Consider the following 55,696-nt stretch of genomic DNA (forward strand, 5'->3'; position numbering starts at 1 on the left):
TTGTCGCCGAAGGCGAAGGCCTGCTGGGCCCGCATCATGATGGCGTCGGAGAAGCCGCGCAGCAGCATCACCAGGCCCAGGATGATGTACATGATGCCGATCTTCTTGTGGTCGATGCTGGTGATCCAGTCGCGCCACAGCGTGCCCCACACCTTGAAGTAGGTGATCGCGCCCAGGAGGGCGATGCCGCCGAGCACGACGGCGATGAAGGTCACGAGCAGGATGGGCTCGTGATAGGGAATCGCCTCCCAGGTGAGGCGGCCGAAGACGAGCTTCGTCAGGTCAAGGTTCGCAAGCATCGTGTCATTCTTCGGTGGTGCACATCGCGGTGACGTACTTACGCCGGGGCGAGTTGAGGGTGTCGGGTTGCCAGTTCGGGAGGGCCGCGGTGGCGACGTTGAAGGCGCCGGGCTTGCCCATGCCGCCGTCCGCGTCGATGGCCATCATCTGGCTCATGCACATCTTGTTGCGGTCGACGCAGCGGTTGAGGATGGCGTTGTACAGGTCGGCGTCGACGGTGGCGTAGTGGCGCACCGGTTCGCGCTCGCTGGGCACTTCCAGCTTCATGTAGCCCTCGCGGGTGAGCTCGCCCTCCTTGGAGGTCTTGGCCTTCTCGACCCACTTGTCGAAGTCTTCCTTGTTCAGGCCGTGGAACTTGAAGCGCATGCCCGAGAAGCCCGCGCCGCTGTAGTTGGCCGAGAAGCCTTCGAATTCGCCCGGCTTGTTGATGACCGCATGCAGCTTGGTCTCCATGCCCGGCATGGCGTAGATCTGGCCGGCCAGCGCGGGGATGAAGAAGGAGTTCATCACCGAGGAGGCGGTGATCTTGAAGCTGATCGGCACGTCCACCGGCGCGGCCAGTTCATTGACCGTGGCGATGCCCTGCTCGGGGTAGATGAAGAGCCACTTCCAGTCCAGCGCCACCACCTCGACCACCAGCGGCTTGGTCTCGGGCGAGATCTGGCGCTTGGCGTCCAGGCGGCTCAGGGGGCGGTAGGGGTCCAGCGTGTGGGTGCTGATCCAGGTGATCGCGCCCAGCGCGATGATGATCAGGAGCGGCGCCGCCCAGATCGCCAGCTCGAGCTGCGTGGAGTGGTCCCAGTCGGGGCTGTAGGTGGCCTCCTTGTTCGACTGGCGGTAGCGCCAGGCGAAGAAGATGGTCAGCCCGATCACCGGGATGATGATGATCAGCATCAGCACCGTGGAGACGACGATCAGGCGTCCCTGCTGATTGGCGATGTCGCCGGAGGGGTTCATGAGCACCGTGTTGCAGCCCGCCAGGAAGGCGAGGGGAAGCAAGACGAGCCATCGGCGAAGGGAGTGGAGGGTGGGCATGCCGAAGAGAAAGAAAGAGGTGCGTGGGCTGCGCAAAGACTCCACAATCTACGACCAAAGGGCCTGGCCGCCTATTGGACGTTTTGTCCTATGGCGGGAATCCCCGTTCGGTGAGACGCTTGGAGCCTCTGTTCAATGGTCTACCTTTGTCACTGCCGGTGACACCCGAATTACAAAACGCAATGACGACGACGTCCAGCATCAGTCCGCAAGGCGCACAGCCTGTGCCGAACACGTCCGGAAACGGCGCCAGCCTGAACCAGAGTGGCGACGCCGATCACTCGCACATCGCCCCGGGCGAGATCGCGGTCGGCGTGATCATCGGCCGTGCTTCCGAGTATTTCGACTTCTTCGTCTACGGCATCGCCTCGGTGCTGGTGTTCCCGTACGTATTCTTCCCGTTCGAGCAGCGCCTGGAGGGAATCCTTTACGCGTTCGTGGTCTTCTCGTTCGCCTTCATCGCGCGGCCGTTCGGAACTGTCATCTCGATGGCGATCCAGCGACGATTCGGGCGCGAGACCAAGCTCACGATCGCGCTGTTCCTCCTGGGCACCTCCACCGCCGGCATCGCCTTCCTACCGGGCTACGACAGCATCGGCTTCACCGCGATCGTGCTGCTGTCGGTGTTCCGCTTCTGCCAGGGCCTGGCGCTCGGCGGCTCGTGGGACGGCCTGCCCTCTTTGCTGGCGCTGAACGCCCCGCCGAACCGCCGCGGCTGGTACGCCATGCTGGGCCAGCTGGGCGCGCCCATCGGCTTTTTCATCGCCAGCGCGCTGTTCGCCTTTCTCTATGCGAGCCTGTCGATCAAGGACTTTCTCGACTGGGGCTGGCGCTACACCTTCTACGTGGCCTTCGCGATCAACGTGGTGGCGCTCTTCGCGCGCCTGCGCCTGGTGGCCACCGAAGAGTATTCGCGCCTGCTCGAAGAGCGCGAACTGCAGCCCACCAGCGTGGTCGAGCTGACCCGCTCTCAGGGGACCAACCTCTTGATCGGCGCGTTCGCCGCGCTCGCGAGCTACGCGCTGTTCCACCTGATCACCGTGTTCCCGCTCTCGTGGATCACGCTGTACTCGGACCAGTCGATCACCGAATTCCTGGTGGTGCAGATGATCGGCGCGGTGTTCTGCGCCGGCGGCATCGTGGCTTCGGGCCTGATCGCCGACCGCGTGGGACGCCGTTTCACGCTGGGCGGCCTGGCCGCGCTGATCGCGGTGTTCAGCGGCTTCGCGCCCACGCTGCTCGATGGCGGCCGCCTCGGGCAGGACGTGTTCATCCTGCTGGGCTTCGTGCTGCTGGGCCTCTCGTACGGCCAGGCGGCCGGTGCCGTGACCTCGAACTTCGAGCCCAAGTACCGCTACACCGGCGCAGCGCTCACGGCCGACCTGGCCTGGCTCATCGGCGCCGCGTTCGCGCCGCTGGTGGCATTGGGTCTGTCGGCGCACTTCGGGCTGGCGTACGTCAGCGTCTACCTGCTCTCGGGCGCGGCCGGCACGCTCGCGGCGCTGGGGCTGAACCGGGCGCTGGTGCGCGACTGACCTCGCCGAAGCTGTCGATGAAAAGGGGCCGCTCGGCCCCTTTTTCTTTTCCGTGATCGGGGCGCGTGGTGGCTTAGGATTCGCCCATGTTCGCCGCCGCCATCTTCGACATGGACGGGCTGCTCATCGACTCGGAGCGGCCCATCATGGCCGCCTGGATCGAAGCGGCCCGCACGCTCGACATCGAGCTTTCACACACCCAGTACCTGCAGGTCGTGGGCCTCGCCACCGTGGAGTCCGAGGTGATCCTCGGCACGCTGCTCGGCGGACCCGAGGCCTACCGCCATGCGATCGCGCATGTTCGCAAGCTCTTGCAGCTGGAGCGCTCGGACGGCACACCGCTCTTTCCCATCAAGCCCGGCGCGGCGGAGTTCCTGGCCGCATTGCGCCAGCGCGGCACGCGCTGCGCTGTGGCGTCGTCGTCCACCAGCGGGCAGATCCAGGCCTGCCTCGGCAGTCTCGACGTGCTCCATCACTTCGATGCCTTCGCGGGCGGCGACGAAGTGGCACGCGCCAAGCCCGACCCGGCGCTCTACCTGCTCGCGGCTTCGCGCCTGGGCGTGGACCCGGCAGAGTGCATCGCCTTCGAGGACAGCGAGAACGGCGCCAAGGCCGCGCTGGCCGCGGGCCTGCGCGTGGTGATCGTGCCGGACCTGAAGCACCCGCCCGCGTCGATCGTCGAGCGGGCGTTCCATGTGCTCGCGTCGCTGCACGACGCGACGCCGCACCTGCCGCGCTGGTTCCCCGGCGAACTGCTGCAGCCGTGATCCGGCGCGCGCTGCGCCGAGCCGCGTGCGCAGCACAGGCCGCCGCGTCCTCGCTCACGCCATCGGCGGCAGGCCGGCGAGCAGCTTGTCCAGCGTGATCGGATAGTCGCGCACCCGCACGCCCGTCGCGTTGTAGACCGCATTGGCCACCGCGGCCGCGACGCCGCACATGCCCAGCTCGCCCACGCCCTTGGCCTTCATCGGCGAAGAGATCGGGTCCGTCTCGTCCAGGAAAATCACGTCCTGGTGCGGGATGTCGGCATGCACCGGCACCTCGTAGCCGGCCAGGTCGTGGTTGACGAAAAAGCCATGGCGCTTGTCGAGCGCCAGCTCCTCCATGAGCGCGCCGCCCACGCCCATCGTCATCGCGCCGATCACCTGGCTGCGCGCGGACTTCGGGTTGAGGATGCGGCCCGCGGCGCACACCGCCAGCATGCGCCGCACGCGGATCTCGCCGGTCGCCGCATCGACGCCGACTTCCACGAAGTGCGCCCCGAAGGTGGACTGCTGGTACTTCTTGTCCAGGTCGCCGTACTCGATGCCGTCTTCGGCCGAGAGGCCTTCGGCGCCCGCGGCCTCGGCCAGCGCCACCGAGCGCCCGCCGGCGCGCACCATGCCGTCCGAGAATTGCGCCTCGCCGACGGGCAGGCCCAGCTTGCCCGCCACCGCTTCGCGCAGCTTCATGCACGCGGCATAGACGCCCGAGGTCGAGTTGTTGGCGCCCCATTGCCCGCCCGAGCCGGCCGAGACCGGATAGGCCGAATCCCCCAGCCGCACCGACACCTTGTCCAGCGTCACGCCCATGGTTTCGGCCGCGGTCTGCGCAATGATGGTGTACGACCCGGTGCCGATGTCGGTCATGTCCGTCTCCACCGTGACCATGCCCCGGTTGTCCAGCCGCACGCGCGCGGCCGACTTGGTGAGCAGGTTGTTGCGGAACGCGGCGGCCACGCCCATGCCGACGAGCCAGCGCCCGTCGCGCCGCTGCGCAGGCGCCGCATTGCGCTGGCTCCAGCCGAAGCGCTCGGCGCCCATGCGCAGGCATTCGTTCAGCCGGCGTTGCGAGAAGGGGCGCTCGGGCTTCTCGGGATCGACCTGCGTGTCGTTGAGCACGCGAAACTGCACCGGGTCGAGCTTGAGCTTTTCGGCCATCTCGTCCATGGCGATCTCCAGCGCCATCAGGCCCGGCGCCTCGCCGGGCGCGCGCATGGCATTGCCCTCGGGCAGGTCCAGCACGGCCAGGCGCGTGGTGGTCAGGCGGTTGGCGCCGGCGTACAGCAGCCGGGTCTGGTTGACCGCCGTCTCGGCCTGCCCGCCGGGCAGGTCGCCCGACCAGCCTTCGTGCGCGATGGCGGTGATGCGCCCGTCCTGCGCTGCGCCGATGCGGATGCGCTGGATCGTGGCCGGCCGGTGCGTGGTGTTGTTCATCATCAGCGGCCGCTGCAGCGCCACCTTCACCGGGCGCTTGGCCGCGCGTGCGCCGAGCGCGGCGAGCACCGCGTCCGCCCGCACGAAGAGCTTGCCGCCGAAGCCGCCGCCCACGAAGGGCGAGACCAGGCGCACCTTGTCCTTCGCGATGCCCAGCGTCTTGGCGACGTCGCCGACGCCCCAGGCGATCATCTGATTGGAGGTCCAGATCGTCAGCTTGTCGCCCTGCCACTGCGCGATGGAGGCGTGCGGCTCCATCATCGCGTGCGATTCGTCGGGCGTGGTGTAGGTGGCGTCCAACTGCACGGGCGCCGCGGCGAATGCGCCCGCGAAATCGCCGGTCTTGGTCTGCGGCTCGCCCGAGAACGGATTGGGCTTGGGCATCTGCGCGCCCTCCTTCTCTGCGGCCAGGTCGAAGCGGCCGGGCGAACGCTCGTACGCGATGCGCACCAGCTGCGCCGCGGCGCGCGCCTGCTCGAAGGTGTTTGCGACCACCAAGGCCACCGCCTGGTGGTAGTGGTCGACCTCGGGGCCTGCGAGCAGCTTGGCGGTGTTGAAGTCGCCCTTGCCCAGCTTGCCGGCATTGCGCGCGGTGACGATCGCCAGCACGCCGGGCGCGGCTTGTGCTGCGGCCAGGTCCATCGAGGCGATGCGGCCTTTGGCGATGCCTGCGCCCACGACATAGCCGTAGGCCGCGCGCGGCACCTCGGTGTTGCGTTCGTAGGCGTAGCGCGCGGTGCCGGTGGTCTTGAGCGGACCGTCGATCCGGTCGGTCGGCTTGCCGATGACCTTCAGCTGGTCGATCGGGTTGGTGGTGGCGGGTGTGTCGAATTTCATGCTCAGCTCCTGGCCTGTGCCAACGCCGCGGCCAGCGCGCGTTCGGCCAATGGCAACTTGAATGCGTTGTCGTGGGTGGGCTGCGCGTCCGCGAGCAGCGTGGCCGTGACCGCCTTGGCGCCTTGCGGCATCGCGGCCTCCGCCGCTTCCACGCGCCACGGCTTGTGCGCGACACCGCCCAGCGCAACGCGTCCCGATCCGTCGCGCTGCACGATGGCCGCGACCGAAACCAGCGCGAAGGCGTAGGAGGCCCGGTCGCGGACCTTGCGGTAGATGTGCGTGCCGCCGATGGGCTTGGGCAGCGTGACGCCGGTGATGAGCTCGTCCCGCTCGAGCGCCGTCTCGATGTGCGGCGTGTCGCCGGGCAGGCGATGGAAGTCGGCGATCGGGATCACGCGCGTGCGTCCGTCGGGTCGAACCGTTTCCACGGCCGCGTCCAGCACGCGCATCGCCACCGCCATGTCGCTCGGGTTCGTCGCGATGCAGGCCTTGCTGCCGCCGACGACCGCGAGCTGGCGCGTCACGCCGCCGATGGCGCTGCAGCCGCTGCCGGGGCGGCGCTTGTTGCAGGGCTGGTCGGTGTCGTAGAAGTAGGCGCAGCGCGTGCGCTGCAGCAGGTTGCCCGCGGTCGTGGCCTTGTTGCGCAGCTGGCCCGAGGCGCCCGCCAGGAGGGCCCGCGAGAGGATGCCGTAGTCGCGCCGGATGCGCTCGTCCGCGGCCAGGTCGGTGTTGCGCACCAGGGCGCCGATGCGAAGGCCGCCCTCGGGCGTCGGCGCGATCCGGTCCAACGCCAGGCCGTTCACGTCCACCAGGTGCACCGGGGCCTCGATCTGCAGCTTCATCAGGTCCAGCAGGTTGGTGCCGCCGGCGATGAACTTGGCGCCGGGGTTCGCGGCAATCGCCGCCGCGGCCTGCGTGGCCGATTGCGCGCGCTCGTAGGTAAAAGGTTTCATGCCCGGCTCCCGGCCACCTCGGTGATGGCTTCCACGATGTTGGAATAGGCGCCGCATCGGCAGATGTTGCCGCTCATGCGCTCGCGAAGCTCCTCGGCCGAAAGGATCGGCCTGGCAGTGAGGTCGGCGCTCACATGGCTCGGCACGCCGCGCTTGACCTCGTCGATCACCCCTACGGCCGAGCAGATCTGGCCCGGCGTGCAGTAGCCGCACTGGTAGCCGTCGTGCTTGACGAAGGCGGCCTGCAGCGGGTGCATGTTCTGCGGCGTGCCCAGCCCCTCGATGGTGGTGACCTGCGCGCCGTCGTGCATGACCGCGAGCGTGAGGCACGAATTGATCCGCCTCCCGTCCACGATCACCGTGCAGGCGCCGCATTGGCCGTGGTCGCAGCCCTTCTTGGTGCCGCTCAGGTGCAGGTGCTCGCGCAAGGCGTCCAGCAAGGTGGTGCGGGTGTCCAGCTCCAGCGGGTGCGCGGTGCCGTTGACGTTCAGCGACAGCTTCATCCGGGGCGAGGGGCCCGCCGGTGGCGCGCTCGAGGCCGGCGCGGCCACGGCGGGCGTGGGCGACGACACCGCGGCCGCGGTGGCGGTCGCGGCGCTGACGATGAGGGCGTTGCGTCGCGAGATCAAGGGGATCGTGGGGCTTTCCATGGGGGCTCCTGTCGTTCGGGGTTCGGAGGGGGCGGATGCGCGTCGGCAATCACTGCTGATATCGCGAGCCTGCTGCGATGGCAATAGGAGACCGGCTGCTCTTGCCGGTCGATTTGCCGACATCGTGGGGCGCGGCTGGGCGCGGGCCCTTCAAAGCATTCTTCTGGAGCGGGTCGCGCATCGATAGCGCATTTCGCTCCTTTTCTTGCCTATTCCGATGAACTCGAAACGCCGTGCGCCGCCACCGCGGGGCTCGCTGTCCCGCCCCGCAGCACCTCGACGTCTCTCTTGGGCGGTGCGCCGAACAGCCGGCTGTATTCGCGGCTGAACTGCGACGGGCTTTCGTAGCCGACCTTGAAGGCGGCGGTGGCTGCGTCGAAGTGTTCGTTCAGCATCAGGCGCCTGGCCTCGTTCAATCGCAGCCACTTCTGGTACTGCAGCGGGCTCATCGCGGTGAGCTGGCGAAAGTGATGGTGAAACGTGGGCGCGCTCATCTGCACGCGGCCCGCCAGGTCTTCCACGCGAAGTGGCGAGGCGTAGTTCAGCTTGAGCCAGTCGATGGCCCTGGCGATCCGGTGGCCCTGCCCGTCCACCGCGGCGATCTGGCGCAGCTTGGCGGACTGGTCGCTCATGAGCAGCCGGTAATGGATTTCGCGGTGGATCAACGGCGCGAGAACCGGAATCGCGTCGGGTTCATCGAGCAAGTCCAGCAGCCGCGCGATGGGCGCCAGCAGCGTGGGCGTTGCCGTGCCGATTCCCACGCCGACGCCCAGCTCGGCGCGGCGGCCACGAGGCGGCTGCAGGCTGCCTTGCGCGGCCAGTTCGGCCAGCGTGCGCACGTCCAGCTTCAGCACCATGCCCAGGCACGGCTGCGCCGCGCTCGCGCTGCGCACCTCGGAATTGGCGGGCATGTCCAGCGAGGTGACGAGAAAGCGCGAGGTGTCGTACGGGTAGGCCGCGCCGCCCACCCACATCTGCTTGGCGCCCTGCGCAACGAGCACGATGCTGGGCTCGATCATGCAGACGACCGGCGGCGCGGGCGCGTCGCGCCGAAAGAAGCTCAGGCCGGCGATCGGCGTGTCGCAGTCGCCCATGCGCGGCATGCGCGCGCCGATGATCCGCGCCATCGCTTCATGCGGCGATGTGCTTGGAGCGAGGGTGTCGTGAGGACCGGGCGTCATGTCGGCGAGGCTTGCGCGAGCACTCTACCCGCGGGCCCGTGCGCGATCCACAAAAAGCGTGCGCCCTCAGAGGAACAGGCAAGAAATCCAGCGGTGTGCGCAATCTCCGAGCGCCGCTCGCGCGAGCCCGGCTCAGAGCACTTCGTCGCGCAGCTGCGGAAACACTTTCGAGACCTTCGCGAGCAGGTAGTCGCCGTAGCGCCCGCTGAAGGCGTGTACGTTGGCGCGGTCCCAGCGCTCGGCGCTGTCGTCCAGCGCCTGTGCGCCCGCGAGGCCCTCGATGCGCTGCACGCGCGTCTCGAAGTTCGGATCGAAGAACAGCGGAAACGACAGCCGGTCGCGCCCCGAGGTGTTGCGCTTGACGCGGTGCGGCGTCGACTTGTAGAGCCCGCCGGTCATGCGGTCGAGCATGTCGCCGATGTTGCAGACGAAGGAGCCGGCGATCGGCGGCGCGTCGATCCAGCCGCCCGGCGTATGCACCGCGAGTCCGCCGACGTTGTCCTGGTGCAGGATCGTGAGCAGCCCGTAGTCGGTGTGCTCGCCGACGCCCCATTGCACGTCGAGCCCTTCGGGCACGGGCTGCGAGGGGTAGTTGAAGAGGCGGAAGAGGATCAGCGGATCGGCCGTGTAGCGCTCGGCGAAGTACGCAGCGGGCAGGTCGAGGCTCAGCGCGATGCCTTCCATCAGGCGATGGCCGAGTTGCGTCACCGCGGCCATGTACTCGAGGATGGTCTCGCGAAAGCCCGGCACGTCGGGAAAGAGGTTGGGCCCATGCACCGGCGTCTTCGCCTGCACCAGCGGGTGCGTGGCGGGCAACTCGGTGCCGAGGTAAAGCCCTTCTTTCCAGTCGGGCCGGCCCGAAGTCAGCTCGCCGCCGAGCGGGAAGAAGCCGCGCCACGCACGCCCGCCGAGGGCCATGCGCCACTGCATCTTGGTTTCCTCGGGCAGCTCGAAGAATTGGTGGCTCAGCACTTCGAGTCGCTGCACCAGCGCCGCATCGACGCCGTGGCCCGTGACGTAGAAGAAGCCGTGCGCGCGGCAGGCGGCGCCGATCTGCGCGGCCACCTCGTCGCGCCCGGGCGCACCGGCCACGAGCGGCGCGACGTCGATGAGGGGAAGGGATGCGTCGGTCATGCGTCTCTCGAGAAAGGCGAGCGGATGTCGGACAAAAACTGCTGCGCGCGCGGATGCTGCGGCCGGTTGAAGAAGTCGTCGGGCGTCGCGCGTTCCAGCACCTTGCCTTCGTCCATGAAGATCACGCGGTCGGCCACCTCGCGCGCGAAGCCCATCTCGTGCGTCACGCAGACCATGGTCATGCCGTCGCGCGTGAGGTCGCGCATCACCAGCAGCACCTCGCCGACCATCTCGGGGTCGAGCGCGCTGGTGGGTTCGTCGAAGAGCATCAGCGGCGGCTGCATCGCGAGCGCGCGCGCGATCGCCACGCGCTGCTGCTGGCCGCCCGAGAGTTCGCTCGGCCATGCATTGGCCTTGTTGGCCAGGCCCACGCGCTGCAGCAGCGCCATCGCGCGCTCCTCGGCATCCTTGCGCGTGAGGCCGCGCAGCTGCGTCGGCGCCATCGTGCAGTTCTGCAGCACCGTGAGGTGCGGGAACAGGTTGAACTGCTGGAACACGAAGCCGATGCGCGAGCGGAACGCGTTCACGTCGGTGCCGGGCGCATGGATGTCCTGGCCGTCGAAAAGAATGCGGCCCGACTGGATCGGCTCCAGCCGGTTGAAGGTGCGGATCAGCGTCGACTTGCCCGAGCCCGAGGGCCCGCACACCACGACGACCTCGCCCTTGTGGATGGTCTCGTTGATGTCGACCAGGGCCTGGTAGCTGCCGTACCACTTGTTGACGTTCTGCAGTTCGATCATGCGGACACCTTGGGGGCCGAGGCGGAGGAGGAAGTGGAAGCGATGGTGGACATGCCGCGGCGCGCGAGCCGGCGCTCCAGCCAATAGGCGAAGCGCGACAGCCCGAAGCAAAGAACGAAATACGTGCCACCCAAAATCAGGTAGATCTGCGCCGGCTTGGTGAACACCTGCGTATTGATCTGCGTCGCGATGAACGACACTTCCGCGAGGCCAATGATGTAGCCGAGCGACGTCTCCTTGATGGTCGAGACGAACTGGTTCACGAGCGAAGGCAGCATGCTGCGCAGCGCCTGCGGCAGCACCACCAGGCGCATCGCGCGGAAGTAGCCGAGGCCCAATGCGCGCGCGGTCTCCATCTGCCCGCGCGGCAGGCCCTGGATGCCGGCGCGCACGATCTCGGCGAGGTAGGCGGCATCGAAGATCACCAGCGCGATCAGCATGGTGGTGAACTGGTCGGTCTTCACGCCCGTCACGCTGGGCAGGAAGAAGTAGGCCCAGAAGATCACCATCAGCAAGGGCAGGCCGCGCACCACGAACACGAAGCCCGTCACCGGCCAGCGCAGCCACCGCCACGGGCTCACGCGCGCAAGACCCAGCACGATGCCCAGCGGCAGCGCGAGCACGAGCCCGCACGAGGCCAGCAGCAGCGTGAGCACCAGCCCGCCGAGCGGGCCGTTCGGGTACTGCCCGATGAGGAAGTAGACCCAGTAGTCGTTGATGATCTGCAGCATCGCGCGGGCGTCCTCAGATCGTTCGCACCGGGAAGCGGTGGTGGTACCAGGTCGCCAAGCCCGTGATGGCCAGCGACACCGTCAGGTACGCCGCGCTCGCGAACGCGAACGACTCGAAGCTGCGGAAGGTCGCGCTCTCCACCTGCCCGGCCTGGTACATGAGCTCGGCCACGCCGATCACGGTGGCGATGGAGGTGTTCTTCCAGAGGCTCAGCGTCTGCGAGATGAGCGGCGGCACCGTCACGCGCAGCGCCTGCGGCAGCACCACGCGGCGCATGGTGTCCAGGTAGCTGAAGCCCAGCGCGCGGCCTGCCTCGAACTGCACCGTCGGGATCGCGCGGATGCCGCTGCGGATGTCTTCGGCCATGAAGGCGGCCGTGTAGAGCGCGAGCGCGACGATGGCGCTGTAGGCCTCGATGTGCCCCGCATAGAGCCATTGCTTGATGCCATCGGGCAGCAGCTCGGGCGCGCCGAAATACCAGAAGAGCATGTGCGCGAGCAGCGGGATGTTGCGGATCGACTCCACGTACGCAAAGCCGAGCCAGCGCAGCGGCGCGATTGGCGAGAGGCGCAGGAGCGCCACCACCAGCGCGATGGGCAGCGCCAGCACGAGCGAGGCCGCCAGCAACTGCAGCGAGAGCAGGAGGCCCGCGACCAGCATGTCGTGGTACTTGCCGGTCAGCAGCAAGGAATAGTCGAACAGGGGCATGGGGGGCGACAGTATCACCGTCGCGGAGGGTGGGGCTCAAGCTCCCTCCCCCGCTGGGGGAGGGTTGGGGTGGGGGCACGGCGGCGATCGATGCGCCGCGGCGTGTTCAGAGGCCGCTTGCCCCCATCCCGGCCTTCCCCCGGAAGGGGAAGGAGAAATGCAAAGGCAGGGTCAGTCGATCTTGTCGCTATCGAACTTGAAGTCGCGCGTCTCGAAGCCCGAGGCGGTCGTCGGGCCGTACCACTTCACGAAGATCTTCTGCGCCTCGCCCGACTTCTCGAGCTCGCGCAGCGTATCGTCCACCACCGCCTTCAGGCCGCTCTCGCCCTTCTTGATGCCGATGGCCAGCGCCTCGGTGCTCAGGTTCTGCTTGAGCACCACGTACTGCGCCTTGGCCGGGCCGAGCTTGGCGTAGCTGCGCAGCAGCGCGGCCTCGTCGTCCACGTAGCCCACGCCCTTGCCCTGCTGCAGGGCCTGGAAGGCCTGCTGGCTCGTGTCGAAGGTCACGACCTCGGCCGTGGGCACGGCCTTGCGGATGTTGGGCTCCTGCGTGCCGCCGCGGATGGTCAGCACCTTCTTGCCACCCAGTTGCGGAATGTCGGCGATGCCGCTGTCCTTCTTCACGATGGCCTTCTGGCCGGTCACGAAGGTGGTGAGCGAGAAGTCGATCTGCGCCTCGCGCTCCTTGTTGTGCGTGAGGCCCGCGGCCACCAGGTCCACGTGGCCCTGCTGCAGCTCGGGAATGCGCGCGGCCACGGCGATTTGCTTGAGCACCGGCTTCACGCCGATCTTCTTGGCGATGGCGTTCACCAGGTCGACTTCGTAGCCGACGATCTGGCGCGTCTTCGGATCGACGAAGGTGGCGGGCTCGTCGGTGCCGAGCACGCCGACCACGAGCTCGCCCTTTTTCTTGATGTCGGCGAGCTGGTCCGCGTGGGCGACGGTGCCCAAGAGGAAGGTGGAAGCGGCAAGGGCCGCGGCGAGCAGGGTGTGACGCATGGTTGTTCTCTCTCCGGATGGAAATTCAGGGCCGAACCATAACAAGAAGCGCTGGGGATACTAAATCGTCAATCGCGATATGCATATACGCACGGCGATGCCGATGGCCGGACGCATTCATCGTGGTTTCAAACAGACCCGCGTGAGTCATTCGGGCGGGTCCCACGGCATCGGCGAGCCCGCGCCGCCGCTGCCGCAATAGGTCCATGGCTTGTCGGCATCCTTTCCCTGGTAGGGGCCGATGAAGCCTGCGTCGAACTGGCGCCAGCCAGCTTCCGCGCGGGCAGCGTCGGTGTCGAACACGCCCAGCAGTCGTTCGAGGATTCGCCGCCACTCGGGGCCCGTGGCGATCATCGAGCCGATCTCCATGGTGTCCAGATGAACGAAGGCGAAAGGGGCTTGCGCCAGCATCGCCGCGAACTGGTCGAACCACAGCGGCTTCAAGCCGGGGAAGCGGGTGCTCAACAGCGCGCGCCTTGCGGCGAGCGTGGCCATGGCCTGCGTGCGGGGCGCCACCAGGTAAGGCCACGGGCTGTCGGGTTCGTCAGGGTCGGGCAGGTCGATGATGTCTTCGCGCTGGAACAGGGAGAGCCACAGCAGCGGAAGGTGGTGCCCGGACAGCAGGTACGGCGCGTCATCGGAAAGCTCTCCTTGTGCCGGCTTGATCCCGGCATCCGTGAAATACAGCTCCGCATAGCTCCCCATGGCTTGGTTTCCTTTGCCGGCCGGTTTCGTCGGCGAGGCGGCTCGCCGCACCGAAGGGCATTGTGCCGTTGCGGCTTCCAAGGCTGGGTTAAATTCGCGGCGAGGGCCCGCACCTTCGCCGCCCCTCGATATCCCATACTCCCGCCCATGCAGATTCAAGAAAAGCCGCCCGCCGGCACGCCCTTCGAGTGGATCGGCGGCGAACCGAAGGTGGAAGCGCTGGTCGAGCGCTTCTACGACCTGATGGACCTCGAACCCGCGTACGCGCAACTGCGCGCCGTGCACGGCACGAGCCTGGACAACGCGCGCCAGCGCCTCTTCTGGTTCCTGTGCGGCTGGCTCGGCGGGCCGCAGCACTACACCGACCGCTTCGGCCATCCGATGCTGCGCGCGCGCCACCTGCCGCAGAGCATTGGCGGCCACAGCATCGGCATCAAGGAGCGCGACCAGTGGCTCGCGTGCATGGACCAGGCGATGGGCGAGACCGGCGTGCCCGATGATTTGCGCGCGCGCTTGCGTACGTCTTTCTTCCAGACCGCCGACTGGATGCGCAACCGCGGCGAATAAAACAGACCCCGACTTCCGAAAGACTCTCCCTCATGAACCCCATCGTCATCATCGGCGGCGGCCACGCCGCGGCCCAGCTCTGCGCGGGCCTGGCCGAAGCCGGGCAGGGCGCGCGCGTGCACCTCGTCTGCGAGGAGGCTTGCGAGCCGTACCACCGGCCGCCGCTGTCGAAGGCCTTCCTCAAGAGTGCCGAGGAAACCACGCAGCCGCACAAGGCCGCCGACTGGTACCGCGAAGCGGGCATCACGCTGCACCTGGGCGATGCGGCCGTGGCCATCGACCGCGAGGCGCACACCGTCACACTGCGCTCGGGCGCGGTGCTGCCGTGGGAACGGCTGGTGCTCGCCACCGGCACGCGCGCGCGCCAGATGCCCGACCTGAAGCAGGGCCTTGAAAACGTTGCGAGCCTGCGCGCCGCCGACGAGGCGCATCGCCTGCGCGAACGTCTTGCGAATGCGGAGCAGGTCACGGTGCTGGGCGGCGGCTTCATCGGCCTCGAAGTGGCGGCCACCGCCAAGGCGCTCGGCAAGCGGGTGCAGGTGATCGAGAGCGCGCCGCGCCTCCTGGGCCGGGCCGTCTCGCCCGAGTTGTCGGCGCACGTGCTCGCGACGCACCGAGCAGCGGGCATCGACATCGTGCTCGGCGCGCAGACCGGCGCATTCGAGGTCGAGGGCGATCGGCTGGTGTCGGTCCAGGTCAACGGCGCAAAGCAGCCGGTCGACCTGCTGCTGCTCGGCATCGGCGCCGTGCCCGAGACCGCATTGGCGCAGGCCGCGGGCATCGAGTGCGCCGACGGCATCGTGGTCGACGGCCACATGCAGACCAGCGCCGCCGACGTGCTCGCCGTGGGCGACTGCACGCGCTTTCCCGATCGCCGCGCGGGCCGCGCGCTGCGGCTCGAATCGGTGCAAAACGCGAACGACCAGGCACGCACCGCAGTCGCCACGCTGACCGGCGCGCCGCGACCGCACGATGCCGTCGCGTGGTTCTGGTCCGACCAGGGCGCCATGCGGTTGCAGATGGTGGGGTTGATGCCGGCCGAAGGCACGCCGGGTCTCACCAGCGTGCGCCGCCCCGGTCCCAAGCCCGAAGCGTTCTCGCTGTTCCACTATGTCGACGGGCAGCTCGCGTGCGTCGAATCGGTCAATGCGCCGGTCGATCACATGATGAGCCGCAAGCTCCTTGAAGCGGGCCGCAGCCCTGACCCGGTGGCGATTGCGGATGCGTCAATACCGTTGAAGAATCACCTGGCGTAGTGCATTGCTCCCCCGGTGGGGAGAGGGGTGGGATGGGGCACGATGGCGATCGATGCGCCGCAGCCTGTTCAAAGGCCGCTCGCCCCCCTCCCGGCCTTCCGCCGGAAGGGGAAGGAGCAAGTCAGCGGCGCACGGGCGCCAGCAGCACCACCAGCGCCCCGGCACCACCTTCGGCCGGCTTGGCCTGCACGAACGCGATCACCTCGTTCTTCTGGATCAGCCAGCGCTGCGTCTTCGTCTTGAGCACCGGCTGCTTGCCCGGCGAGCCCAGCCCTTTGCCATGCACCACGCGCACGCAGCGCAGACCCTGCTTGTGCGACGTGCGGATGAAAGCGCCGAGCGCCTCGCGCGCCTCGTCGCTGCGCAGGCCGTGCAGATCGACCTGCGCCTGGATCGACCAGTCGCCCTTGCGCAGCCGCGCGGTCACGTCGGTGCCGATGCCGGGGCGGCGAAAGCTCATGGCGTCGTCCACGTCCAGCAGCGTGGTCACGTCGAATTCGTCGGAGAGCGATTCGCGCAGCACGCGCTGCTCGTCCAACTGGTGCTGCACCGGGATCGGCGCGGGCGGCTCGGGCGCGAGCGGCACCGCGGCCTTGCGGCGCAGCGGCTCGGTGGCGCCGATGGCGCGCGCGAACAGGTCTTTCTCGGCCGCGCGCTTGCGCTCGGCGGCGGCTTTGGCCGCGGCCTCGGCCGCTTCGCGCTCGCGCGCCTCGGCCAGCACGCGCTGCACCTGCTTGAGGTCGGCGAGGTTCTTGATCGAAGGGGGACGCGAGGCCATCAGAGCAATCCTTTTTCGGCCATCGAGAAGCTCTGGCCTGGGCTCACGATGACATGGTCGATCACGCGCACGTCCACCAGCGAGAGCGCGGCCCGGAGCGTCTGCGTGAGCGACTCGTCGGCGCGCGAGGGCTCGATGGCGCCGCTCGGGTGGTTGTGCGCCAGCACCACGGCCGCGGCCTGGTGGTGCAGGGCGCGCATGACGATTTCTCGCGGATAGACGCTCGCCTGCGTGAGCGTGCCGCGAAACAGCTCCTCCAGCACGATCAGCCGGTGCTGCACGTCGAGAAACAGCACCGCGAACACCTCGTGCGGCCGCGAGCCGATGTGCAGCTGCACATACTGCTTGACCGCCTCGGGCGAATCGAACACCGTGCGCTCCTTGAGCTGCTCGGCCATGGCGCGGCGCGCCAGCTCGAGCACCGCGATGAGCTCGGCGCGCTTGGCATCGCCCCCCATGCCCTTGACGAGCTTGAGCTCCTCGGGACCGGTGTGCAGCAGGCCCGAGAGGCCGCCGAAGCGCTCGAGCAACTCCTGCGCCATCTGCAGCACGTTCTTGCCCGGCACGCCGGTGCGCAGCAGCAGCGCCAGCAGTTCGGCGTCGGCCAGCGCGGCGGCACCTCGGGCGATGAGTTTTTCGCGCGGGCGGGCGTTGGCGGGGAGATCCTTGAAAGCCATCGGAACCTGGGGGGAATGTTGGGAAAGCCGGGGAAACCTTGGGCGGAACGGGTGGAAGCGCCCCGTCCGTAAAATGCAGTCCAGTTTATCGGGACACCCACCTTGTCTTTGCCTACCTCCGTTGCTCTCATGTCCCACGTCGTGACTTCCGGCTCCTTCCTGACCCTGCACTACCGGCTCGCCGGTCCGGCGGGCGACATCATCAACACCTTCGCCGACAAGCCCGCGACCCTGTCGCTGGGCACCGGCGAGCTTTCGCCTGCCATGGAGCAGCGCCTGATGGGCCTAAAAGAGGGCACGCACGCCACCTTCGAGCTGCCCGCCGGCGAGGCCTTCGGCGACCGCAATCCCGAGATGCAGCAGTGGGTGGCCAAGAAGCTGCTCGCGCAGATGGGCGACCCCGACGAGAAATACGCGGTCGGCGACGTGGTGCAGTTCCCCACGCCCGATGGCACGGGCAGCTATGCGGGCGCGGTGATCGAATCGAGCGAGACCGCGGTGCGCTTCGACTTCAACCATCCACTGGCCGGACAACCCGTGACTTTTGAAGTCCGATTGATCGGGGTGCTATGAGCCGCCGGGCCGCTCCCAAGGCGAATGCCGCAGCGCGTAGCGCGGAGGTTGCCGAATGAACCCCGGTATCGAGGAAGTCATCCTCGCCGAGCCGCGCGGCTTCTGCGCGGGCGTGGACCGCGCCATCGAGATCGTCGAGCGCGCCATCGCCAAGTTCGGCGCGCCGATCTACGTGCGCCACGAGATCGTGCACAACACCTACGTGGTGAACGAGCTCAAGGCCAAGGGCGCGATCTTCATCGAGGAACTGTCCGACGTGCCGCCCGGCGCCACGCTGGTGTTCAGCGCGCACGGCGTGAGCAAGGCGGTGGAGCAGGAGGCGCGCGACCGCGGCTTCGAGATCTTCGATGCCACCTGCCCGCTGGTGACCAAGGTGCACGTGGAGGTGGCCAAGCTCGCCAAAGAGGGCTACGAATTCATCATGATCGGCCACAAGGGGCACCCCGAGGTCGAGGGCACGATGGGCCAGCTCTCCAGCGGCATCCATCTCGTGGAAGACGTGGCCGACGTCGCGAATGTCGCGCCGGCGCAGACCGACAAGCTCGCGGTCGTCACGCAGACCACGCTCAGCGTGGACGACGCCGCCGAGATCGCCGCCGCGGTGCGCGCGCGCTTTCCGAGCGTGCGCGAGCCCAAGCAGCAGGACATCTGCTACGCGACGCAGAACCGCCAGGACGCGGTGAAGATCATGAGCCCGCAGGTGGACCTCGTGATCGTGGTGGGCAGCCCCACCAGCTCCAACAGCAACCGGCTGCGCGAGCTCGCACAGCGCCTTGGCACCGAGAGCTACATGGTCGACTCGGCCGACGAGCTCAAGCCCGAGTGGTTCGAGGGCAAGGGCCGCGTGGGCCTCACGGCCGGCGCCTCGGCGCCCGAGGTGCTGGTGCGCGAGGTGATCGACCGCGTGCGGGCCTTCGGCGCGGTGTCGGTGCGCAAGATGGACGGCATCGAGGAGACGATCAAGTTTCCGCTCCCCAAGGGCCTCAAGCTCGACGACATTCCGCCTCCGGGACACATCTCTTGAACATGCAAACGACCCACTGGCGCTCCGAGATCGAGAGCGCTTCCCGCAGGCTGCGCGAGCGCGCCGGCGAATTCCTGCGCGAGACGCCGCTGTGGAAGCTGCCCGCATCCGCCTTCGGCCTGGGCACCGCGCCGGGCGTCGAGGTGTGGCTCAAGCTCGAACACCTGCAGGTGAGCGGCAGCTTCAAGGCGCGCGGCATGATGAACCGGCTGCTGGCCAACGACATTCCCGAGAGCGGCGTGGTCGTGGCGTCCGGCGGCAATGCCGGCATCGCCACGGCGGCCGCTGCCAAAGCCTTGGGCGTGCGCTGCCAGGTGTTCCTGCCGGGCGTTTCGCCCGAAGCCAAGCGCGCGCGCCTGCGGGCGCTGGGCGCCGAAGTGGTCGTGGTCGGCGAGCTGTATCCCGATGCGCTGGCCGCGTGCCTCACGCGGCAGAAGGAAACCGGCGCGCTGCTCACGCACGCTTACGACCAGCCCGAAGTCGTGGCCGGCGCCGGCACGCTGGGCCATGAGATCGAAGCGCAGGGCGGCTTGCCCGACTCGGTGCTCGTGAGCGTGGGCGGCGGCGGCCTGATCGGCGGCCTCGCCGGCTGGTTCGAGAAGCGCGCCCGCGTGGTGGCACTGGAGCCCGAGAAGGCGCCGACGCTGTTCCGCGCGCGGGAAGCCGGCGAGCAGGTCGATGTCGACGTGGGCGGCATCGCGGCCGATTCGCTCGGCGCGCGGCGCATCGGCGCGATCTCCTGGGAGATCACGCAGCAGCAGGTGCAGGATGCGCTGCTGCTGTCCGACGAATCCATCCGCGCCGCGCAGCAGTGGCTGTGGAAGGAACTGAAACTCGCCGTGGAGCCGGCCGCCGCGCTGCCGCTGGCGGCGCTGCAGACCGGCGCCTATGTGCCGCGCGAGGGCGAGAAGGTGTGCCTGATCATCTGCGGGGCGAACGTCGATCCGGCCACGGTCGCCTGAGGTCCTCGGGCCGGGGGAGGGCGCGCGCGTCGCGCCCACCTAAAATCCCCTCATGCTCGACATCACCCTGCTCCGAAAAGACCTGGCCTCCGCTGTGGCCGGCCTCGAAAAACGCAAGAAAAACCAGCCCTATCTCGACGTGTCGGCGTTCACTGCGCTCGAGGCCGAGCGCAAGACGGTCCAGACCCGCACCGAGGAAATCCAGGCGCGCCGCAACGCGCTGAACAAGCAGATCGGTCCGCTCAAGGCCAAGGGCGAATCGACCGATGCGCTGATGGCCGAGGTCAACGCGCTCAAGGCCGAGCAGGAATCGCAATCCAAGCGCCTCGAAGAAATCCAGCCCGAGCTGCAGGCGCTGCTGCTCGCCGTGCCCAACCTGCCGCACGCCAGCGTGCCGATCGGCGAGGACGAGACCGGCAACGTCGAGATGCGCCGCTGGAGCCCGCAGGGCGGCGCCGGTGCCAACGCCACGCCGCTGGCCTTCGCCGCGAAGGACCATGTGGACCTCGGCGCGCCGCTGGGGCTCGATTTCGAGATGGGCGCCAAGCTCGCGGGCTCCCGCTTCACCGTGATGAAGGGGCCGATCGCCCGGCTGCACCGCGCGCTCGCGCAGTTCATGCTCGACACCCAGACCGAGAAGCACGGCTACGCCGAGTGCTACGTGCCCTACATCGTCAACGCCGCCACGCTGAGCGGCACCGGCCAGTTGCCCAAGTTCGAAGGCGACCTGTTCGCCGCGAAGAAGGGCGGCCAGGACGGCGAACCCGCGCCCGATCACTCGGCGCTGTACCTCATCCCGACCAGCGAAGTGCCGCTGACCAACTTCGTGCGCGACGAGGTGGTGCCCGAGGCGCAACTGCCGATCAAGCTCACGGCCCACACGCCGTGCTTCCGCTCCGAAGCCGGCAGCGCCGGGCGCGACACGCGCGGCATGATCCGCCAGCACCAGTTCGACAAGGTCGAGATGGTGCAGATCGTGCACCCCGAGAAGAGCTACGACGCGCTCGAGCAGATGACCGGCCATGCCGAAGCCGTGCTGCAGGCGCTGGAGCTGCCGTACCGCGTGGTGCTGCTGTGCACCGGCGACATGGGTTTCGGCGCGACCAAGACCTACGACCTGGAGGTCTGGCTGCCGGCGCAGGACACGTACCGCGAGATCAGCTCGGTGTCGAACTGCGAAGCCTTCCAGGCGCGCCGGCTGCAGGCGCGTTTCAAGAACGCGCAGGGCAAGAACGAACTCGTGCACACGCTCAACGGCTCGGGCCTGGCGGTGGGGCGCACGCTGGTGGCGGTGCTGGAGAACCACCAGAACGAGGACGGCTCGATCAATGTGCCTGCCGCGCTGCGGCCGTATCTGGGCGGACTGGAACTGTTGCGCGGTTGAAAGCCTGAGGGCCGGGGCTTCAAAAGCCCCGTTTTTATCCGCTATAATCGCAGGCTCGACAGCACCGGAGAGGTGGCAGAGTGGTCGAATGTACCTGACTCGAAATCAGGCGTACTAGCGATAGTACCGAGGGTTCGAATCCCTCCCTCTCCTCCAATAAACAAGCGCCCCCTGGGCGCTTTTTTATTGCCTGTTCACAGGTGCGGCGGCCCGCTCAGCAGCGGCCCTTCTTCGCCTGTCCCGGCGGGCAGTGGTAGCCGTCGTCGTGGCCATGGTGCCGGTCGTGGCGCTCGTAGCGATCATCGCGATGGCGCCTGTCGCGGCGTTCCGCACGGCGCCAGTCGCCATCCCTCCAGCGCCAGCCGCCATCGGCGCGCACCCATTGGCCCGGCGCATAGGCGTAGTCCGGACGCGCGGCCACGAAGTAGCCCGGGCGCCAGGCGTAGGCGCGTTCGTTCCATTGCCAGCGTCCCGGCACCCAGACCTGCCCGGAGCGGGGGCGCGGCAGGCTTTCATAGCGCGGGGCAGGCGGGGGCAGCTGGACGATGCCGGGCACGTTGATGTTGACGGACACCTGCGCCAGTGAAGGCAAGGTCGTTGCGGCCATCGTGGCGGCCAGCAGGATGTGCGTGATCCTCATGAGAGTCCCGTTTTGTTATGACTGGACCTTCACAACGCAGCGGGGCGAAAAACGAAGACAGGGATGTCCCTCGACCCAAGCAGCCGGGGGCGGCGTCTGCCGGACTAAGGCGCGGGCCCGGCGACGATGTCTGGCATCTGCGCGGTGCGCGCCTGGATCGTAGCCCGTGGCTGCCGCGCTGTCGGTGCCGCCTCCGCATGCGCGGCGCCCTCGATCACGTCGAGCCTGTACCCGAAGCTGCGCAGCGCCACCAGCATGAAGCCATTGGACGGCCGCAGGTCCAGCTTGGCCCGCACGCGCGACAGGTGCGTGTCGAGCGAGCGCGAATGCACTTCGAAGTCGGCCCCCCAGATCTCTTCGTAGAGGTGCTCCCGCGACAGCAGGCGCCCGATGTTCCGGAAGAGAAACAGCGCCAGGTCGTACTCGCGGTGCCGCAGTTCGACGCGCCGGCCGCGGACCTTGACGGTGCGCCATGCCGGAAGAAACTGGTAGGGCCCGAAGACCAGTTGGGGCTCGTGCAGCGCGGGATAGGAGCGGCGAAGCAGTCCACCGATGCGCGCTTCGAGTTCGGCGCCGGAGATGGGCGCGATCAGGAAATCGTCGGCACCGGCATGAAGGCTCATCGCCATGTCCGCGGCGTCGGCCCTGGGGGTCATGAAAAGAATCGGAAGGCGGTTGGCGGCGGCGCGCCGTATCGTCTTCACCAGCGCCGGGCTGTCGATGCCCGGCAGGCGCCAGTGGAAGATCAACAGATCGAAACGCTGCGCCTGCATCGCCTGCAGGAGCGCGGTTCCGTCCGTGTATTCATGGCACTCGTGTCCGAGGCTCGTTGCGGTGTGACAGACCAGCCGCAGCCGATCCCGCTCGTTGTCGAGTATTGCTATGCGCATTCCATCCCCTTGCTTTCACGCGGCGCCTCGCGGAGCCGTAGCCCATCTTGGACGAAGCAGCGCATGCCGGCAATGCTTTGGCGCGTAAAAGAGAGCAATAGCCGCGCTGAGGCCGCGAATTGGTCGATGTTGTCGACCGTATGGAACGCGATTCCATCGGAGGCCTGGCAAGGCCCTTGCAGGCCTTGCCGCGGCGTCCTCAAAGCTCAGAGCCAGTTGCCGCTCTGCGGCATCTGGACCTTTTCAGCCGGGTCGTCGCTGGTGACGAACGAGCCGATCACGATGCTCAGTAGCGAGATGAAGATGCTCGCGAAGAGCGCGGTCCAGAAGCCCGAGACCCGGAAGCCCTTCACCAGCCCGGCCACCAGCAGGATCATCAGCGCATTGATGACCAGCAGGAAGAGCCCGAAGGTCACCAGCGTCAGCGGCAGCGTGAGCACGATGAGCAGCGGCTTCACGATCGCGTTGGCCAGCCCGAGCAGCAGCGCCGACACCACCAGCGCCCCGGTGCTGTCGAACCTGAGTCCGCGGAACAGGAGGCTGGCCACCCAGAGCGAGACGCCGGTGATGGCCCAGTGGACGAGGAAGGGGGTGATGTTGTTCAGCATGTCGGTGGCGTGTCGGGTGAGGTGTCGGGTGGGGTGTGGCAGCACACGCAGAGTTTGTTGCCGTCCGGATCGCGGAAGCAGGCGCCATGGTAGTCCGCGTGGTGGTGGAGCATCGGTCCTGGCGGACCATCGCAGGTGCCGCCGTCGCAGCTCGCCCATGAGCGCCGTGTAGCGACCGAAGGCGCGCTCGAAGTCGCTCACGCCGACGAAAACATGGGGCAGCACGCGGGTGGGTTCCTTCTTGTTCGGTGAATCCCCGGATCTCTGCGGATTATGGCGATCGATCTTCTGCGGTTACCTTGGGAAACAATGGCTGGCGGCCCGTTAATATCGCCATCTCTCGGTGCCTCTGCATGGGGCCCATCTTCAATGGCCGGACAAGAACAAGGGGCCTGCGCCATATGGCCAATCCGTCGATCGCGAGCTTGACACCGGCACCGGCCTCGGCCGACGAGGCCGAATCGTGGGTGCGCGGCGAACTCATCCGCAGCCTGATGCGCTCCGCGCGCGGCTCCTACATCGTGTCCGCGGCGCTCATGCCGGCCATGGTGGGCCTGAACTGGGCCTACGTGCCGCGCTGGGAGTTGCTCACGTGGCTCCTGGCCGGCTTCATCGCCACGGCCTGCCGCGCCTGGGGGGCGCGCGTCTACGCGGTGCGCTACGCCGGCCGCAGCTCGGTGGCGCAGCAGCAGTTCACCGAACGCTACGGCTTCATCTGGAGCACCAGTGCGGTGGTGTGGGGGCTGTCGATCCTGCTGTTCTTCGAGCGCACGCCGCAGGTCAACCAGTTCATGAGTTGGCTGATCGTGGCCGGGGTGGGCACCTTTCCGCTCAACGGGCTCGCGCTGCATCCGCCGCTGCTCAAGCGCTACGTCAACACGCTGTTCATCACGATGCTGGGCGCGGTGCTGCTGCGCCTGATCACCATCAACCTGCACCAGCCGCAGTTCCAGTACGGCTACCTGATGCCGATCCTGCCGATCCTGCACTGGTTCCTGCTGCTGCGGGCGGGGCGCCACATCCACGAGACAGCGCGCAACAGCCTGGAGCTCTTGTTCCACAACCACATCCTGATCAAGTCGCTCACGCAGCAGCGGCAGGCGGCGGTCTCGGCGGTGGCGATGAAGAACCGGTTCCTGGCCAGCGCCGCGCACGACATGCGCCAGCCGGTGCTCGCACTGTCGCTCTACGCAGACTGGCTGCGCAACGAGCCCGAGCTGGTGCTCGAGCTGGCGCCCAAGATCGTGCGTGCCACGCACGCGGTGAATGCGCTGTTCGATTCGATGTTCGACCTCGCGCGCATCGATTCGGGCCAGGTGCGGCTGCACATCGAGCGCGTCGACATCTCCGAGCTGCTGCACGACCTCGAATTGCAGTACCGCCCAGTGGCCGAAAGCCGCGGCCTGGACTTTCGCGTGCATGTGGCCGAGGGCTCGTTCCTCACCGACCCGATCCGCGTGCGCCGCATGATCGGCAACCTGCTGGCCAACGCCATCAAGTACACGACCGAAGGCGGCGTGCTGCTGGCCGCGCGGCAGACGCGCGACGGCATGCGCGTGGAGGTGTGGGACACGGGCATCGGCATCGCGCCCGAGCACCTGCGCGATGTGTTCCTGGAGTTCTACAAGGTGGCCGACCACGCCGGCACGTCCGACGGCTTCGGCCTCGGCCTGGCCATCGTGGCACGGCTCTCGCACGTGTTGGGGCACCCGATCAGTGTGCGCTCGCGGCTGGGCAGCGGCAGCGTGTTCCGCGTGGCGCTGCACGACGCCGACGAAGCCGTGGCCCAGGCGCGCGTGAGCGCCTCGGGCGGCTGAGCCGAAAAAAAACCGCGCACAAAGGCGCGGGTCCGTTCGAGGAACACCGCGGAACCGGCTCTGCCGGGCCGCAGGTGTTGCCCCCGGTGGGGGGGTGGCGAAGCGACACGAAGTGCGCGCAGCCTGGGGGCGAGCCTGTTCAGCCCGAGAGCAATCCGTTGGTGCGGGCGTAGTGCAGCGCCTGCGTGCGGCTCTTCACTCCGAGCCGACGGAACAGGCGCCACAGGTGAACCTTCACCGTGTGCTCGCTGATTTCCAGGTCGGTCGCAATGTCGCGATTGCTCATGCCCTTGTCGAGCATGGCGATCAGCTGCGTCTGGCGCTTGGAGAGCTTGCTGCTCGCCAGCGGTGGCTCGTCGGCCTCTTCGGAGCCCGCCATCAGCAGGCCGCGCAGGGCGGCTGCCAACTCATTGGAGCTGGCCGACTTCTCGATGTAGGTGTCGGCGCCCGCTTCGATGCAGGCGTCTTCCATGTCCGCGGCCGGTGCCGCCGAATACACGGCGATCGGCACGTTGGGGTAGACCTGCTTGACCGCGATCACGCCCGATACGCCATTCGTGTCCGGAAGCTTCAGGTCCAGGCAAAAGAGGGTAGGCGCGCCACGCTGCTGCACCGAGCTTGCGAGCTTGTCGAGCCGCTCGAGCTCGACGATGTTCTCGGCGGGTCGCAGGCGTCGCAACACCATCACGATCGCGTCGCGCATCAGGGGGTGGTCGTCGATGACATAAATGCTCATGTTTTCTTCCTTTGTGATCGCACCGTCTTCTCTCGTCTCGCTCACCGGCGGATAAGCCGATGGGCCCTTGCCGGTTCAACTGCCATCTGTCGTGGTCGTTGCTTCCGCCAATGCCTCCAGCGCCTCTGTCACGGCGCGTGTTTGTTCTGTGTCGATGGGCTCCAACTGCTCGGCCAACGCGGCCAACGCGGCCAGCGCCGCACCGCGCTCGGCCTGCAAGACCGCGATGGTACGGCCGGCTTCCTGCGGCGAGGCGAATCCACGGCTCTGCAGCAGGGTTTCGCCGCGCGCATCGAGCAGCTTGAAATAGAAAAGTCCGTCGCCGCGCTCGCGGTACTGCTTGAAGCTGGGCTTGGCGACCTTGGCCGCCTTGGCGCTGCCCTTGTCGCGGCCCGCCGCGAGGTTGCGCAGGCCCACCGCGTGGCGCAGACGCGTCATGAAGGGCTGCGACAGCGCGCTGGCCTTCTCCGCGCCGATGAGGAGGATGCGCTCGATCTCCGCCGGCTCGCTCATCAGTGCCTCGTAGCGCTTTCGCAGCGGCGCCACTTCGACTTCGATGCGCTCGAACAGCAGTTGCTTGGCGTCGCCCCAGCCGATGCCGTCGGCGTAGGCCTTGCGCAGCATCTGGGTCTCGTCGGCGTCGGCGAAGGCCTGGTAGATCTGGAAGAGTGCGGAGCCCTCGGTCTCCTTGGGCTCGCCGGGCGCGCGCGAGTCGGTCACGATGCTGGCGATCTGCTTTTGCAGGTAGGCGCGCGACGCGAACAGCGGGATCGTGTTGCCGTAGCTCTTGCTCATCTTGCGGCCGTCCAGGCCGGGCAGGGTGGCGACGGCATCGTCGATCTCGGCCTCGGGCAGCGTGAAGTGCTCGCCGTACTGGTGGTTGAAGCGCTGTGCCATGTCGCGCGCCATCTCTATGTGCTGCACCTGGTCGCGGCCCACGGGCACCTTGTGGGCGTTGAACATCAGGATGTCCGCGCCCATCAGCACCGGGTACATGAAGAGGCCGGCCGTCACGTCGGCGTCGGGGTCCTCGCCCTTGGCGATGTTCTTGTCCAGCTGCGCCTTGTAGGCATGCGCGCGGTTGAGCACGCCCTTGCCGGTGACGCAGGTGAGGAACCAGGTGAGCTCGGGAATCGCGGCGATGTCCGACTGGCGGTAGAAGGTCACGCGCTCCGGGTCGAGCCCGCAGGCCAGCCAGCTCGCGGCGATCTCCAGCGTGGAGCGCTGGATCAGCGCCGGGTCCTGCACCTTGATGAGCGCGTGGTAGTCGGCCAGGAAGAAGAAGCTCTCGACACCGGGCGCGACGCTCTGCCGCACCGAGTGGCGGATCGAGCCGACGTAGTTGCCGAGGTGGGGCGTGCCCGACGGGGTGATCCCGGTCAGGACGCGCAGGGGAGCGGAAGAAGACGAGGCCATGGAACGACAGACTTAGAGCAGCAATGCCTTGAGCGGCGTGATGAGCAGATTGATGACGAAGTAGCCGACGTCCATCAGCGGGCGCAGCCAGAAGGTGCTGACGACACCGGCGAGCACGAGCGCCATCACGATGAAGAACCCATAGGGCTCGATGCGCGCGAGGAAATTCTGTGCGGGCCCGCTGGGCAGCAGCCCGGCCAGCACGCGCCCGCCGTCGAGCGGGGGCAGCGGAAACAGGTTGAAGGCCCACATCACGAGGTTGACCAGCACGCCGCCCTGCGCCATCTTGATGAAAAACGTTTCATCGACGCCGGCCGCGACCAGCGCCACCAGCACGAGCGCCCAGAGGATGGCCTGGATGAAGTTCGACACCGGCCCCGCGAGCGCCACCCAGATCATGTCGCGCTTGGGATGGCGCAGCCGCCCGAAGTTCACCGGCACCGGCTTGGCATAGCCGAAGAGGAACGCGCCCGAGGTCGCGAAGTACAGCATCAACGGCATCAGGATGGTCCCGATGGGGTCGATGTGCTTCATCGGATTGAGGGTGACCCGGCCCATCGACTCGGCGGTGTTGTCGCCGAAGTGGCGAGCCACATAGCCGTGGGCCGCCTCGTGCACGGTAATCGCGAAGATCACGGGCAGTGCGTAGATCAGGACGGTCTGTATGAGATTGGAAATATCCACTGGGCGATTGTGTCAGACGAGCATTAGTTATCGGTTCCAACTTCTTTCTACAGACCGAGCACCGCGAGCGTCCCGCGTCCCTGCCGCACCACGACCGGATCGTCGCCCGTGCCCATGGGCGTGAGGTCCACCACGGTGGTCGGCTGCGACGGGCAGGCGCCCGCATCGATGACCGCGCCGATCTGCTTTTCGAAGCGTTCGCGAATAGTTTGCGCATCGTTCAGCGCCTCGGTTTCGCCGGGCGCGATCAGCGTGGTGGCCAGGAGCGGCGCGCCGTGCAGCGCGAGCAGCTCCAGCAGCACCTTGTGATCGGGTACGCGGAGGCCAATGGTCTTGCGCTGCGGATGGCTCACGCGGCGCGGCACTTCCTTGGTGGCTTCGAGCAGAAAGGTGTAGGGGCCGGGCGTCGCGGCCTTCAGCAAGCGGTATTGTTTGTTGTCGACGCGCGCGTAGTTGGCCAGCTCGCTCAGGTCGCGGCACAAGAGGGTCAGGTGGTGCTTCTCGTCGACCTGGCGGATGCGGCGCAGCTGGTCGACCGCGTCCTTGTCGTCCAGGTGGCAGGCCAGCGCGTAGCTGGAGTCGGTGGGCACCGCCACGATCTCGCCGCGCGCGAGCAGCGTGGCGGCCTGCTTGAGCAATCGCTGCTGCGGGTTCTCGGGGTGGACTTCGAAGTACTGGGCCATAGAGCTGTCTCCTCTGATCAGGATTCCGCCGGTTCGATCGGCACGCGGCGCTCGCGCACCGTGAGCCATGCACCGGCGGCGCCGCAGACCGCGATCATCGAAATGCCGATGAGCGAATAGCGGTCGGGCACTTGGGAAAAAATGAGCCAGCCGCCCAGCATGGCAAAGGCGATCTGCGCATAGAGGTACGGCGTGAGCGTGGAGGCGGGCGCGCGCTGGTAGGCCAGGATCAGGATGAAGTGACCCACAGTGCCCATGAACCCCATGAGGCACAGCAGCGCCCACCACTCCCACGAGGGAAGCGCGGTCCATGCGAAAGGCAGCGCGAGCGACGCGATGAGCGCGCCGACCCAGCCGGTATAGAAATGCATCGTGAGCGGGTTCTCGGTCTGCGCGAGCTTGCTGGTGAGCACCTGGAACCAGGCGTTGGTCAACACCAGGCCGATCGGCAGAAGAATGGCCCAGCTGAACGCATCGCCGCCGGGCCTGAGGATCACCAGCGTGCCGATGAAGCCGCCCGCCACCAGCGCCCAGCGCAGCGGCGAGACGTACTCCTTGAGCGTGGTCGCCGCGAGCAGCGTGATCACCAGCGGCGCGATCAGCACGATCGAGGTGAATTCGGCCAGCGGCATGTAGCGCAGGCTCAGGAAGGCCAGCGTGCTCGACACCAGCAGCAGCGCGCCGCGCAGCAGCTGGTAGCGCGGGTGCCGGGTGCGCAGCAATGCCGTGCCACGCAGCGGCAGCAGCACCGCCGTGGTGGCGACGGCCTGAAACGCATAGCGGAACCACACGCCCATCAGGATCGGCACGCCGGCCGTCGATGCCTTGGTGGCCGTGTCGAGCGTGGCGAAGCAGGCCACCGCAACGATCACCATGCCGATGCCCGCGAGGATGCGTTCGGACTCCTTGCTGCGGCTCATCTGCTGCGCCGCGCGTGCATTCGCCAGCGCAGCGCTGGCCGCGCCGTCGATGCCGGGCCCGGGGCTCTGGCTCACTGCTGGATGCGGTGGCCGAGCAGTTCCCACACCGGCGTCAAGGCGCCAGGCAACGGTGGCAGCTTGCCGAGATCGCAGTGGCTCTCGTCGGGGCTGTGGAAATCGCTGCCGCGGGATGCGGCGAAATCGAACTCGAGCGCCTTGTCGGCGTACTCGACATATTCGGCCGGGGTGTGGCTGCCGGTGACCACCTCGATCGCCTGGCCGCCATGCGCCTTGAACTCGAGGAACAGCGCGTACTCCTCGTTGGCCGAGAACTTGTAGCGGCCCGGGTGCGCGATCACGGCCATGCCCTTGGCGGCGGTGATCCAGTGCACCGCGTCCTTGAGCGACGCCCAGCGGTGCGGCACGTAGCCCGGCTTGCCTTCGGTGAGGAACTTGCGGAACACCTCGGAGGTGTCGCGGCAGTGCCCCTGCTCGACCAGGAAGCGCGCGAAGTGCGTGCGCGAGATGAGTTCGGGATTGCCGACGAATTTGAGAGCGCCCTCATACGCGCCATGGATGCCGACCTTGGCCAGCCCCTCGGACATTTCCTGCGCGCGCTTGCCGCGGCCGCCGCGCGTGTCGTAGAGGCCCTGCGTCATCGCGGCGTCGTCGGGGTCGAAGCCCAGGCCGACGATGTGCACGGTTTCGTTCGCGAAGGTCACCGAGATCTCGGTGCCCGTGAGGTAGCGCATGCCGTTGTCGCGCGCCGCGGCCGCTGCGCGGTGCTGGCCGCCGACCTCGTCGTGGTCGGTGAGGGCCCACAGCTCGACCCCGTTGGCGGCTGCGCGTGCAGCCAGTTCTTCGGGCGTCAATGTGCCGTCGGAGACCACGGAGTGGCAGTGAAGATCGGCATTGAGAATGGAGGACACCCCGCCATTCTAGGGGGTCTGGAACGCTGATGCGGGCGCATGGATGCTATGTGAGACGCTACTAAATAAATAGCATTAACGTGACACGGGATGCGGGCTCGCGAGGTGTGAAGAAACCGTAGCGAGCGCCTTGAGCTCGCAGCGAGGACCGCAACCGTACTCCGTACGGTGAGGACCGCAGGTGCGAGATCGAGGCGCGCAGCAGGTTTATTCGCACCTCGTCAGCGCTTCTTGCGGAATGCCGCCCATGCCGCCACCGCGGTAAAGCTCGCGACGATCGCCACCACGATCCAGAACCCATGCTTGTGCTCGGCCAGAGGAATGCCTCCCACGTTCATGCCGAACAGGCCCGCCAGGATGTTGATCGGCAGCGCCAGCACCGTCACCACCGTCAGCACGAAGAGGCTGCGGTTGTTGTCCTCGTTGACGTTGGCCGCGATCTCTTCCTGCAGGAGCTTGATGCGCTCCTGCAGCGCCTGCATGTCGCGCAGCACCACCGAGAACTCCTCGGTCGAGCCGCGCAACTCCTGCGCATCGGGCTCCGACATCCACGAAGGCGGCCCTTGCAGCAGCCGGAACAGCGCGGCCGGCTCGGGCGCCAGCAGCCGTTGCAGCCGCACCAGCAGGCGCCGCAGCACCCCGAGGCGCGCGCGCTTGTGGTCGAGCCGGCCGGCAAGCAGTTCGTCTTCGATGTGGTCGATGCGCGAGGTGACGCCGCGCACGATCTTCACCAGCACGTCGGCCTGCGCGCGCAAGAGGTGCTCGAGCAGTTCGGTGCTCGAGCGCGGCGCATCGCCCGCCTTCACCGCCGTGCGCAGCGCATCGACCGAGCGCAGCGGCTTCGTGCGCGCCGTGACCACCAGGCGCGGGCCCACGCTGATCCACAGCGTGGAGATATCGGAAGGCTCGAAGCTGAACTCGAAGTGCACGTCGTTGATGACCGCGATCAGCGAGTCGTCCGCGCGCTCGATGCGCGTGGAGGGCAGGCCGTCGTGCAGCGTCTCGTAGAAGGTATCGGAGAGCTTCGCGTGCCGCAGCAGCCAACGCTCGGCCTGCGCGTGGCTCAAATTGAAATGCAGCCACACATACGCGCCACCGCCGTCATCGACAGCAGCGTCTTCGGGCTGCGCGCCGAGCCACGCCGCCGCCTCTGCCGAATCGATGGCGCGCGCGGGCTCGGGCGCCGCGGCGTCGAACAGGTAGCCGCAGATCAGCCCGGCTTCGTCGCCGCCATAGGACTGGGCGGCGAGATCATGGAATGCCGACAAGGTGCGTGATCAGAAAAGACGGGTGAAGAGCCAGTAGAGCGAGCCCGACAGCAGCATGGCCACCGGCAGCGTCAGCACCCAGGCGAGCGCCAGGTTGCGCAGCGTGGACATCTGCAGGCCCGAGCCGCTGGCCGTCATCGTGCCGGCCACGCCGGAGGAGAGCACGTGCGTGGTCGAGACCGGCAGGCCATACATGTCGGCCGCGCCGATGGTGAGCATGGCCACCACTTCGGCCGATGCGCCCTGCGCGTAGCTCAGGTGCGTCTTCCCGATTTTTTCGCCCACGGTGACCACGATGCGCTTCCAGCCGATCATCGTGCCCAGGCCGAGCGCGATGGCCACGGCGATCTTGACCCACAGCGGAATGAAGCGCGTCGCATCGTCCAGCTCCTGGCGGAAGGCGTTGACCCGCAGCTTGGTCTCCTCGTCGAACTTCGCGGCGCCGCTCTTGTCGAGGTGGCGAATGGCCTCGGAGGCCAGGTACATGTCGTTGCGCACGTTGGCGACGGCCTCGGCCGGCACCGCGGCGAGCGAGCCGTGCTCGCGCACCTGCTGGCCGATGCTGCCGGCGGTCGCGGCCAGCGCGGGCAAGACCTTGTCGTTGAACTCGCGGGTGCGCACATAGGTGGAGAGCGCATCGCGCGAAGCCGCCGGCGTTGTCGCCGCCAGTGCGGGCAGCGAGGTCGGCACGCTGCGGTTGAGCGCGTTCTGCGCCATCTCGGCCACGGCCACGAACTTGACCGTCTCGTTGGCGGGCATCGCGCGGTTCAGCGCATAGGCCATCGGCACCGTGCCGACCAGGATCAGCATGATCAGCCCCATGCCCTTCTGTCCATCGTTGGAACCGTGCGCGAACGACACGCCGGTGCAGGTGAGGATCAGCAGACCACGAATCCACCACGGGGGCGGCGTGTTGCCCTTGGGCTCTTCATACAGCGCGCGGTTCTTCACGAAGGCGCGCAGCGCCAGCAGCAGCAGCGCCGCGCAGCCGAAGCCCACCATCGGCGAGAGCAGGAGCGAATAGCCCACTTTGGTGGCCTGCCCCCAGTCGACGCCGCTGGTGCCGTCGCGCCCATGCATGAGCGCGTTGGCAATGCCCACGCCGATGATCGAGCCGATCAGCGTGTGCGACGACGACGCCGGCAGCCCCAGCCACCAGGTGCCCAGGTTCCAGATGATCGCGGCGATCAGGAGCGCGAACACCATCGCGAAGCCCGCGCCCGAGCCCACCTGCAGGATGAGCTCCACCGGCAGCAGCGCGATGATGCCGAAGGCCACCGCGCCGCTGGACGCCAGCACGCCCAGGAAATTGAAGAAGCCCGACCACACCACCGCGAAGTTGGGCGGCAGCGAGTGCGTGTAGATCACCGTGGCCACCGCATTGGCCGTGTCGTGAAAGCCGTTGACGAACTCGAAGCCCAGCGCGATCAGGAGCGCCACGCCCAAAAGAATGTAGGGCACCCAGGTCGTCATGGGCGCGCCCGAGGCCGTGACGTCGCCCACCAGGCTCCACGCCGTGAAGAGCAATCCCGCGGCCAGCAGGCCCACGAAAGTGATCAGCGTGACCGGACCGGGCTTGGCATCGAGCTTGGGCCGGTGCGCCTCTGTGGGCGCGGCCGGCATCTCCGTATTCGGGGCGGCGAGCGTGTTCATGGGCGGTTTTTTTAGGGTGTTGGAGTGGCTGCACATGGTGTTCGCGCCGTGTGACAACGGCGTGTCGGCCTACGAAAAGCCGCCGCCAAACCGTCACGCCGCAGTCATACGGGGCGTGCAGCATGCTTTTTTCTTCCCCCCACTTCCTTCTTCCTCATCATGCTGCCGAGCGCCCTTCCCGACCACGACGACCTGATGCAACGCATCGCCCGCGACCTGATCGACAGCTACGACGAAGAGCTCGAGCTGGAGATCGAAGACCGCAACATCGACGGGCTCGACCCCGCCGCCGTGGTCGCGACCGACAAGGCCGCGCGCCAGGCCTATTTCAAGGAGCTGTTCCGCCTGCAGGGCGAACTGGTCAAGCTGCAGGACTGGGTGCAGCACAGCAAGCAGAAGGTCGTCATCCTGTTCGAAGGCCGCGATGCGGCGGGCAAGGGCGGCGTCATCAAGCGCATCACGCAGCGCCTGAACCCGCGCGTGGCCCGCGTGGCCGCGCTGCCCGCGCCCAACGACCGCGAACGCACACAGTGGTACTTCCAGCGCTATGCCGCGCACCTGCCGGCCGCCGGCGAGATGGTGCTCTTCGACCGCAGCTGGTACAACCGCGCCGGCGTCGAGCGCGTGATGGGTTTTTGCAGCGACGACGAGTACGAGGAGTTCTTTCGCACCGTGCCCGAGTTCGAGAAGATGCTCGTGCGCTCGGGCATCAAGCTCATCAAGTACTGGTTCTCCATCACCGACGACGAGCAGCACATGCGCTTTCTCGGCCGCATCCACGATCCGCTCAAGCAATGGAAGCTGAGCCCCATGGACCTGGAGAGCCGCCGCCGCTGGGAGGAATACACCAAGGCCAAGGAAATCATGCTGGAGCGCACCCACATCCCCGAGGCGCCGTGGTGGGTGGTGCAGGCGGTCGACAAGAAGAAGGCGCGCCTGAACTGCATCAGCCACCTGCTGGGCCAGCTGCCCTACCAGGAAGTGGCGCATGCGCCGGTCGAACTGCCGGCGCGCGTGCGCCATGACGATTACCTGCGCCAGCCGGTGCCCGCCAACATGATCGTTCCGGAGATTTACTAACCCCCAGTCTTCGCGCACTTCGTGTCGCTACGCCAACCCCCTTGCAGGGGGCAACACCAGCGGCCCGGCAAAGCCGGTTCCGCGGTGTTCCTGGATTGAACTCTCGTTTGGCCGCCCGGCGCTTTGCCTTCACACTGCGCCATGGCCCGTCGTTCCACCGCTTCCGTCTTCGCCCGCGCCTACCAGCGCAACCTGAAGGCACTCACGAAGATCACGCTGAGCAACAGCAAGCGCGTGGCGGGCCAGGTGCATCGCGCGACCGCCAAGCGCCTGAAGCCGCCGCCCGGCAAGGGCGACTGGCTCAGCGGCATGGCAATCGGCGCGGGCGGGGCGCGCGGCTATCACCTGTTTCGCCCCGCGGGCCTGCAACTCGAGCCCGGAGAGAAGCTGCCACTCATGGTCATGCTGCACGGCTGCGGCCAGACCGGGCGCGACTTCGCGGCCAGCACGCGCATGAACGCGCTTGCGGCGCGCCAGCGCTTCCTGGTGCTCTACCCCGAGCAGGACCGCCTCGCCCATCCCCAAGGTTGCTGGAACTGGTACGAGCGCCGCTCCGGCAAGGCCGACGCCGAGGCCGCGACGCTGATGGCCGCGGTCGACCAGGCCTGCATGCTCTACCCCGTGGACCGCGAGCGCATCGCGCTGGCCGGACTCTCGGCCGGCGCCAGCATGGCGGCGCTGGTGGCCACGCGCTATCCGCAGCGCTTTCGCGCCGTCGTCATGCATTCGGGCGTGGCGCCCGGCGCCGCGAAATCGTCGGCCACCGCGCTCGGCGCGATGCGCGGCCAGAACGTGCCGCCGATGCCCGTCACCGCGGTCGGCAAGGCGATGGGCGCCGCGGCCGTCTTCGCGACGCTGCCGCCGATGCTCGTGCTGCACGGCGATGCCGATGCGGTGGTCGCGCCCAGCAACGCCGTCAACAGCGCCGCCGTGTGGGCGACGGCCGTGGGCGCGCGGCCCGGGCTGCCGCGCGACGTGCAGCGCGGCAAGCGCCGCCCGATGCGCGTGACCGACTTCAAGCGCAAGGGCCGCACGGTGGTGTCGTTGTGCGAAATCGCGGGGCTCGGGCATGCGTGGAGCGGCGGCGCGTCCAGGCTGCTGTTCAGCGACGCGGCCGGGCCCGATGCCACGCGCATGACCTGGGCCTTTGCGACCACGCAGTTCAGGCACGCGGCCAAGGCGGCCTGAAGAAGCCTTTCAGGCCGCGACGCTTTCGCGCGCCGCCGCGCGCCACGCACCGGGCGCCATGCCCTTCTCGCGCTTGAAGGCCTTGCTGAACGCGGCTTCCGATTCATAGCCCACCGCGCCGGCGATGGTGCCCAGCGCCGCGTTGCCCTGGCCCAGCATGTTGCCGGCCTTGAACATGCGCCACTGCGTGAGGTATTCCAGCGGCGCCTGGCCCACGCGCTCGCGAAAGCGCTGCGCGAAGGCCGAGCGCGACAGGCTCGCGGCGGCGGCCAATGCTTCAACAGTCCAGTCGCGCGCCATGTCCTTGTGCATCGCGCGCAGGGCGGGGCCGATGCGCACGTCGGCCAGTGCGGCCAGCCAGCCCGTCTGCGAATCGCCGGCGGCCGCGACGTGCGCGCGCACCGCCTGCACGAACACGATGTCGGCCAGCCGGCTCACGAGCAGGCCGGAGCCAAGGCCGGGCTCGCCGGTTTCCATCGCGAGCAACTGCAGCGTGCCCTGCAGCGCGAGGGCGCGGGCCTGTTCCATCTTCACGTGCAGCAGAACCGGCAGCAGGTCGAGCAGGGGGCGCGCGGCGCGCTGGTCGAAGTGGAACCAGCCGCAGATCACCGAAGCCGCGGTGCCCGTTCCGCCGAGTTCGACGAGGCCGCCGATGCGGTCGCGAATGACCGATGCGCAGCTCACCGTGGGCGTGTTCGGATGGTCGCGCAGCACGTAGGGCGTGCCGTGCGCCAGCACATAGCAGTCGCCCGCGGCGAGCGCGACGGGCTGGTCCACGCCCTCCACTTCCAGCAGGCAACCGCCGCGCACCACGAGGCCGAAACGCGCGCTCTCGCCGCCGGCCAGGCTCACGCCCCAGGGCGCGCCGGCTTCGAGCCGGGCATACAGGGCGCTGCGCACGCGCATGGCCGCGAAAACGTCGTCGAGCGGGTCCATGAAGGCTCCTGTGGCAGTGGACGAATGGACAAGATTGTCGGCTTTGCAGGCATTCACTGTCCACCACCCGAGGCAGAAACTGCAGTCTCACTCTCTCAGCCCCGGAGCAGACCATGAATGCCAACACCAACTTCGCCGAACTCGCCGACCGCTACGTCGCCCTCTGGAACCTGACGGACGCAGGCGCCCGCCGCGACGCCATCGCCAGCCTCTGGGTGCCGCAGGGCGAGCACTACGTACGCACCCTGCAGGCCAAGGGCTACGAGGCGCTGGTGCAGCGCGTCACCAGCTCGCACGAAAAGAATGTGCGCGACGCCGGCTTCGTCTTTCGCGCCACCGGCGATGCCCAGATGCTGCGCGACACCGTGATGTTCCATTGGCAGATGGTCCCTGCCGCGGGCGGCTCGGTCGCTGCGGTCGGGCTGGAGTTCCTGCTGCTGGCCGAAGACGGCCGCATCGCCATCGACTACCAGTTCATCCTGCCGACGCCCGCCGTCTGATCGCCCGATCGTCCGAAGAACGCCCGGCCATGACCTCGGAGGTCATTGCCGCCAGTTGCCGTCACCCCAACACTCGAGCCCGACATGACCCCTTCCAACCCCGCCGCTTCCACGGCATCGCTTTCTTCCCCGGGCATTCACGGCGCGGTCGCGGCGAAGCCCGGCCCGCTCGCCCTGTGGGTCATGCTCAGCGGCACCTTCCTGGTCGTGCTGGACTTCTTCATCGTCAACGTCGCGCTGCCCTCGATGCAGCGCGAGTTGCTTGCGAGCACAGCGACCTTGCAGCTGGTGGTGGCCGGCTACGGCCTGGCCACGGCCGCGGGCCTCGTCACCGGCGGCCGGCTCGGCGATCTCTTCGGCCGGCGCCGCATGTTCATGCTCGGCCTCTTGCTGTTCACGCTGGCCTCGGCCGCCTGCGGTATCGCGCCGAATGCCGAGTGGCTGGTGGCCGCCCGCGTGCTGCAGGGCCTGGCCGGCGCGCTGCTGCAACCGCAGGTGCTCGCGATGATCGGCCTGGCCTACACCGGCGAAGACCGTGCACGCGCCTTCGCGGCCTACGGGCTCACGCTGGGGCTCGGCGCCACGCTGGGGCAACTGGTGGGCGGGCTGCTGATCCATGCCGACCTGGCGGGGCTGGGCTGGCGCGCGTGCTTTCTCATCAACGTGCCCATCGGCCTCCTGGCATTGGCGCTGGCGCCGCGTGTCATTCCGCCGCTCAGGAACGCAAGCATCAGCAAGCTCGACCTGGTCGGCATGCTGCTCGTTGCAGCAGGCTCCGTCGCGGTGGTGCTGCCGCTGGTGGAAGGGCGCGAGCAAGGCTGGCCGCTGTGGAGCTGGCTGTGCCTGGCGGCCGCGCTGCCGCTCCTGGCCGCCTTCGGGTTCCAGCAGCGCCGTCTTGCCGCGGCAGGCGGCGCGCCGCTGGTGGCGCCCGCGCTGCTCGCGAACCGCCGCTTCGTCATGGGGCTGTTCACCACGCTGGCCTTCTACGTCGGCAACGCGTCGCTGTACTTCGTGCTGGCGCTCTACCTGCAGCAGGGCCTGGCGCTGGGCCCGCTGACTTCGGGCATCGTCTTCACGTCATTGGCGATCGGCTTCTTCGCGACCTCGATGGCCGGCGCGCGCATCGCACGCCGCTTCGGCGGCAAGCCGCCCATCGCGCTCGGCGCGCTCGTGCTGGCCGCGGGGCATGCGCTGCAGTTCGTCAACGTCGCGGGATGGCCCGGCCATGCGCACCTGCTCGCCTGGATGGCGCCCGTGTTGCTGGTGCAGGGCGCGGGCCTCGGCATGGTGATGGCGCCGCTGGTGTCCACCGTGCTGGCCGGGCTGCCGCCGCAGCATGCGGGCGTGGCGTCGGGTGTGGTGTCGATGGTGCAGCAGGCGAGCAACGCGCTGGGGGTCGCGCTGATCGGCATCCTGTTCTATGGGCGGCTCGGCGCTTCGACCGATGGGGCGAACTATGCCGCTGCGTTCGGCGTTGCACTGGTTTATCTGACGGCCTCGGCGCTGCTGGTGGCGGTGCTGTATCGCAGAGTCGTGCGGTAGCGGCTGCCCGGAAGCGTCGAGGTTCCGTCTCTCATCCTCAGGAGCGGGCGGCCGGTCCTTCGACGAACACGTCCGAGTGAAAGTCGCCCGCGTCGAGCCCGCGATGCCGCAGCGCCGCGTCGCGGACTGCGTTCACCATCGCCGGCGAGCCACAGCAATAGAGCTCGTGTCCCTTCAGGTCCGGACAGGTGGCCAGCAACGCTTCGTCGGCACGACCCGCGAAGTCACCGTCACCTGCCGCGCCGTCGTCACTCAGCGCGCTGACAAAGCGCATCTGCGGCCATTGCTTCTGCCAACGCGCGACCGCCGTTCGCAGGTAGATGCCGTCGGCCTGCCGCGCCGCCCAGATCAGCGTGATGGGCCGGTCGATGCGCCGCTTGAGCATGTCGTCCAGGATGGACTTCACCGGCGCGAAGCCGGTGCCGCCCGCCACGAACACCACGGGCCGCGCCTGTTCCTCCTGCAGCGAGAACGCGCCGAAGGGTAGCTCGATGTCGACGAGCTCGCCAGCCGTCAGCCGCGGCACGCGCGCGCTGAACGCGCCGCCCGGCACGTGGCGCACATGCAGCGTGACGGCATCGCTCTCATGCGGCGCGTTGGCCATGGAGTAGCTGCGCGTGCTGCCGTCGGGCAGCGAAAGTTGCAGGTACTGCCCGGCCCTGAACTTGGCGCGTTGCCCCGTGGGCAGGCGCAGCTGCAGCACCGACACGTCGGGCGCGGCCAGTTCGTTGCGGAACACCTTCGCCGTGAAGCGCTTGCGCGCGGCGGGGTCGATGCGGCGCATCGCCGTCGGCGCGATCTCGATGTCGCCGCGCGGCGCGCACATGCAGAACAGCACCTGGTCCGGCAGGCAGGTCTCGTTGGTGAGGGCGCCCGTGCCGATGGCCGCCACCTCGCCGCGAACCACCGCGCCGGCGCAGTTGCCGCAGACGCCCTTGCGGCACGAGTAGGGCAGTTCGATGCCGGCGCGCGCGGCGGCGTCCAGCACGCTTTCATTGCCGGCGCATTCGAAGGCGACGTCGCTGCCCGCGATGGCGATGCGATGGTTCATGGCCGGCCTCCAGACAGCAGCGCGATCGTGCGCAGCAGGGCTTCCGGATCGGCGATGCCGCGCCCCGCGATGTCCATGGCACTGCCGTGCCCGACGCTCGACAGCAGCGCGTCGGCGCCGATGCTGAGCGCACTGGCCGCCTGCGGTGCGAGCAGCTTGACGGGGATGTGGCCCTGGTCGTGCAGCATCGCGACGTAGAGGTCATGACTGCGTTGCGCCAGCAGCATGTCGGCGCCGGCCGGCCCGTCTACGCGGAAGCCTTCGGCGCGCAGCGTCTCGACAGCGGGCACCACGATGGCTGCGTCCTCGGGCCCGAACAGTCCGCCTTCCGACGCATGCGGGTTGATGCCGAACACGCCGATCGACGGATCGGCCACGCCCAGCAGCGCGCAGGCCTTGGCCCCCGCGCGAACGGCATGCGCGACCAGTTCGGGTGTCAACCGGTCGAGCGCGGTGCGCACGCTTTCATGCAGCGTGACATGCACGATGCGCAGCCCGCCGCCCACCAGCAGGAGGAACACGCGGTCTTCGGGCACGCCGCACACGCGGGCGACCAGCGACGGGTAGCCGCTGAACGCGATGCCCGCCTGGTGAATGGCGGTCTCGTGGTGCGGGCAGGCCACCACCGCATCGACCTCGCCGCGCCGGCACGCTTGCAGCGCGGCGGTGGCGGAAGCGACGGCCGAGGCGCCTGCCGCCGCATCGATGCGGCCGGGTACCGCGGCGCTCGCGGGCAGTTCGCCGGCGTTCACGAGCCGCACGTCGCGCAGCAGCGCGGCCATGCCCAGCGCTGCCGCCGTGCGTTCGAACACGCTGGCCGGGCCGTAGAGCGTGAGGCGCGCGCGGTCGGTCTCGGGCAGCGCGGCGAGCGCCTTCAGCGCGATCTCCGGGCCGATGCCGTTCGGGTCGCCGGCAGCCAGCGCGAGTTGGCGAGAGCGGGCCTGCATGGTCACAGCGGCAGCGCGAGCAGCGTGTCGGTCACGGTGCTGTCGCACACGGCCACGCGCGACTGCAGGCGCAGTTGCCCGTCCTGCCGCACGAAGCGGTCCTGGTAGACGCCGGTGGCGAACACCTCGGTCTGCCCCGTGGCCATGATGCGCGCCACGAGGAAGGGCGTGCGCGCCTCCGCGAGTTCGGCGTCCGCGCGCTGCACCAGCGGCATGCCCAGCAGGTGCCGGTAGCGCTGGCGCTCGTAGATGTTGGCTTCGCGCAGCGCGGCGATGCGGTCTTCGAGCATCGCGCGCGAGTCGGCGTAGACGATGCCGGCCGCGAGGCCTTCGCGCTCGTTCTCGATGTGGGTGATGCGGTAGTGGCAGTCTTCGGTGAAGAAGCCGGGCCATTGCTCCAGCGCATCGCTGTCGATGGCATCGGCGTAGGCCGCGTTGAAGGCGCACAGCGCCAGCAGGTCGATCATGTGGGAGTCCTCGTTCTTCGGATGCGGCTCAGGGGCTCAGGCACCCATGTGCTGGCGGTAGGCCTTCCAGAAGCCGCGCACCGAGGCCTCCGTGGCACGGCCTTCGCCGGAGACGGCCGCATCGCCGCCCATCTCGACGACCGCCTCGTGGTCCGCGGCGCCCGCGATGCCGCGCTGCACGAAGCCGCCGACCGCACCGTCTTCCATCGAGATGAAGCCCGCAGGTCCCACGAGGTTCGACTGCTTCAGGCGCACCTTGCGCTGCGCGGGGGTGTCGTCGGCGTAGCCGATGTAGGTCCAGTTCAGTTCGGTGCGCGCGGTGCCCTTGGGCAGCACCTGGCGCACGGCCAGGCAGTTCTGGATCTGCTGCAGCACGAAGCCGGGGAACACCGAGAGGATCTGCAGCGTCACGCCGTCGTCGTACTCCTTGAAGCCGGCCAAGACGCTCGGGTCCTTCAGGCGGTAGCGGTCGTTGTCGGAGCGAAGGGCCTGCTCCTTGTACGAGGCGTCTTTCTCGGCGGCCGCGTCGATCATCGAGAAGCTCACATGGTGGCCGCCGGTCTCGTCCACGATCACGCCGCCTTTCTGCGACAGGCGGTTGAGCTCGAAGGTGGTGAAGAACATGTGCAGGAGGCTCGCGTGGTAGCTGTCCTTGACGTTCTCCACATAGAGCTTCCAGTTGTTGGGCAGCGCCTGCGTGAAGCGGCCGATGACCTCCACCGGCTTGTGCAACACGCGCTCGATGCGCTGGCAGATCTCCTCGCCCAGGTACTCCTCGATCGAGGGCACGTCGTCGCTGAAGCTGCCGAACACCAGGCCCGAGAAGCTCGCGATGCGCAGCTTGCGCGGGCCGTGCGCCTCCTTGCAGAAGCTCGCGGGCATGCCGCCCTGGCCCTTGACGCCCTTCTCGAAGGCCACGCCCGTGAGGTCGCCCTGGCGGTTGTAGCTCCATGCGTGATACACGCACTGGAAGTTGTCGCTGCGGCCCGATTTCTCGAGTGCGATCAGCGCGCCGCGGTGCGCGCAGCGGTTCTCGAAGGCGTAGATCTCGCCGTCGTCGTCGCGCACCACCACCACCGGCGTCTCGCCCGCGAAGGTGGTGCGGTAGCTGCCGGCGTCGGGCAGCTCGGCCTCCAGGCAGAGGTAGTTCCACACCGGGCCGCGGAAGATGCGCACCTGCTCGTCGGCGGCGAGCTGCGCGTCGCTGTACACCGCGAACGGAATGCGCGTGAGGCCGGGGCCGGACCAGTGGACCGGTTGGGGTTGGATGTCGTTGTGCATGAGGGTTCTTCGCTGGGTCGCTTATTCCATGGTGACCTTGGCGGCCTGGATGACCTTGTGCCACTTGGCCGATTCGGCCTGGATGAACTGGCCGGTGCGGGCGCTGTCCCAGCCGCGCGGCTCGGCGCCTTGCTCGGCGAATTTCTGCTTCACATCGGGCAGCGCGAGCGCCGCGGCCATCGCCTTCTGCGTGGCATCGACCGTGGCCGCGGGCGTGCCCGGCGGCGCCACGACCGCGAACCACGTGACCGCGTTCATGGCCGGCAGCTTCTGCTCGGCGAAGGTGGGCACGTTGGGCAGCGCCTTGGAGCGCTGCTCGTCAGCCACCGCGAGGATGCGGACCTTGCCGGTGCGCTCGAACTGCAGCGACGAGGAGACGTTGTCGAAGAACACGTCCACCTGCCCGCCGATGAGATCGACCAGCGCGGGCGCGGTGCCCTTGTAGGGCACGTGCGTCATCTCGGTGCCCGTGAGCTGCATGAAGAGACTGGCCGTCAGGTGCGAGGTGGTGCCGTTGCCCTGCGAGGCGAAGCTCACCTTGCCGGGGTTGGCCTTCAGGTAGGCGATGAACTCGGCCACGTTGTGCACCGGCAGCTTGGGGTTGACCACCAGCACGTTGGGCACGGTGGCCAGCACGGTCACGGGCACCCAGCGCGTCGGGTCGAACGCGAGCTTCTTGTACAGGTGCTGGTTGATGGCGATGGGCGCGGGCGGCGAGGCCAGCAGCGTCTTGCCGTCGGGCTCGGCGCGGTAGACCACGTCGGCGCCGATGTTGCCGCCCGCGCCGGTGCGGTTCTCGACCACCACGCCCGCGGGGTACAAATCGCGCAGCTTGTCGGCCACCACGCGGGGCAGGATGTCGGCGGTGCCGCCGGCGGGAAAGGGCACCACGAGGCGTGCGATCTTGTTGTCGTTCTGTGCGTGGGCCTGCGCCTGGAGCAAGCCTGTCAGGCAAGCGCAGGCCAGCAGCGCAAGCGTGCGCCGGGTGAGTCTCTGGAACATTGGTTGTCTCCGTGTTCTTCGTGCATCGAGGGGATTCCAGTGTCTCTTTGCCAGGGCGTGCGCAACAAGCTAGATTTGCGCAATGCGCAAAAACCAAGCGAGTTCTCCTAGCGAAGAGGCCACACCCGACAAGAATTTCGTGGCCTCGCTGCAAAAGGGCCTCGACGTGCTGATCTGCTTCGGCCGCCAGCACAGCCGCCTCACGGTGTCGGAAGTGGGGCGGCTCACGCAGAGCTCGCCGGCATCGGCGCGCCGCTCGCTGCTCACGCTGCAGACGCTGGGCTACCTCGACAGCGACGGCAAGCGCTTCTGGATGCTCCCGAAGGCGCTGCTGGTGGCGCACGCGTACCTCGCGTCGCGGCCCGCGCCGTCGCTCGCGCAGCCGCTGCTCGATGCGCTGTCGGAGCGCACGCGCGAGTCGGCGTCGCTGGCCATGCTGCAGGGCGACGACGCGATCATCATCGCGCGCTCCACCGCGCGGCGCAGCCTGAGCACGGGGCTGGGCATCGGCTCGCGGCTGCCCGCGTACTGCGCGGCGCTGGGGCGCGTGCTGCTCGCGGGCTTGCCGCCCGATGAAGCGGCGCGACGCGTGCATGCGATGCCGCGCCCGCGCCTGAGCCCGCGCACCGTCACCGATGCGGATGAGGTGCTGGCGCTCGTCGCGCGTTGCCGCGAGGAGGGCTACGCCAGCAACGACGGCGAACTCGAACTGGACGTGCGCTCGATGGCCGTGCCCGTGTTCGACCGCGCGGGCCAGGTCATGGCGGCGATGAGCATCGCCGTGCGCGCCGAGCGCATGACGCTGGCGGAGGTGCGCGAAACCTTCCTGCCGGCGTTGCGCAAGGCCGCCGGCAGCCTGGTGACGCGGCTGCACGCCGCGTGAATCAGGCGTGCGGCGCGCGACTGATCGCGAAAGTCACGAAGGTCACGAACTCGCCGGCCGCGGCCCCAGCGGCTTGCCGCCCGCACCGCCCCTGAAGGTCATCGGCGCTGCCGTCTGCACCTGCCCCACGCCCGGCTTGCTCCAGTCGCACACGCCTTGCGCAAAGGCCGCCTGCAGGCGCGACCATTGGAGCGGCGAGAAGGTGACGGGCGCGTAGTCGGCCGCGGCCAGCGGCTTCAGCTGGCACTTCAGGATGTCTTCCGTCAGCGGTCCACCGGCGATCTGGCGCGGCGAACCCTGTGGCAGCAGCACCGGGTCGGCATCGCAGGTCGCCGTGTTCAGCACCTTGGTGGAGAACGTCGTGTCGGCCGACAGGTAGCACAGGTCCGATGCGGCCGCCGGCTTCGCGGCGGCCACCTGCTGCTGGGTGCGCTCCGCGTTGGTCCACTCCTTCGGGCTCGCCGTCACCAGGCCCGTGAGCCACGCATCCATCGCGAGGAACGCTTCGACGGGAATGGAAGGCGGCGTGCCCGCCGGACCGAAGCGCCACAGCGCATGGTTCGCATGCCCGCCGGCCGCCGCATCGATGCGGGCCCGGTGCGCGTAGCTGCGCCAGTATTGGTGGATGCCGGCCTGGCCGATCGGAAGGTTGTAGGTCTCGTCGTAGGCGCGCAGGTCGATCGTCGCGACCTTGGCGAGATTGCCGCCGGGCGAGACGAGCCCGGCGCGGTAGGCGATCGAGAGCGAATCGGCATCCGCCACGGCGCGCGCGGTGGAGAGGTTGCCGTCCGTGTCCTGGCCGCCGACCTTCTCGTTGAGCGTGACGAATTCTTCCGCCGAGATCGCGCCCGACTTCAGCGCCTTCAGGCCGTACTGGATGCCCACGTTGTCCAGGTTGCTCAGCCCGCGCACGCCGCTGGGCGCGAGCGCGTTGGCCGTCGTGCCGTAGACGCTCGATGCGCCGTCCGTGATGCCGCAGCGCGGCCCCGTGGGATTGCCCGCGGGGTCGTAGACCAGGGAGGCCGGGAGCTGGCAGTTGTTGGTCGGCGCGCCGCTCGGCACGATCGCGCCGGTGGCGTTGTCGGCCACGGCCAGCGGCGTGTAGTTGCCGGCTTTCAGGAGGCCGCCGAAGAAGGTGAGCCAACCGTGGCAGGCGGTGTGGTCCAGGTGCCCGTTGATCGCTTTCTTCTTCGCGTTGACCTGCACCGGGGTCGCGCCCGCCTGCAGGGCCGTCCACGCAGGCGACTGGTAGAAGTTGACCAGCTGCACGCAGTCCATCACCTCCATGGCGGTCGTCTCGGAGTCGGCGAAGTCCACGCCCAGCTGCGTGCCGTCGATCACGCCGGGCAGCAGCGAGGCCACGCTGTTCTGGTTGATCGCGCCGCCCGAGCCGCCGTTGCCCATCATGTAGAGCACCTCGCCGTAGCTGTCGATGACGTGCTCTTTCATCATCAGCGTCGTCTCGGCCACCAGGTAGCGGTTTCCGTTGAGTTGGGAGTCGGTCATGCTGTTGTCCACGACCATGAAGCCGCGCGACAGCGCCGCATCGTCGGCCCAGTTCTGCGACGAGCGGAACTGCAGCCGCGGAAAGCCGGTGCCCGCGCCGAACGAATAGAGGAGCTTGCGGTTCCACTGCGGTTGCGGAGCGGTCGCGGTCCAGGGGGCGGCCGGGTCGAACAGCACGGCGATGTCGTAGATGCCGCGGTTGATCGTGCCGCGCTCCACGCGAACGATGTAGGGCACCTTTGCGCCGGTCGTCGTGGTGGTGCTCGCGACCGCCGATGCGGACGTGGTGCCCGCCACATAAGGCTGCAGGCACGAGTTGGCCGGCGTCGGGGGAACGGGCCCGCCCGCGGTGGCGGGGCTGGGGTCGGGCAATACGAATGCGCAGCCGCCGTCGCCCGGTGCCGCCGTCACGGGGGTGAGCGTGCGATAGAAGAGCTTGAACTCGGTGGCGATGCTGCACTGCGCATCGGTGGCGCTGGTCGAGAGGCCGCTGGCGTTGGATGCGGGCGTCGCCCCCGCGCCGGCCGTGGGCGCCGGCGTGGCGCAGACGTACGGCGTGAATTGCGTGCTCGAGAGCACCGGCCCGCTGCGCGGCGCGTTGACGACCGTGAGCGTGGCTTCGCGGTTGAGCTTGGTGCTCGCCTTGATCGTGTTCGGTCCCACCGCCAGGCCCGTGGCCAGCCCGGTGATGCGGCCGTCGGCGCGCCGGGCGAACGCATCGGTGATGTCCTTGCCGTTCAGCGTGACCTTCAGGCCGCCGGCATTGCCGCCTTCGGGCACCAGCTCGACCAGCACGTCGCCGTCGCTGACCAGGTCGGCGCGGGTCGAGAGCGTGCGCACTTCCATGTGGCCGGTGGCACTGCCGTCGCCGCCGTTGCCACCACCGCCGCCGTTCCCGAAGTTCCAGGGGAACCCGCCACCGCCACCACCGCCGCCGCAAGCGGCAAGCAGCAGGGACAGGCTGGCCGTCGAACCGGCCAGGCGCATCTGTCGGGAAATGCGCATCGGCGCGCGCGTCGGTCTTGTTGTCATGGTTTTTTGTCTCCTGTCCTGCGCTGCAGCGCACGCCCTTCGGGCCGGCCGGCCCGAACGAGGCGGCGCGCGCCTTGGACATGGAGATTCTTGGACGACCCGGCGCCGCCGGTCCTATCCCGGCGATGCCATTCGCATGACTTTCGGGCCGCCCGAGGGTTTGCCCTTGGAGCGGCCCTTGGAGCGCGTCTTTCCCCGTTCAGGCGCCCATCGCATCGCGGCGGGCGCGCAGCACCCACGGCGTGGCCAGCAGCGCCAGCAGCCGCACGCGCGCAATCTCCTCGGGCGTCCAGTGCGGCCTGGTGCCCAGCACGTTGAAGGTCGCGGCGCACCGGCCGTCCTCCAGCAGCGGCACGTTCACCACGGCGCGCAGGCCCAGCGCGGCGATGAGCGCGTGGTCGTCGAACACCTGGGCCAATGCCGCGTCGCCCTCGCCGATGAAGACCTCGGCGCGCACGAGCAGTTGCCGCGTCCACGGCGTGAGCGTCTTGCGCTTGCGGCCGGCGACCGGATAGGCCCGCGGGTTGGAGGACCAGAGGCGCTGCAGCTGCACTTCGTCCGGCGGATCGTCCGCCGTCGTCGCGTTCAGGTTCACCGTGAGCAGGCCCGGGCCGAGCAGCGCGAGGCGCGCCGCCTCGATGTGCGCCATCGCGGCCTCGAAGGTGGCGGCGCGCGGCAGCGCGTCGCAGAGCGGCAGGCAGACCGAGAGCGGCAGCACGTCCACGTCCGCGTCGACCTCAGTCAAGCTTGATCCCCAGGTCCTTGATGATCTTGTCGTAGCGCTGGGTGTCCCTGCGCAGCGACGTGGCCAGTTGCTCGGGCGTGCTCTTCACCAGCTCGACGCCCATCGAATCCATGCGCGCGCGCACTTCGGGCACGGCCAGCGCCTTGTTGATCTCGGTGTTCAGGCGCGTCACCAGTTCGACGGGCATGCCCGCCGGGCCGAACGCGGCGTACCACACGCTCATCTCGTAGCCGGGCAGCGTCTCGGCGACGGTGGGCGTGTCGGGCAGCAGCGAGGAGCGCTTGGGCTCCGTCACGGCCAGGAGGCGCAGCTTGCCCGCCTTCACGTGCGGCAGCGTCTGCGTGCCCGCGGAGAACAGCACCTGCGTCTGGTTGCCCACGGTGTCGAGCACGGCCGGCGCGCCGCCCTTGTAGGGCACGTGCAGCATGTCGATGCCCGCGGCCTTCTTGAACATCTCGGCGCTCAGGTGGTTGGTGGAGCCACCGCCGGCCGAGGCATACGCGAGCTTGCCCGGGTTGGCCTTGGCGTAGGCGATGAATTCGCGAAGGTTCTTGGCCGGCACCGATGGGTTGATGACCATCGTGTTGATCACGTTGGCCACCAGCGCGATGGGCGTGAAGTCGTCCGTGCCGTTGAAGGGCATGCCGGGCATGAGCGCCGGGTTCATCGCGTGCGTGCTCATCGAGCCGATCAGGAGCGTGTAGCCATCGGGCTTGGCCTTGGCGACGAAGTTCGAGCCGATGTTGCCGGAGGCGCCGACACGGTTGTCGACCACCACCGGCTGGCCCATCGACTTGGTGAGCTGCTCGGCGATGGCGCGCGCCAGGATGTCGGTGGAGCCGCCCGCGGCCCAGGGAACGATCAGCGTGATCGGCTTCTCGGGATAGGCGGCGAAGCCGGCCTGTGCGGTGCAGGTGAGGGCCAGCACAAGCAGGCCCCGCAAGACACGTTGGAACATGGTGATGAAGTCCTTGGAACGAAATTGAACAAAGCGAAAGCGCCTCAGCGGCCCACCGCGTAGCCCTGCATGCCGCGCGGATTGGCGCCGGCGCGCAGCACGAGCCGGCCTTGCGCATCGCGCTCGCGGCTGCAGGCGGACATGCGGCTTTCGGACCAGGCATCGCCGACCTGCACGCGGTGGCCCATCGCACGCAGCGCGTCGATCGTCTCGGGCTCGAAGCGCGATTCCAGCGTGAGCGTGTTGAGCGTGGTCTGGCGCGGCCAGAACGAACTGGGCGCGTGCTTGACGTGCCAGGCCGGCGCATCGATGGCCTGCTGCAGGTTCATGCCGTGCACCGCATGGCGCAGGAAGAAGCCGACCGACCACTGGTCCTGCTGGTCGCCGCCGGGCGTGCCGAACGCCATGTAGGGCTCGCCGTCGCGCAGCGCCATCGAGGGCGAGAGCGTGGTGCAGGGCGCGACGCGTGGCTCCACGGAGCCGGGCAGGCCCTCGTCGAGCCAGCTCATCTGCAGCCGGGTGTTCAGCGCGAAGCCCAGCGCCGGAATCGTCGGGCTCGACGACAGCCAGCCGCCCGAGGGCGTGGCCGCGACCATGTTGCCGTGCCGGTCGACCACGTCGATGTGGCAGGTGTCGCCCACGAAGATCTCGCGCTCGGCCCATTCGGCGACCGGCGGCAGCGCGGCGAAGGTGGGCTCGCCGATGCCGAAGCGCGTGTCGGCGGTGCGCAGCGTTCGCGCGCTCACGTCCAGGTCGGGCAGGCGCGGCGCGAGGCCCAGGGGCGTACCGGGCCGCAGGACTTCGGAGGCGCGCTGCAGATCGACCGTCGCCCAGCGTTCGCGCAGGTAGGCCTCCGACAGCAGCGCCTCTTGTGCATCGCCGCGCGCGCCGGATGCCGTGCCGTACCACGCGAGCCGGTCTGCCAGCGCGAGCTTGGCGGCTTCGGTGATGCGATGCACGAAGCCCGCCGAGCCGGGCACGTGATGTTCGAGCCCGGCGTGGCGCAGCATGCCCAGCTGCTGCAGGAAAGCCGGCCCCTGGCTCCAGAAGCCGCACTTGGCGACCGTGTAGCGCCCGAACTCGGCCGTGAGCGGCGCCTCGGTGGCGACGCGCCATTCGGCCATGTCGTCGAAACGCAAGAGGCCCGCGTGCGCCTCGCCGCTGCTGTCGCGCACGGAGGTGTTGCGGCAGTAGCGATCGATCTCACGCGCGACGAAACCCTGCTGCCAGGTGCGGATCGCCGCGTCGATCACGCCGGTGCGGCCGCTGCCTTCGCGCTCGGCCGTCTCCACGATGCGGCTGTAGGTCGCGGCCAGCGCCGGCAGCCGGAACAGCGAGCCGGGCTGCGGCAGCCTGCCGCCGGGCAGCCACACCTCGGCCGACGAATGCCAGTGTTCGATGAAGAGCCCGCGCACCGCGAGGATCGCCTCTGCGACCCGCGGCACCAGCGGAAAGCCGTCGCGCGCATAGCCGATCGCCGGTGCCAGCACCTCGGCCAGCGACCAGGTGCCGTGCTCGCGCAGCATGGTGAGCCAGGCCGAAAAGGCGCCCGGCACCGTCGCACCCAACAGGCCGATGCCCGGCACCTGCTCGAAGCCGAGTGCGCGGAAGGCCGAGGCGGTGGCATCGGCCGGCGCGCAGCCTTGTCCGCGCAGGGCGTGCATGCGCTGCTCGCGCTCGCTCCACAGCAGGATCGGCGCCTCGCCGCCGGGGCCGTTCAGGTGCGGCTCGACCACCTGCAGCACGAAGCCGCCCGCCACGGCGGCGTCGAAGGCGTTGCCGCCGCGTTCGAGCACGCCCATCGCGGTCTGCGAGGCCAGCCAGTGAGTCGATGAGGCGACGCCGAAGGTGCCGGCGATTTCAGGGCGGGTGGTGAACATGCGGCCGAGTGTAAAAACATCGGATAGCCGGAAGCACATATTTGCTGATGAATGCATGCATCGATTGCTATGGCTCTGATTTAGCATCCCGGCATGTCAGCGCCCACGCTCCAGCACCTCACGCCGCGGCTCAAGCTGCGCCATTTCGCGCTTCTGGCCGAACTCGAACGGCAGCGCTCGGTCAGCCGCGCGGCCGAGCACCTGGGGCTCAGTCAGCCGACCGTCACGCGCGCGCTCGGCGAGATCGAGAACATCTTCATGACCCCGCTGTTCACCCGCAGCCGGCGCGGCCTGGAGCCCACGCCCGCGGGCCTCCTGGTACTGGCGCGGGCACGCGTGGCGCTGGCCGATGCGCAATCGCTGGGCCAGGACCTGGCCGCGCTCGGCACGGGCCTGCAGGGGCGGCTGCGCATCGGCGTGCTGCCGTTTCTCGCGCGCGCCACGCAGGACGCGGTCTGGCAGCACCTTTTGGCCGTGCGGCCGCGCCTGGGCTTCGTGGTCGAGGAGGCCACGACGCATGCGCTGGTGCAGGCCGTGCGCGCGCGCACGCTGGACTGCGCGATCTGCCGCTTCACCTCGGCCAGCGCCGAAGCCGGGCTCGCGCAGGAGTTTCTCTACACGCAGGAGCCGCGCCTGGTGGTGTCGCGCGCGGCCGCGCAGCGGCTGGCGCGGCGCGGGCTGGACTGGGAAGCCTTTGTTTCCCTGCACTGGATCTTTCCGCCGGAGGACACGCCGATCCGCCAGATGATCCATTCGATCTTCGCCTCGGCGGGGCAGCCGGTGCCGGTGCCTCTGCTGGAGGCCTACGCGCAGAAAACGCTGGTCTCGGTGCTGCGGCACATGCCCGACGCGGTCACCATCCTGCCCGACGACATCGCGCAGGAAGTGGCCGACGCGAGCGGCGCCCGCGTGATGCCCCAGCGCCTGCAATGGAACCTGCCGCCCGTGGGCGTGGTGAGGCTGCACGATGCGGCCAATGCGGGGATCGTGGATGCGATGACGAGGGCGCTGCAGGGCCTTCGCCGGGGGACGTAGATCCGCAGCTGCATCGGATGTCCGCGCGGCTGTGACCGTGTGCGCGTGGAAGGGAAGAGCCGCCAGCGCCTGCGGCTAGGATGGCTTTCCCCTGTGCAGCCGCTGCGCCAGCGGCTCGCCGAACCTCAGGTGCCCCATGGAATCCGAACTCAAATCGCTGGTCCAGGCCCTGCGCGACTTCGCGCAGGCCCGGGCCTGGGAGCCTTACCACTCCCCCAAGAACCTCGCCTCGGCGCTTTCGGTCGAAGCGGCCGAACTGCTCGAACATTTCCAGTGGCTCACCGAAGCACAGAGCCGATCGCTCGACGCCGAGAAGCGCGCGGAGGTCGGCGCCGAGATGGCGGATGTGTTCCTCTATCTGCTGCAGCTCGCCGACAAGCTCGGCATCGATCTGGTCGACGCGGCGCGAAGCAAGATGCTCGTCAACGCGCAGAAATATCCGGCGCCCATCGATCCACCCGCCTGAGTACCTCCGTGTACGCCACCCGGCGTATTTCCCCTTGTTGGTGCATTCCGCAGACTCCTCTCCATCGCCAGCCGCGTGCTGTCGACAAGGTTCAACCCAACCGGAGCAGGAGTCCACATGCAACGTCGTTTCACACTCAAGGCGCTCACCGCCGCCGTCGCGCTGGCCAGCATTTCTGCTGCGCCCGCATTTGCCGCCGACACCATCAAGGTCGGCGTGCTGCACTCGCTGTCGGGCACGATGGCCATTTCGGAAACCGTGTTGAAAGACACGGTGCTGATGGCCATCGACGACATCAACAAGAAGGGCGGCGTGCTGGGCAAGCAGCTCGAGCCCGTGGTGGTCGACCCGGCCTCCAACTGGCCCCTCTTCGCTGAAAAAACCAAGCAGCTGCTCGGCCAGGACAAGGTCTCGGTGATCTTCGGCTGTTGGACCTCGGTGTCGCGCAAGTCGGTGCTGCCGGTGGTCGAGGAAATGAACGGTCTCCTCTTCTACCCCGTGCAGTACGAGGGCGAAGAGCTCTCCAAGAACGTGTTCTACACGGGCGCCGCGCCCAACCAGCAAGCCATTCCGGCCGTCGACTACCTGATGAGCAAGGAAGGCGGCGGCGCCAAGCGCTGGGTGCTGCTGGGCACCGACTACGTCTACCCCCGCACGACCAACAAGATCCTGCGCGCCTACTTGAAGAGCAAGGGCGTGAAGGACACCGATATCGACGAGAAGTACACCCCCTTCGGCCACAGCGACTACCAGACCATCGTGGCCGACATCAAGAAGTTCTCGGCCGGCGGCAAGACGGCGGTGGTCTCTACCATCAACGGCGACTCCAACGTGCCCTTCTACAAGGAACTGGGCAACGCGGGTCTGAAGGCCAAGGACGTGCCGGTCGTCGCCTTCTCGGTGGGCGAGGAAGAACTGCGCGGCGTGGACACCAAGCCGCTGGTGGGCCACCTGGCGGCATGGAACTACTTCATGTCGATCAAGAACCCGACCAACACGGCGTTCATCAAGCAGTGGAGCGACTACGCCAAGGCCAAGAACATCGCCGGCCACAAGGACAAGCCGCTCACCAACGACCCGATGGAAGCCACCTGGATCGGCATCCACATGTGGAAGCAGGCCGTGGAGAAGGCCAAGTCGACCGACACCGACAAGGTGATCGCGGCGATGGCCGGCCAGACCTTCACGGCCCCCTCGGGCATCGTCTCCAAGATGGACGAGAAGAACCATCACCTGCACAAGAGCGTGTTCATCGGCGAGATCAAGGCCGACGGCCAGTTCAGCGTGGTGTGGAAGACGCCGGGTCCGGTGAAGGCCAAGCCCTGGAGCCCGTACATCGAAGGCAACGACAAGAAGCCTGACTACCCCGCCGGCAAGTCGATGTAAGTGTGTTTCTCCCTCCCCCTCTGGGGGAGGGCAGGGGTGGGGGCTGACGGCGGTCGATCGAGCATCGCGCTTGTCCGGGCGCCGCGTGCCCCCACCCCAACCCTCCCCCGGAAGGGGAGGGGGCCAACCCAACTTCCAAGTTCATGATGCTTCGACGAACCCTTCACTGCGCATTCGCCGCCATGCTGCTCATGGCAACGGCCGCCCACGCGCTGACCGCCGACGAAGCCCGGGCCATCGCCTCCGGCGAGTCCGAAGCCCGCATCGCCGCGCTCAACAAGGCCGTGCTCACCGCCGACGAGAAGACCGCCGCGTTCATCCAGGCGATGTCCGACGACGCCGTGAAGTACACCGAAGACAAGGTCTTCGTGATGAAGGACGACAAAGGCTACGACCCTGTGACGGGCACCGAGCTGAAGGTGCCCGACACCGCCGAAGACGTCGTCAACAACAACCTCATGCGCGGCGCGCTCGATGCCGCGCAGGCCGCGCTCAAGCTCACGAGCAAGGACGACGCGGTGCGCGCCGAAGCCGCGCAGGCGCTCTTCAAGGAGCCCGACGAATCGCGCATTCCGATGGTCGAGAAGGCGCTGGCCGCCGAGACCAACCCGAAGATCAAGGCGCAGCTCGAACTCGTGCGCGCCGCCGGCATGCTCACCAGCGCCGACAAGGCCAAGCGCCTCGCGGCCGCCAAGGAGCTGGGCAGCAACCGCAACCCCGACACCAAGCTGCTGCTGAACCAGCGCCTGGCCGACGAGACCGAGGCCGACGTGAAGACGGCGATCGCCGCCTCCATCGCCAACATCGACGGCGCGCTGGTCTGGGGCGACCGCATCAACGCCGTGTTCAGCGGCATCAGCCTGGGCTCGGTGCTGCTGCTCGCGGCGCTGGGCCTGGCGATCACCTACGGCCTCATGGGCGTCATCAACATGGCGCACGGCGAGCTGATGATGATCGGCGCCTACGCCACCTACGTGATGCAGGGCATCTTCCAGAAGTACATGCCCGAGGCGGCGTTCGGCTGGTACCTGGTCGCGGCGATTCCCGTGTCGTTCCTCGCCTCGGCGCTCGTGGGCGCGGTGCTCGAGCGCGGCGTCATCCGCTTTCTCTACGGCCGGCCGCTGGAGACGCTGCTGGCCACCTGGGGCATCAGCCTGATGCTGCAGCAGCTGGTGCGCACGCTCTTCGGCGCGCAGAACGTCGGCGTGGAAAACCCCGGCTGGATGAGCGGCGGCTTCACGATGTTGAGCAACGTCACGCTGCCGTGGAACCGCATCTGCATCATCGTCTTCGCGGTGCTCGTGCTGCTCGCGATTGGCTGGCTCATCGGCAAGACGCGCCTGGGCCTCTTCGTGCGCGGCGTGACGCAGAACCGCCCGATCGCCTCGTGCATGGGCGTGAACACCGCGCGCATCGACACCTACGCCTTCGCGCTCGGCTCGGGCATCGCGGGCCTGGCGGGCTGCGCGCTGAGCCAGATCGGCAACGTCGGGCCGGACCTCGGCCAGAGCTACATCGTGGACAGCTTCATGGTGGTCGTGATGGGCGGCGTCGGCCAGCTCGCGGGCACCGTGTATGCGGCGCTGGGGCTGGGCATTCTCAACAAGTTCATCGAAGGCTGGGCGGGCGCGGTGCTCGCGAAGATCGCGGTGCTTGTCTTCATCATCATCTTCATCCAGAAGCGTCCGCAAGGCATCTTCGCGATGAAGGGCCGGAGCGCAGAGGCATGAGCAAAGTCGTTTTGCCAACCAAAGGGCCGCTCTTGAGCGGCAAGGGCTGGACGGCCTTCTTCGTCGCATTGATCGTCGTGTGCGCGGTGGCGCCGGTGCTCAACATCGTGGTGCCGGCGGACAGCCCGCTGCACATGAGCGACTACGCGGTGGCGCTGGTCGGCAAGATCATGTGCTACGCCATCTGCGCGCTGGCCATGGACCTGATCTGGGGCTACACCGGCATCCTCTCGCTGGGCCACGGCCTCTTCTTCGCGCTCGGCGGCTACATGATGGGCATGTACTTGATGCGCCAGATCGGCCGCGACGGCAACTACAAGAGCGACCTGCCGGACTTCATGGTGTTCCTCGACTGGAAGACGCTGCCCTGGCACTGGACCTTCAGCGACAGCTTCATCGCCACGCTGATCCTCATCGTCGCGGTGCCGGGCGTGATCGCTTTCGTGTTCGGCTTCTTCGCCTTCCGCTCGCGCATCAAGGGCGTGTATTTCTCGATCATCACGCAGGCCATGACCTTCGCGGCGATGCTGCTGTTCTTTCGCAACGAGACGGGCTTCGGCGGCAACAACGGCTTCACCGACTTCAAGCGCATCCTGAACATCCCGATCGCCACGCAGGAAATGCGCATGACGCTCTTCGCGCTCACCGGCCTCACGCTGCTGGGCTTCTTCCTCTTCGCCAGGTGGCTCATCGGCAGCAAATTCGGCCGCGTGCTGCAGGCCATTCGCGATGCGGAAACGCGCGTGATGTTCTCGGGCTACAACCCGCTGCCCTACAAGCTCACGATCTGGGTCATCTCGGCCGTGATGTGCGGCGTGGCCGGCGCGCTCTATGTGCCGCAGGTGGGCATCATCAACCCGGGCGAGATGAGCGCGGCCAACTCCATCGAGATCGCGATCTGGGCGGCCGTCG

The 55,696-nt window shown here is 68.2% G+C and carries 54 protein-coding genes, 1 tRNA gene and 1 pseudogene (2 of these 56 cut by a window edge); 20 read left to right on the forward strand and 36 right to left on the reverse strand.

Features of this window, described 5'->3' with window-relative positions:
• Positions 1–299 carry the 5' portion of a cytochrome o ubiquinol oxidase subunit I gene (gene cyoB, locus JC881_RS08300; protein ID WP_198785239.1) on the reverse strand. The gene continues 1,726 nt to the left of window position 1, outside the view, so only the first 299 of its 2,025 coding nucleotides appear in the window; it begins with the start codon at positions 297–299; the stop codon falls past the left edge of the window.
• Between the two features lie 4 nt (positions 300–303).
• Positions 304–1,335: a ubiquinol oxidase subunit II gene (cyoA, locus tag JC881_RS08305; RefSeq protein WP_198785240.1), complete on the reverse strand. Its 1,032-nt coding sequence runs from the start codon at positions 1,333–1,335 to the stop codon at positions 304–306.
• A gap of 182 nt (positions 1,336–1,517) precedes the next feature.
• Between cyoA and JC881_RS08310 the strand changes: the two genes are divergently transcribed.
• Together JC881_RS08310 and JC881_RS08315 are read left to right on the forward strand one after the other, a co-directional pair.
• Positions 1,518–2,870, forward strand: coding sequence for an MFS transporter (locus tag JC881_RS08310; protein ID WP_198785241.1), 1,353 nt, complete (start codon positions 1,518–1,520; stop codon positions 2,868–2,870).
• An 86-nt stretch (positions 2,871–2,956) separates the two neighbouring features.
• Positions 2,957–3,637 (forward strand): HAD family hydrolase, encoded by a 681-nt coding sequence (locus tag JC881_RS08315; RefSeq protein ID WP_198785242.1) that lies wholly within the window; start codon positions 2,957–2,959, stop codon positions 3,635–3,637.
• 54 nt (positions 3,638–3,691) lie between these two features.
• Here JC881_RS08315 and paoC read toward each other — a convergent pair whose 3' ends face one another.
• The 10 genes from paoC to JC881_RS08365 all read right to left on the reverse strand — a co-directional run bounded on the left by paoC (position 3,692) and on the right by JC881_RS08365 (position 13,704).
• Positions 3,692–5,902, reverse strand: a complete 2,211-nt coding sequence (paoC, locus tag JC881_RS08320; RefSeq protein ID WP_198785243.1) for an aldehyde oxidoreductase molybdenum-binding subunit PaoC — start codon at positions 5,900–5,902, stop codon at positions 3,692–3,694.
• Between the two features lie 2 nt (positions 5,903–5,904).
• Complete coding sequence (locus JC881_RS08325) at positions 5,905–6,855, reverse strand: FAD binding domain-containing protein (protein ID WP_198785244.1); 951 nt, start codon at positions 6,853–6,855, stop codon at positions 5,905–5,907.
• Positions 6,852–7,505 (reverse strand): aldehyde dehydrogenase iron-sulfur subunit PaoA, encoded by a 654-nt coding sequence (gene paoA / locus JC881_RS08330; RefSeq protein WP_198785245.1) that lies wholly within the window; start codon positions 7,503–7,505, stop codon positions 6,852–6,854. The genes JC881_RS08325 and paoA overlap by 4 nt, the downstream gene beginning before the upstream one ends.
• 209 nt (positions 7,506–7,714) lie before the next feature.
• Positions 7,715–8,686, reverse strand: a complete 972-nt coding sequence (locus JC881_RS08335) for an AraC family transcriptional regulator (RefSeq protein WP_198785246.1) — start codon at positions 8,684–8,686, stop codon at positions 7,715–7,717.
• Positions 8,687–8,818: 132 nt separating this feature from the next.
• Complete coding sequence (locus tag JC881_RS08340) at positions 8,819–9,820, reverse strand: isopenicillin N synthase family dioxygenase (protein ID WP_198785247.1); 1,002 nt, start codon at positions 9,818–9,820, stop codon at positions 8,819–8,821.
• Entirely contained in the window at positions 9,817–10,560 is a 744-nt protein-coding gene (locus JC881_RS08345) for an amino acid ABC transporter ATP-binding protein (RefSeq protein ID WP_198785248.1), read from the reverse strand. The genes JC881_RS08340 and JC881_RS08345 overlap by 4 nt, the downstream gene beginning before the upstream one ends.
• Positions 10,557–11,291 carry an amino acid ABC transporter permease gene (locus tag JC881_RS08350; RefSeq protein WP_198785249.1) on the reverse strand — a complete coding sequence of 245 codons (735 nt, stop codon included), beginning with the start codon at positions 11,289–11,291 and terminating at the stop codon, positions 10,557–10,559. Before JC881_RS08350 ends, JC881_RS08345 begins: the two co-directional genes overlap by 4 nt.
• A gap of 13 nt (positions 11,292–11,304) precedes the next feature.
• Complete coding sequence (locus tag JC881_RS08355; protein WP_198785250.1) at positions 11,305–12,000, reverse strand: amino acid ABC transporter permease; 696 nt, start codon at positions 11,998–12,000, stop codon at positions 11,305–11,307.
• A 171-nt stretch (positions 12,001–12,171) separates the two neighbouring features.
• Complete coding sequence (locus JC881_RS08360; RefSeq protein ID WP_013543072.1) at positions 12,172–12,999, reverse strand: ABC transporter substrate-binding protein; 828 nt, start codon at positions 12,997–12,999, stop codon at positions 12,172–12,174.
• 147 nt (positions 13,000–13,146) lie between these two features.
• Complete coding sequence (locus tag JC881_RS08365; RefSeq protein WP_198785251.1) at positions 13,147–13,704, reverse strand: hypothetical protein; 558 nt, start codon at positions 13,702–13,704, stop codon at positions 13,147–13,149.
• Positions 13,705–13,851: 147 nt separating this feature from the next.
• Here JC881_RS08365 and JC881_RS08370 point away from each other — a divergent pair, with 147 nt between their 5' ends.
• Both JC881_RS08370 and JC881_RS08375 read left to right on the forward strand, forming a co-directional pair.
• Positions 13,852–14,271 carry a group II truncated hemoglobin gene (locus JC881_RS08370; RefSeq protein ID WP_093437920.1) on the forward strand — a complete coding sequence of 140 codons (420 nt, stop codon included), beginning with the start codon at positions 13,852–13,854 and terminating at the stop codon, positions 14,269–14,271.
• Positions 14,272–14,303: 32 nt separating this feature from the next.
• Positions 14,304–15,527 carry an NAD(P)/FAD-dependent oxidoreductase gene (locus JC881_RS08375; protein ID WP_198785252.1) on the forward strand — a complete coding sequence of 408 codons (1,224 nt, stop codon included), beginning with the start codon at positions 14,304–14,306 and terminating at the stop codon, positions 15,525–15,527.
• A 121-nt stretch (positions 15,528–15,648) separates the two neighbouring features.
• Here the strand turns inward: JC881_RS08375 and JC881_RS08380 are convergent, their stop codons facing one another.
• Together JC881_RS08380 and radC are read right to left on the reverse strand one after the other, a co-directional pair.
• Entirely contained in the window at positions 15,649–16,305 is a 657-nt protein-coding gene (locus tag JC881_RS08380) for a Smr/MutS family protein (RefSeq protein WP_198785253.1), read from the reverse strand.
• The gene (gene radC / locus JC881_RS08385; RefSeq protein ID WP_198785254.1) at positions 16,305–16,982 is read right to left on the reverse strand and encodes a RadC family protein; all 678 of its coding nucleotides are present in this window, start codon (positions 16,980–16,982) and stop codon (positions 16,305–16,307) included. The genes JC881_RS08380 and radC overlap by 1 nt, the downstream gene beginning before the upstream one ends.
• A gap of 129 nt (positions 16,983–17,111) precedes the next feature.
• Between radC and JC881_RS08390 the strand changes: the two genes are divergently transcribed.
• From JC881_RS08390 to JC881_RS08410, 5 genes are all read left to right on the forward strand, one after another.
• Positions 17,112–17,555, forward strand: coding sequence for an FKBP-type peptidyl-prolyl cis-trans isomerase (locus tag JC881_RS08390; RefSeq protein ID WP_198785255.1), 444 nt, complete (start codon positions 17,112–17,114; stop codon positions 17,553–17,555).
• Positions 17,556–17,610: 55 nt separating this feature from the next.
• On the forward strand, positions 17,611–18,579 hold the full coding sequence (gene ispH, locus JC881_RS08395) for a 4-hydroxy-3-methylbut-2-enyl diphosphate reductase (protein ID WP_198785256.1): 969 nt from the start codon (positions 17,611–17,613) through the stop codon (positions 18,577–18,579).
• Positions 18,576–19,541, forward strand: a complete 966-nt coding sequence (locus JC881_RS08400) for a threonine/serine dehydratase (protein ID WP_198785257.1) — start codon at positions 18,576–18,578, stop codon at positions 19,539–19,541. Before ispH ends, JC881_RS08400 begins: the two co-directional genes overlap by 4 nt.
• Before the next feature lie 52 nt (positions 19,542–19,593).
• Positions 19,594–20,925 carry a serine--tRNA ligase gene (gene serS, locus JC881_RS08405; RefSeq protein ID WP_198785258.1) on the forward strand — a complete coding sequence of 444 codons (1,332 nt, stop codon included), beginning with the start codon at positions 19,594–19,596 and terminating at the stop codon, positions 20,923–20,925.
• 66 nt (positions 20,926–20,991) lie between these two features.
• Positions 20,992–21,081 (forward strand) — tRNA-Ser (locus JC881_RS08410).
• A 58-nt stretch (positions 21,082–21,139) separates the two neighbouring features.
• Here the strand turns inward: JC881_RS08410 and JC881_RS08415 are convergent.
• The 4 genes and pseudogenes from JC881_RS08415 to JC881_RS32320 form a co-directional block, all read right to left on the reverse strand.
• On the reverse strand, positions 21,140–21,565 hold the full coding sequence (locus JC881_RS08415) for a YXWGXW repeat-containing protein (protein WP_198785259.1): 426 nt from the start codon (positions 21,563–21,565) through the stop codon (positions 21,140–21,142).
• Between the two features lie 104 nt (positions 21,566–21,669).
• Positions 21,670–22,455 (reverse strand): response regulator transcription factor, encoded by a 786-nt coding sequence (locus JC881_RS08420; RefSeq protein WP_198785260.1) that lies wholly within the window; start codon positions 22,453–22,455, stop codon positions 21,670–21,672.
• A 206-nt stretch (positions 22,456–22,661) separates the two neighbouring features.
• Entirely contained in the window at positions 22,662–23,063 is a 402-nt protein-coding gene (locus JC881_RS08425; protein ID WP_198785261.1) for a phage holin family protein, read from the reverse strand.
• Positions 23,057–23,206 (reverse strand): annotated as a pseudogene (locus JC881_RS32320) (VOC family protein); the annotation flags it as partial. The pseudogene JC881_RS32320 and the gene JC881_RS08425, both read right to left, overlap by 7 nt.
• A gap of 258 nt (positions 23,207–23,464) precedes the next feature.
• On the opposite strand from JC881_RS32320, the gene shkS reads away from it, so the two are divergent.
• A complete protein-coding gene (gene shkS, locus JC881_RS08430) occupies positions 23,465–24,880 on the forward strand; it encodes a surface-behavior sensor histidine kinase ShkS (RefSeq protein WP_198785262.1) in 1,416 nt (471 codons plus the stop codon).
• 139 nt (positions 24,881–25,019) lie between these two features.
• Here shkS and JC881_RS08435 read toward each other — a convergent pair whose 3' ends face one another.
• The 8 genes from JC881_RS08435 to JC881_RS08470 form a co-directional block, all read right to left on the reverse strand.
• The gene (locus JC881_RS08435; RefSeq protein WP_013543036.1) at positions 25,020–25,616 is read right to left on the reverse strand and encodes a LuxR C-terminal-related transcriptional regulator; all 597 of its coding nucleotides are present in this window, start codon (positions 25,614–25,616) and stop codon (positions 25,020–25,022) included.
• Between the two features lie 75 nt (positions 25,617–25,691).
• Positions 25,692–27,032: a tryptophan--tRNA ligase gene (locus JC881_RS08440; RefSeq protein ID WP_198785263.1), complete on the reverse strand. Its 1,341-nt coding sequence runs from the start codon at positions 27,030–27,032 to the stop codon at positions 25,692–25,694.
• 12 nt (positions 27,033–27,044) lie between these two features.
• Entirely contained in the window at positions 27,045–27,716 is a 672-nt protein-coding gene (locus JC881_RS08445) for a site-2 protease family protein (protein ID WP_198785264.1), read from the reverse strand.
• 47 nt (positions 27,717–27,763) lie between these two features.
• Positions 27,764–28,399 (reverse strand): L-threonylcarbamoyladenylate synthase, encoded by a 636-nt coding sequence (locus JC881_RS08450; protein WP_198785265.1) that lies wholly within the window; start codon positions 28,397–28,399, stop codon positions 27,764–27,766.
• 17 nt (positions 28,400–28,416) lie between these two features.
• Positions 28,417–29,394: a DMT family transporter gene (locus JC881_RS08455; protein WP_198785266.1), complete on the reverse strand. Its 978-nt coding sequence runs from the start codon at positions 29,392–29,394 to the stop codon at positions 28,417–28,419.
• Positions 29,391–30,248, reverse strand: a complete 858-nt coding sequence (locus JC881_RS08460) for a 3',5'-nucleoside bisphosphate phosphatase (RefSeq protein ID WP_198785267.1) — start codon at positions 30,246–30,248, stop codon at positions 29,391–29,393. The genes JC881_RS08455 and JC881_RS08460 overlap by 4 nt, the downstream gene beginning before the upstream one ends.
• Positions 30,249–30,469: 221 nt before the next feature.
• Positions 30,470–31,516, reverse strand: a complete 1,047-nt coding sequence (locus JC881_RS08465) for a transporter (protein ID WP_198785268.1) — start codon at positions 31,514–31,516, stop codon at positions 30,470–30,472.
• 9 nt (positions 31,517–31,525) lie between these two features.
• Entirely contained in the window at positions 31,526–33,169 is a 1,644-nt protein-coding gene (locus JC881_RS08470) for an inorganic phosphate transporter (RefSeq protein ID WP_198785269.1), read from the reverse strand.
• A 159-nt stretch (positions 33,170–33,328) separates the two neighbouring features.
• On the opposite strand from JC881_RS08470, the gene ppk2 reads away from it, so the two are divergent.
• Complete coding sequence (ppk2, locus tag JC881_RS08475) at positions 33,329–34,249, forward strand: polyphosphate kinase 2 (RefSeq protein WP_198785270.1); 921 nt, start codon at positions 33,329–33,331, stop codon at positions 34,247–34,249.
• A gap of 141 nt (positions 34,250–34,390) precedes the next feature.
• Positions 34,391–35,437: an extracellular catalytic domain type 1 short-chain-length polyhydroxyalkanoate depolymerase gene (locus JC881_RS08480; protein ID WP_198785271.1), complete on the forward strand. Its 1,047-nt coding sequence runs from the start codon at positions 34,391–34,393 to the stop codon at positions 35,435–35,437.
• 9 nt (positions 35,438–35,446) lie between these two features.
• Here JC881_RS08480 and JC881_RS08485 read toward each other — a convergent pair whose 3' ends face one another.
• The gene (locus JC881_RS08485) at positions 35,447–36,373 is read right to left on the reverse strand and encodes an AraC family transcriptional regulator (protein ID WP_198785272.1); all 927 of its coding nucleotides are present in this window, start codon (positions 36,371–36,373) and stop codon (positions 35,447–35,449) included.
• Between the two features lie 113 nt (positions 36,374–36,486).
• Between JC881_RS08485 and JC881_RS08490 the strand changes: the two genes are divergently transcribed.
• Both JC881_RS08490 and JC881_RS08495 read left to right on the forward strand, forming a co-directional pair.
• Entirely contained in the window at positions 36,487–36,873 is a 387-nt protein-coding gene (locus tag JC881_RS08490) for a hypothetical protein (protein ID WP_198785273.1), read from the forward strand.
• Between the two features lie 84 nt (positions 36,874–36,957).
• Positions 36,958–38,415, forward strand: coding sequence for an MFS transporter (locus JC881_RS08495; RefSeq protein WP_198785274.1), 1,458 nt, complete (start codon positions 36,958–36,960; stop codon positions 38,413–38,415).
• Between the two features lie 37 nt (positions 38,416–38,452).
• Here the strand turns inward: JC881_RS08495 and JC881_RS08500 are convergent, their stop codons facing one another.
• The 5 genes from JC881_RS08500 to JC881_RS08520 are packed head-to-tail and all read right to left on the reverse strand — an operon-like array spanning position 38,453 to position 43,163.
• On the reverse strand, positions 38,453–39,466 hold the full coding sequence (locus JC881_RS08500; protein WP_198785275.1) for an FAD-binding oxidoreductase: 1,014 nt from the start codon (positions 39,464–39,466) through the stop codon (positions 38,453–38,455).
• A complete protein-coding gene (locus tag JC881_RS08505; RefSeq protein ID WP_198785276.1) occupies positions 39,463–40,413 on the reverse strand; it encodes a PdxA family dehydrogenase in 951 nt (316 codons plus the stop codon). The genes JC881_RS08500 and JC881_RS08505 overlap by 4 nt, the downstream gene beginning before the upstream one ends.
• A gap of 2 nt (positions 40,414–40,415) precedes the next feature.
• Positions 40,416–40,880 carry an aromatic-ring-hydroxylating dioxygenase subunit beta gene (locus tag JC881_RS08510; RefSeq protein ID WP_198785277.1) on the reverse strand — a complete coding sequence of 155 codons (465 nt, stop codon included), beginning with the start codon at positions 40,878–40,880 and terminating at the stop codon, positions 40,416–40,418.
• A 36-nt stretch (positions 40,881–40,916) separates the two neighbouring features.
• Positions 40,917–42,161: an aromatic ring-hydroxylating dioxygenase subunit alpha gene (locus JC881_RS08515; protein WP_198785278.1), complete on the reverse strand. Its 1,245-nt coding sequence runs from the start codon at positions 42,159–42,161 to the stop codon at positions 40,917–40,919.
• 21 nt (positions 42,162–42,182) lie between these two features.
• A complete protein-coding gene (locus tag JC881_RS08520; RefSeq protein ID WP_198785279.1) occupies positions 42,183–43,163 on the reverse strand; it encodes a Bug family tripartite tricarboxylate transporter substrate binding protein in 981 nt (326 codons plus the stop codon).
• Between the two features lie 139 nt (positions 43,164–43,302).
• Here JC881_RS08520 and JC881_RS08525 point away from each other — a divergent pair, with 139 nt between their 5' ends.
• The gene (locus JC881_RS08525; protein WP_332875205.1) at positions 43,303–44,046 is read left to right on the forward strand and encodes an IclR family transcriptional regulator domain-containing protein; all 744 of its coding nucleotides are present in this window, start codon (positions 43,303–43,305) and stop codon (positions 44,044–44,046) included.
• Positions 44,047–44,088: 42 nt separating this feature from the next.
• Here the strand turns inward: JC881_RS08525 and JC881_RS08530 are convergent, their stop codons facing one another.
• From JC881_RS08530 to JC881_RS08545, 4 genes are all read right to left on the reverse strand, one after another.
• A complete protein-coding gene (locus JC881_RS08530; protein WP_198785281.1) occupies positions 44,089–46,584 on the reverse strand; it encodes a DUF6351 family protein in 2,496 nt (831 codons plus the stop codon).
• 199 nt (positions 46,585–46,783) lie between these two features.
• Positions 46,784–47,329 carry a GAF domain-containing protein gene (locus JC881_RS08535; RefSeq protein ID WP_233101643.1) on the reverse strand — a complete coding sequence of 182 codons (546 nt, stop codon included), beginning with the start codon at positions 47,327–47,329 and terminating at the stop codon, positions 46,784–46,786.
• A complete protein-coding gene (locus JC881_RS08540; protein ID WP_198785282.1) occupies positions 47,322–48,287 on the reverse strand; it encodes a Bug family tripartite tricarboxylate transporter substrate binding protein in 966 nt (321 codons plus the stop codon). The genes JC881_RS08535 and JC881_RS08540 overlap by 8 nt, the downstream gene beginning before the upstream one ends.
• Positions 48,288–48,331: 44 nt before the next feature.
• Complete coding sequence (locus JC881_RS08545) at positions 48,332–50,167, reverse strand: gamma-glutamyltransferase family protein (protein ID WP_198785283.1); 1,836 nt, start codon at positions 50,165–50,167, stop codon at positions 48,332–48,334.
• A gap of 93 nt (positions 50,168–50,260) precedes the next feature.
• Between JC881_RS08545 and JC881_RS08550 the strand changes: the two genes are divergently transcribed.
• The 5 genes from JC881_RS08550 to urtC form a co-directional block, all read left to right on the forward strand.
• Complete coding sequence (locus JC881_RS08550) at positions 50,261–51,202, forward strand: LysR family transcriptional regulator (protein WP_198785284.1); 942 nt, start codon at positions 50,261–50,263, stop codon at positions 51,200–51,202.
• Between the two features lie 136 nt (positions 51,203–51,338).
• Complete coding sequence (locus JC881_RS08555) at positions 51,339–51,668, forward strand: nucleotide pyrophosphohydrolase (protein ID WP_198785285.1); 330 nt, start codon at positions 51,339–51,341, stop codon at positions 51,666–51,668.
• Positions 51,669–51,785: 117 nt separating this feature from the next.
• Positions 51,786–53,054 (forward strand): urea ABC transporter substrate-binding protein, encoded by a 1,269-nt coding sequence (urtA, locus tag JC881_RS08560; RefSeq protein ID WP_176659534.1) that lies wholly within the window; start codon positions 51,786–51,788, stop codon positions 53,052–53,054.
• Between the two features lie 182 nt (positions 53,055–53,236).
• Positions 53,237–54,784 carry an urea ABC transporter permease subunit UrtB gene (gene urtB, locus JC881_RS08565; protein WP_198785286.1) on the forward strand — a complete coding sequence of 516 codons (1,548 nt, stop codon included), beginning with the start codon at positions 53,237–53,239 and terminating at the stop codon, positions 54,782–54,784.
• On the forward strand, positions 54,781–55,696 hold the 5' portion of the coding sequence (gene urtC, locus JC881_RS08570; RefSeq protein ID WP_198785287.1) for an urea ABC transporter permease subunit UrtC. The gene runs 311 nt beyond the window's last position; 916 of the gene's 1,227 nt are visible here — the first part of the coding sequence; it begins with the start codon at positions 54,781–54,783; its stop codon lies off the right edge, out of view. Before urtB ends, urtC begins: the two co-directional genes overlap by 4 nt.

The organism is Variovorax sp. IB41, assembly GCF_016405905.1.
GTDB lineage: Bacteria > Pseudomonadota > Gammaproteobacteria > Burkholderiales > Burkholderiaceae_C > Variovorax.

Bases quoted from the DNA above. Each gene is read 5' to 3' on its own strand.
- paoA (WP_198785245.1), bottom strand. From the start codon at position 7,505: ATGGAAAGCCCCACGATCCCCTTGATCTCGCGACGCAACGCCCTCATC.
- JC881_RS08500 (WP_198785275.1), bottom strand. From the start codon at position 39,466: ATGAACCATCGCATCGCCATCGCGGGCAGCGACGTCGCCTTCGAATGC.
- paoC (WP_198785243.1), bottom strand. From the start codon at position 5,902: ATGAAATTCGACACACCCGCCACCACCAACCCGATCGACCAGCTGAAG.
- JC881_RS08420 (WP_198785260.1), bottom strand. From the start codon at position 22,455: ATGCGCATAGCAATACTCGACAACGAGCGGGATCGGCTGCGGCTGGTC.
- serS (WP_198785258.1), top strand. From the start codon at position 19,594: ATGCTCGACATCACCCTGCTCCGAAAAGACCTGGCCTCCGCTGTGGCC.
- JC881_RS08495 (WP_198785274.1), top strand. From the start codon at position 36,958: ATGACCCCTTCCAACCCCGCCGCTTCCACGGCATCGCTTTCTTCCCCG.
- JC881_RS08440 (WP_198785263.1), bottom strand. From the start codon at position 27,032: ATGGCCTCGTCTTCTTCCGCTCCCCTGCGCGTCCTGACCGGGATCACC.
- JC881_RS08450 (WP_198785265.1), bottom strand. From the start codon at position 28,399: ATGGCCCAGTACTTCGAAGTCCACCCCGAGAACCCGCAGCAGCGATTG.
- urtB (WP_198785286.1), top strand. From the start codon at position 53,237: ATGCTGCTCATGGCAACGGCCGCCCACGCGCTGACCGCCGACGAAGCC.
- JC881_RS08530 (WP_198785281.1), bottom strand. From the start codon at position 46,584: ATGACAACAAGACCGACGCGCGCGCCGATGCGCATTTCCCGACAGATG.
- JC881_RS08350 (WP_198785249.1), bottom strand. From the start codon at position 11,291: ATGCTGCAGATCATCAACGACTACTGGGTCTACTTCCTCATCGGGCAG.
- JC881_RS08485 (WP_198785272.1), bottom strand. From the start codon at position 36,373: ATGGACCCGCTCGACGACGTTTTCGCGGCCATGCGCGTGCGCAGCGCC.
- JC881_RS08345 (WP_198785248.1), bottom strand. From the start codon at position 10,560: ATGATCGAACTGCAGAACGTCAACAAGTGGTACGGCAGCTACCAGGCC.
- cyoA (WP_198785240.1), bottom strand. From the start codon at position 1,335: ATGCCCACCCTCCACTCCCTTCGCCGATGGCTCGTCTTGCTTCCCCTC.
- ispH (WP_198785256.1), top strand. From the start codon at position 17,611: ATGAACCCCGGTATCGAGGAAGTCATCCTCGCCGAGCCGCGCGGCTTC.
- JC881_RS08545 (WP_198785283.1), bottom strand. From the start codon at position 50,167: ATGTTCACCACCCGCCCTGAAATCGCCGGCACCTTCGGCGTCGCCTCA.
- JC881_RS08355 (WP_198785250.1), bottom strand. From the start codon at position 12,000: ATGCCCCTGTTCGACTATTCCTTGCTGCTGACCGGCAAGTACCACGAC.
- JC881_RS08370 (WP_093437920.1), top strand. From the start codon at position 13,852: ATGCAGATTCAAGAAAAGCCGCCCGCCGGCACGCCCTTCGAGTGGATC.
- JC881_RS08520 (WP_198785279.1), bottom strand. From the start codon at position 43,163: ATGTTCCAGAGACTCACCCGGCGCACGCTTGCGCTGCTGGCCTGCGCT.
- JC881_RS08360 (WP_013543072.1), bottom strand. From the start codon at position 12,999: ATGCGTCACACCCTGCTCGCCGCGGCCCTTGCCGCTTCCACCTTCCTC.
- urtA (WP_176659534.1), top strand. From the start codon at position 51,786: ATGCAACGTCGTTTCACACTCAAGGCGCTCACCGCCGCCGTCGCGCTG.
- JC881_RS08325 (WP_198785244.1), bottom strand. From the start codon at position 6,855: ATGAAACCTTTTACCTACGAGCGCGCGCAATCGGCCACGCAGGCCGCG.
- JC881_RS08540 (WP_198785282.1), bottom strand. From the start codon at position 48,287: ATGTTCCAACGTGTCTTGCGGGGCCTGCTTGTGCTGGCCCTCACCTGC.
- JC881_RS08555 (WP_198785285.1), top strand. From the start codon at position 51,339: ATGGAATCCGAACTCAAATCGCTGGTCCAGGCCCTGCGCGACTTCGCG.
- JC881_RS08375 (WP_198785252.1), top strand. From the start codon at position 14,304: ATGAACCCCATCGTCATCATCGGCGGCGGCCACGCCGCGGCCCAGCTC.
- JC881_RS08480 (WP_198785271.1), top strand. From the start codon at position 34,391: ATGGCCCGTCGTTCCACCGCTTCCGTCTTCGCCCGCGCCTACCAGCGC.
- JC881_RS08425 (WP_198785261.1), bottom strand. From the start codon at position 23,063: ATGCTGAACAACATCACCCCCTTCCTCGTCCACTGGGCCATCACCGGC.
- JC881_RS08390 (WP_198785255.1), top strand. From the start codon at position 17,112: ATGTCCCACGTCGTGACTTCCGGCTCCTTCCTGACCCTGCACTACCGG.
- shkS (WP_198785262.1), top strand. From the start codon at position 23,465: ATGGCCAATCCGTCGATCGCGAGCTTGACACCGGCACCGGCCTCGGCC.
- JC881_RS08505 (WP_198785276.1), bottom strand. From the start codon at position 40,413: ATGCAGGCCCGCTCTCGCCAACTCGCGCTGGCTGCCGGCGACCCGAAC.
- JC881_RS08315 (WP_198785242.1), top strand. From the start codon at position 2,957: ATGTTCGCCGCCGCCATCTTCGACATGGACGGGCTGCTCATCGACTCG.
- JC881_RS08380 (WP_198785253.1), bottom strand. From the start codon at position 16,305: ATGGCCTCGCGTCCCCCTTCGATCAAGAACCTCGCCGACCTCAAGCAG.
- JC881_RS08490 (WP_198785273.1), top strand. From the start codon at position 36,487: ATGAATGCCAACACCAACTTCGCCGAACTCGCCGACCGCTACGTCGCC.
- JC881_RS08510 (WP_198785277.1), bottom strand. From the start codon at position 40,880: ATGATCGACCTGCTGGCGCTGTGCGCCTTCAACGCGGCCTACGCCGAT.
- JC881_RS08550 (WP_198785284.1), top strand. From the start codon at position 50,261: ATGTCAGCGCCCACGCTCCAGCACCTCACGCCGCGGCTCAAGCTGCGC.
- JC881_RS08310 (WP_198785241.1), top strand. From the start codon at position 1,518: ATGACGACGACGTCCAGCATCAGTCCGCAAGGCGCACAGCCTGTGCCG.
- JC881_RS08415 (WP_198785259.1), bottom strand. From the start codon at position 21,565: ATGAGGATCACGCACATCCTGCTGGCCGCCACGATGGCCGCAACGACC.
- JC881_RS08435 (WP_013543036.1), bottom strand. From the start codon at position 25,616: ATGAGCATTTATGTCATCGACGACCACCCCCTGATGCGCGACGCGATC.
- JC881_RS08335 (WP_198785246.1), bottom strand. From the start codon at position 8,686: ATGACGCCCGGTCCTCACGACACCCTCGCTCCAAGCACATCGCCGCAT.
- ppk2 (WP_198785270.1), top strand. From the start codon at position 33,329: ATGCTGCCGAGCGCCCTTCCCGACCACGACGACCTGATGCAACGCATC.
- JC881_RS08340 (WP_198785247.1), bottom strand. From the start codon at position 9,820: ATGACCGACGCATCCCTTCCCCTCATCGACGTCGCGCCGCTCGTGGCC.
- JC881_RS08365 (WP_198785251.1), bottom strand. From the start codon at position 13,704: ATGGGGAGCTATGCGGAGCTGTATTTCACGGATGCCGGGATCAAGCCG.
- JC881_RS08515 (WP_198785278.1), bottom strand. From the start codon at position 42,161: ATGCACAACGACATCCAACCCCAACCGGTCCACTGGTCCGGCCCCGGC.
- radC (WP_198785254.1), bottom strand. From the start codon at position 16,982: ATGGCTTTCAAGGATCTCCCCGCCAACGCCCGCCCGCGCGAAAAACTC.
- JC881_RS08470 (WP_198785269.1), bottom strand. From the start codon at position 33,169: ATGAACACGCTCGCCGCCCCGAATACGGAGATGCCGGCCGCGCCCACA.